At 60.4% G+C, this 57,671-nt stretch carries 49 protein-coding genes and 2 pseudogenes; 23 read left to right on the top strand and 28 right to left on the bottom strand.

From position 1 onward, the window contains the following. Positions 1-112 precede the first annotated feature (112 nt). Both CFII64_RS11830 and glyA read left to right on the top strand, forming a co-directional pair. Positions 113-3,268, top strand: a pseudogene (locus CFII64_RS11830) (EAL domain-containing protein); the annotation flags it as partial. 220 nt (positions 3,269-3,488) lie between these two features. After that, positions 3,489-4,742, top strand: a complete 1,254-nt coding sequence (gene glyA, locus CFII64_RS11825) for a serine hydroxymethyltransferase (RefSeq protein ID WP_020291014.1) — start codon at positions 3,489-3,491, stop codon at positions 4,740-4,742. A gap of 306 nt (positions 4,743-5,048) precedes the next feature. Here the strand turns inward: glyA and yjiA are convergent, their stop codons facing one another. Genes yjiA through CFII64_RS11810 form a run of 3 tightly spaced genes read right to left on the bottom strand, consistent with a single transcriptional unit; the run spans position 5,049 to position 8,375 of the window. Beyond that, positions 5,049-6,026, bottom strand: coding sequence for a GTPase (yjiA, locus tag CFII64_RS11820; protein ID WP_020291013.1), 978 nt, complete (start codon positions 6,024-6,026; stop codon positions 5,049-5,051). A 48-nt stretch (positions 6,027-6,074) separates the two neighbouring features. Further along, positions 6,075-6,272: a YbdD/YjiX family protein gene (locus CFII64_RS11815; protein WP_020291012.1), complete on the bottom strand. Its 198-nt coding sequence runs from the start codon at positions 6,270-6,272 to the stop codon at positions 6,075-6,077. Positions 6,273-6,299: 27 nt separating this feature from the next. Next, a complete protein-coding gene (locus CFII64_RS11810; protein WP_020291011.1) occupies positions 6,300-8,375 on the bottom strand; it encodes a carbon starvation CstA family protein in 2,076 nt (691 codons plus the stop codon). A gap of 288 nt (positions 8,376-8,663) precedes the next feature. Here CFII64_RS11810 and CFII64_RS11805 point away from each other — a divergent pair, with 288 nt between their 5' ends. Further along, positions 8,664-9,032, top strand: coding sequence for a PilZ domain-containing protein (locus CFII64_RS11805; protein ID WP_020291010.1), 369 nt, complete (start codon positions 8,664-8,666; stop codon positions 9,030-9,032). 264 nt (positions 9,033-9,296) lie between these two features. On the opposite strand, the gene radA is transcribed toward CFII64_RS11805, so the two are convergent. Then, positions 9,297-10,664: a DNA repair protein RadA gene (gene radA / locus CFII64_RS11800; RefSeq protein WP_020291009.1), complete on the bottom strand. Its 1,368-nt coding sequence runs from the start codon at positions 10,662-10,664 to the stop codon at positions 9,297-9,299. A 194-nt stretch (positions 10,665-10,858) separates the two neighbouring features. Between radA and mscL the strand changes: the two genes are divergently transcribed. Next, a complete protein-coding gene (gene mscL / locus CFII64_RS11795) occupies positions 10,859-11,305 on the top strand; it encodes a large-conductance mechanosensitive channel protein MscL (RefSeq protein WP_020291008.1) in 447 nt (148 codons plus the stop codon). 131 nt (positions 11,306-11,436) lie between these two features. Here the strand turns inward: mscL and CFII64_RS11790 are convergent, their stop codons facing one another. Continuing rightward, complete coding sequence (locus CFII64_RS11790) at positions 11,437-12,213, bottom strand: ferredoxin--NADP reductase (RefSeq protein WP_020291007.1); 777 nt, start codon at positions 12,211-12,213, stop codon at positions 11,437-11,439. 346 nt (positions 12,214-12,559) lie between these two features. Between CFII64_RS11790 and CFII64_RS11785 the strand changes: the two genes are divergently transcribed. Together CFII64_RS11785 and CFII64_RS11780 are read left to right on the top strand one after the other, a co-directional pair. Next, positions 12,560-12,793, top strand: coding sequence for a helix-turn-helix transcriptional regulator (locus tag CFII64_RS11785; RefSeq protein WP_020291006.1), 234 nt, complete (start codon positions 12,560-12,562; stop codon positions 12,791-12,793). Between the two features lie 120 nt (positions 12,794-12,913). Next, on the top strand, positions 12,914-14,038 hold the full coding sequence (locus CFII64_RS11780; protein ID WP_020291005.1) for a methyltransferase: 1,125 nt from the start codon (positions 12,914-12,916) through the stop codon (positions 14,036-14,038). A gap of 158 nt (positions 14,039-14,196) precedes the next feature. Here CFII64_RS11780 and CFII64_RS11775 read toward each other — a convergent pair whose 3' ends face one another. Genes CFII64_RS11775 through CFII64_RS11765 form a run of 3 tightly spaced genes read right to left on the bottom strand, consistent with a single transcriptional unit; the run spans position 14,197 to position 16,876 of the window. Next, a complete protein-coding gene (locus CFII64_RS11775; RefSeq protein ID WP_020291004.1) occupies positions 14,197-14,370 on the bottom strand; it encodes a DUF2474 domain-containing protein in 174 nt (57 codons plus the stop codon). Positions 14,371-14,422: 52 nt separating this feature from the next. Further along, positions 14,423-15,430, bottom strand: coding sequence for a cytochrome d ubiquinol oxidase subunit II (cydB, locus tag CFII64_RS11770; protein WP_020291003.1), 1,008 nt, complete (start codon positions 15,428-15,430; stop codon positions 14,423-14,425). A gap of 3 nt (positions 15,431-15,433) precedes the next feature. Further along, positions 15,434-16,876 carry a cytochrome ubiquinol oxidase subunit I gene (locus CFII64_RS11765; protein WP_020291002.1) on the bottom strand — a complete coding sequence of 481 codons (1,443 nt, stop codon included), beginning with the start codon at positions 16,874-16,876 and terminating at the stop codon, positions 15,434-15,436. Positions 16,877-17,280: 404 nt separating this feature from the next. Here CFII64_RS11765 and CFII64_RS11760 point away from each other — a divergent pair, with 404 nt between their 5' ends. Further along, entirely contained in the window at positions 17,281-18,534 is a 1,254-nt protein-coding gene (locus CFII64_RS11760) for an MFS transporter (protein WP_020291001.1), read from the top strand. A 104-nt stretch (positions 18,535-18,638) separates the two neighbouring features. Here the strand turns inward: CFII64_RS11760 and CFII64_RS11755 are convergent, their stop codons facing one another. From CFII64_RS11755 to CFII64_RS11730, 6 genes are all read right to left on the bottom strand, one after another. After that, positions 18,639-19,577, bottom strand: a complete 939-nt coding sequence (locus tag CFII64_RS11755) for an alpha/beta hydrolase (RefSeq protein ID WP_020291000.1) — start codon at positions 19,575-19,577, stop codon at positions 18,639-18,641. Positions 19,578-19,684: 107 nt separating this feature from the next. Continuing rightward, a complete protein-coding gene (locus CFII64_RS11750) occupies positions 19,685-20,626 on the bottom strand; it encodes a choline ABC transporter substrate-binding protein (protein ID WP_020290999.1) in 942 nt (313 codons plus the stop codon). A 294-nt stretch (positions 20,627-20,920) separates the two neighbouring features. Beyond that, complete coding sequence (locus CFII64_RS11745) at positions 20,921-23,131, bottom strand: xanthine dehydrogenase family protein molybdopterin-binding subunit (protein ID WP_020290998.1); 2,211 nt, start codon at positions 23,129-23,131, stop codon at positions 20,921-20,923. Beyond that, positions 23,128-24,117, bottom strand: coding sequence for a xanthine dehydrogenase family protein subunit M (locus tag CFII64_RS11740; RefSeq protein ID WP_020290997.1), 990 nt, complete (start codon positions 24,115-24,117; stop codon positions 23,128-23,130). Before CFII64_RS11740 ends, CFII64_RS11745 begins: the two co-directional genes overlap by 4 nt. Continuing rightward, positions 24,114-24,635 carry a (2Fe-2S)-binding protein gene (locus CFII64_RS11735; RefSeq protein ID WP_020290996.1) on the bottom strand — a complete coding sequence of 174 codons (522 nt, stop codon included), beginning with the start codon at positions 24,633-24,635 and terminating at the stop codon, positions 24,114-24,116. Before CFII64_RS11735 ends, CFII64_RS11740 begins: the two co-directional genes overlap by 4 nt. Before the next feature lie 265 nt (positions 24,636-24,900). Then, positions 24,901-25,449 (bottom strand): DJ-1 family glyoxalase III, encoded by a 549-nt coding sequence (locus CFII64_RS11730; RefSeq protein WP_044901311.1) that lies wholly within the window; start codon positions 25,447-25,449, stop codon positions 24,901-24,903. 206 nt (positions 25,450-25,655) lie between these two features. Here CFII64_RS11730 and CFII64_RS11725 point away from each other — a divergent pair, with 206 nt between their 5' ends. From CFII64_RS11725 to CFII64_RS11710, 4 genes are all read left to right on the top strand, one after another. Further along, positions 25,656-26,951, top strand: coding sequence for an NCS2 family permease (locus tag CFII64_RS11725; RefSeq protein ID WP_020290994.1), 1,296 nt, complete (start codon positions 25,656-25,658; stop codon positions 26,949-26,951). 10 nt (positions 26,952-26,961) lie between these two features. After that, complete coding sequence (gene trmA, locus CFII64_RS11720) at positions 26,962-28,047, top strand: tRNA (uridine(54)-C5)-methyltransferase TrmA (RefSeq protein ID WP_020290993.1); 1,086 nt, start codon at positions 26,962-26,964, stop codon at positions 28,045-28,047. A gap of 224 nt (positions 28,048-28,271) precedes the next feature. After that, entirely contained in the window at positions 28,272-29,156 is an 885-nt protein-coding gene (locus CFII64_RS11715; RefSeq protein ID WP_020290992.1) for a neutral zinc metallopeptidase, read from the top strand. Between the two features lie 4 nt (positions 29,157-29,160). After that, the gene (locus tag CFII64_RS11710) at positions 29,161-30,147 is read left to right on the top strand and encodes a hypothetical protein (RefSeq protein WP_020290991.1); all 987 of its coding nucleotides are present in this window, start codon (positions 29,161-29,163) and stop codon (positions 30,145-30,147) included. 192 nt (positions 30,148-30,339) lie between these two features. On the opposite strand, the gene CFII64_RS11705 is transcribed toward CFII64_RS11710, so the two are convergent. The 3 genes from CFII64_RS11705 to CFII64_RS11695 form a co-directional block, all read right to left on the bottom strand. Further along, complete coding sequence (locus tag CFII64_RS11705; protein WP_020290990.1) at positions 30,340-30,930, bottom strand: HAD family hydrolase; 591 nt, start codon at positions 30,928-30,930, stop codon at positions 30,340-30,342. Continuing rightward, positions 30,927-31,796 carry an acyl-CoA thioesterase II gene (gene tesB, locus CFII64_RS11700; protein WP_020290989.1) on the bottom strand — a complete coding sequence of 290 codons (870 nt, stop codon included), beginning with the start codon at positions 31,794-31,796 and terminating at the stop codon, positions 30,927-30,929. Before tesB ends, CFII64_RS11705 begins: the two co-directional genes overlap by 4 nt. An 83-nt stretch (positions 31,797-31,879) precedes the next feature. After that, on the bottom strand, positions 31,880-32,449 hold the full coding sequence (locus tag CFII64_RS11695) for a GNAT family N-acetyltransferase (RefSeq protein ID WP_020290988.1): 570 nt from the start codon (positions 32,447-32,449) through the stop codon (positions 31,880-31,882). 131 nt (positions 32,450-32,580) lie between these two features. Here CFII64_RS11695 and CFII64_RS11690 point away from each other — a divergent pair, with 131 nt between their 5' ends. Together CFII64_RS11690 and CFII64_RS11685 are read left to right on the top strand one after the other, a co-directional pair. Then, a complete protein-coding gene (locus CFII64_RS11690) occupies positions 32,581-33,498 on the top strand; it encodes a histone deacetylase (protein ID WP_020290987.1) in 918 nt (305 codons plus the stop codon). A gap of 302 nt (positions 33,499-33,800) precedes the next feature. Then, positions 33,801-35,036 (top strand): TIGR03862 family flavoprotein, encoded by a 1,236-nt coding sequence (locus tag CFII64_RS11685; RefSeq protein ID WP_020290986.1) that lies wholly within the window; start codon positions 33,801-33,803, stop codon positions 35,034-35,036. A 100-nt stretch (positions 35,037-35,136) separates the two neighbouring features. Here the strand turns inward: CFII64_RS11685 and CFII64_RS11680 are convergent, their stop codons facing one another. The 5 genes from CFII64_RS11680 to CFII64_RS11660 form a co-directional block, all read right to left on the bottom strand. Then, entirely contained in the window at positions 35,137-36,471 is a 1,335-nt protein-coding gene (locus tag CFII64_RS11680; RefSeq protein WP_020290985.1) for a DEAD/DEAH box helicase, read from the bottom strand. 39 nt (positions 36,472-36,510) lie between these two features. Then, positions 36,511-37,425 carry a drug/metabolite exporter YedA gene (gene yedA, locus CFII64_RS11675; RefSeq protein ID WP_020290984.1) on the bottom strand — a complete coding sequence of 305 codons (915 nt, stop codon included), beginning with the start codon at positions 37,423-37,425 and terminating at the stop codon, positions 36,511-36,513. A 153-nt stretch (positions 37,426-37,578) separates the two neighbouring features. Continuing rightward, on the bottom strand, positions 37,579-38,190 hold the full coding sequence (locus CFII64_RS11670; RefSeq protein WP_044901316.1) for a PolC-type DNA polymerase III: 612 nt from the start codon (positions 38,188-38,190) through the stop codon (positions 37,579-37,581). 38 nt (positions 38,191-38,228) lie between these two features. Then, positions 38,229-38,708, bottom strand: a complete 480-nt coding sequence (locus CFII64_RS11665; RefSeq protein ID WP_020290982.1) for an NYN domain-containing protein — start codon at positions 38,706-38,708, stop codon at positions 38,229-38,231. A gap of 165 nt (positions 38,709-38,873) precedes the next feature. After that, on the bottom strand, positions 38,874-39,674 hold the full coding sequence (locus tag CFII64_RS11660; RefSeq protein WP_020290981.1) for a DUF2076 domain-containing protein: 801 nt from the start codon (positions 39,672-39,674) through the stop codon (positions 38,874-38,876). Between the two features lie 198 nt (positions 39,675-39,872). On the opposite strand from CFII64_RS11660, the gene CFII64_RS11655 reads away from it, so the two are divergent. Together CFII64_RS11655 and CFII64_RS11650 are read left to right on the top strand one after the other, a co-directional pair. Next, positions 39,873-40,535 (top strand): YciC family protein, encoded by a 663-nt coding sequence (locus CFII64_RS11655; protein WP_020290980.1) that lies wholly within the window; start codon positions 39,873-39,875, stop codon positions 40,533-40,535. Further along, positions 40,532-41,623 carry an endonuclease/exonuclease/phosphatase family protein gene (locus tag CFII64_RS11650; RefSeq protein ID WP_020290979.1) on the top strand — a complete coding sequence of 364 codons (1,092 nt, stop codon included), beginning with the start codon at positions 40,532-40,534 and terminating at the stop codon, positions 41,621-41,623. The genes CFII64_RS11655 and CFII64_RS11650 overlap by 4 nt, the downstream gene beginning before the upstream one ends. On the opposite strand, the gene hrpB is transcribed toward CFII64_RS11650, so the two are convergent. After that, positions 41,618-44,149 (bottom strand): ATP-dependent helicase HrpB, encoded by a 2,532-nt coding sequence (gene hrpB / locus CFII64_RS11645; protein ID WP_020290978.1) that lies wholly within the window; start codon positions 44,147-44,149, stop codon positions 41,618-41,620. The two genes, CFII64_RS11650 and hrpB, sit on opposite strands and share 6 nt — an antisense overlap. A gap of 229 nt (positions 44,150-44,378) precedes the next feature. Between hrpB and CFII64_RS11640 the strand changes: the two genes are divergently transcribed. After that, positions 44,379-44,798: a hypothetical protein gene (locus CFII64_RS11640; RefSeq protein ID WP_020290976.1), complete on the top strand. Its 420-nt coding sequence runs from the start codon at positions 44,379-44,381 to the stop codon at positions 44,796-44,798. A 21-nt stretch (positions 44,799-44,819) separates the two neighbouring features. Next, positions 44,820-45,713, top strand: coding sequence for a cation diffusion facilitator family transporter (locus CFII64_RS11635; RefSeq protein WP_020290975.1), 894 nt, complete (start codon positions 44,820-44,822; stop codon positions 45,711-45,713). On the opposite strand, the gene CFII64_RS30050 is transcribed toward CFII64_RS11635, so the two are convergent. Beyond that, positions 45,714-46,430, bottom strand: coding sequence for a DUF6515 family protein (locus CFII64_RS30050; protein ID WP_020290974.1), 717 nt, complete (start codon positions 46,428-46,430; stop codon positions 45,714-45,716). Here CFII64_RS30050 and CFII64_RS30045 point away from each other — a divergent pair. From CFII64_RS30045 to CFII64_RS11615, 3 genes are all read left to right on the top strand, one after another. Beyond that, positions 46,374-46,916 (top strand): hypothetical protein, encoded by a 543-nt coding sequence (locus CFII64_RS30045; RefSeq protein ID WP_044901315.1) that lies wholly within the window; start codon positions 46,374-46,376, stop codon positions 46,914-46,916. The two genes, CFII64_RS30050 and CFII64_RS30045, sit on opposite strands and share 57 nt — an antisense overlap. Before the next feature lie 438 nt (positions 46,917-47,354). Continuing rightward, positions 47,355-47,834: an Lrp/AsnC family transcriptional regulator gene (locus CFII64_RS11620; RefSeq protein WP_020290972.1), complete on the top strand. Its 480-nt coding sequence runs from the start codon at positions 47,355-47,357 to the stop codon at positions 47,832-47,834. 84 nt (positions 47,835-47,918) lie between these two features. Then, positions 47,919-48,119, top strand: a complete 201-nt coding sequence (locus tag CFII64_RS11615) for a DUF2788 domain-containing protein (protein ID WP_020290971.1) — start codon at positions 47,919-47,921, stop codon at positions 48,117-48,119. Between the two features lie 274 nt (positions 48,120-48,393). Here the strand turns inward: CFII64_RS11615 and CFII64_RS11610 are convergent, their stop codons facing one another. From CFII64_RS11610 to CFII64_RS11595, 4 genes and pseudogenes are all read right to left on the bottom strand, one after another. Further along, positions 48,394-48,960 carry a pseudouridine synthase gene (locus CFII64_RS11610; protein WP_177325414.1) on the bottom strand — a complete coding sequence of 189 codons (567 nt, stop codon included), beginning with the start codon at positions 48,958-48,960 and terminating at the stop codon, positions 48,394-48,396. A gap of 132 nt (positions 48,961-49,092) precedes the next feature. Then, entirely contained in the window at positions 49,093-50,589 is a 1,497-nt protein-coding gene (gene amn, locus CFII64_RS11605) for an AMP nucleosidase (protein WP_177325413.1), read from the bottom strand. Between the two features lie 98 nt (positions 50,590-50,687). Further along, the gene (locus CFII64_RS11600; protein WP_020290968.1) at positions 50,688-52,337 is read right to left on the bottom strand and encodes an acyl-CoA dehydrogenase family protein; all 1,650 of its coding nucleotides are present in this window, start codon (positions 52,335-52,337) and stop codon (positions 50,688-50,690) included. A gap of 181 nt (positions 52,338-52,518) precedes the next feature. Continuing rightward, positions 52,519-54,462 (bottom strand): annotated as a pseudogene (locus CFII64_RS11595) (sensor histidine kinase); the annotation flags it as partial. A gap of 409 nt (positions 54,463-54,871) precedes the next feature. Here CFII64_RS11595 and CFII64_RS11590 point away from each other — a divergent pair. From CFII64_RS11590 to hemL, 3 genes are read left to right on the top strand one after another with little or no spacing between them, the layout of a single operon-like run. Continuing rightward, complete coding sequence (locus CFII64_RS11590; RefSeq protein WP_020290966.1) at positions 54,872-55,669, top strand: hydroxymethylpyrimidine/phosphomethylpyrimidine kinase; 798 nt, start codon at positions 54,872-54,874, stop codon at positions 55,667-55,669. Positions 55,670-55,692: 23 nt separating this feature from the next. Continuing rightward, positions 55,693-56,319 (top strand): thiamine phosphate synthase, encoded by a 627-nt coding sequence (thiE, locus tag CFII64_RS11585; RefSeq protein ID WP_020290965.1) that lies wholly within the window; start codon positions 55,693-55,695, stop codon positions 56,317-56,319. A 56-nt stretch (positions 56,320-56,375) separates the two neighbouring features. After that, positions 56,376-57,659, top strand: a complete 1,284-nt coding sequence (gene hemL, locus CFII64_RS11580) for a glutamate-1-semialdehyde 2,1-aminomutase (RefSeq protein ID WP_020290964.1) — start codon at positions 56,376-56,378, stop codon at positions 57,657-57,659. Positions 57,660-57,671: the final 12 nt, after the last annotated feature.

The raw sequence follows: 57,671 nt of genomic DNA, 5'->3' as shown, positions 1-57,671 counted from the left end.
GGATTTCCAGCCCATGTGGCGCCTGGAAAACCGCACCACCGAACGCATGCTGTTTCGTGATAGTCCACCAGCTAGCGAGCCCAGCGGCAGCAGTCTGGGGGAAAACGAAACCGTGTTGCTCCAGCCGTTGACCAACAGCGATTGGCAACTGCGCGGCCTGTTTGACGCGCAGAAGGCGCGGGAGCAACTGCTGCCGCCGTTGATCGGCAAGTGCCTGATCGGCCTTTTGTGTTCGATCCTGCCCCTGCTGGCATTAATCAGCCTGCGTCGCCGCCAGCGTCAATTGCACGAAAGTCGTCGCCGTTATCAAGAGATTTTCGAAGGTGCCGGCGTTGCCATCTGCGTCCTGGACATGTCAGGCCTGCCGGACCACCTGGATGCCTTGAAACTCAATACCCGCGACGATCTCGAAGGTTTGCTGCAGGTTCAGCCTGGCCAATTGAAGGCGCTGTTGCGGCAACTGCGCATTACCGAGGTCAATCAGGTCGCGCTGAGCCTGCTCAAGGTTGAATCCAGCCAGCAGGCCTGGGAATACCTGATCGAGGGCTGCCCGCGCACGCGTCAGGGCATTGGCGAACAGGTGCTGCATGCGGTGTTGTCCAGGCAAAACCAGCTCGAACTGGAAATCCGCCTGACTCAGGATGACGGCGAAGACCAGCATTTATGGCTGGTGCTGCGCCTGCCAGAGCATATCGACGACTTCCATTCGGTGATTCTCAGCATCGGTGACATTACCCGGCGCAAACAGGTCGAATTGTCATTGCAGGAACGCGAGAGCTTCTGGTCCGATGTGGTGCGCACTGTGCCGGATCATCTCTATGTTCAGGACGTGCTCAGCCAGCGGATGATCTACAGCAACCACCATCTGGGGCACACGCTGGGTTACAGCAAGACCGAGTTGTTGCGGATGGGCGAGTTTTTCTGGGAAATCCTGCTGCATCCCGATGACGCGCAGAGTTATCAGGACATGCGCCTGCGCCAGCGTCATCGCGGCCACAGCGAGCTTCTGCATTGCCTGCTGCGGTTTCGTGACAGCAACAGCAAGTGGCGGCGCTTTGACATCCGCGAACAGGCGCTGGCCCGCGACAAGGACGATCAGGTCACCCGCATCATCGGTGTCGCCAAGGACGTGACCGAACAGCTGGAAGCCAGCGAATCCTTGCGCGACAGCGAACAGCGCTATCGCATGCTCGCCGAAAGCATCAGCGACGTGATTTTCTCCACCGACAGCCAGCTCAAACCCAACTACGTCAGCCCGTCGGTGAATACCGTGCTGGGCTATAGCGCCGAGTGGATTCTCGAGAACGGCTGGGACAAGACCTTTGCCAACCCGGCACAACTGGCGGACATGTATGCGCTGCTGGCGCGTGTCAGCAAGGCCCTGGATCAGCCCGAGGAATTGCAGAAGCTGCGCCTGGAAGTGCCCACCCAGCTATTTCTGTTCGACTCCCTGCGGGCCGATGGCCGAAAGATCCCCATCGAACTGCGTCTGGTGCTGGTCTGGGACGACCGCGGCGTCTTCGAAGGCATCCTCGGCGTCGGGCGCGATGTCAGCCAACAGCGGCGGGCGGAAAAAGACCTGCGCATGGCCGCCACGGTTTTCGAACATTCCACATCCGCCATCATCATTACCGACCCGGCAGGCTATATCGTCCAGGCCAACGAAGCCTTCAGTCGAGTCAGCGGCTACGAAGTCGCGCAAGTACTGGATCAGCTGCCGACCATGCTTACGGTGGACGAACAACAGGAAGCGCACCTGCGCTACATCGTCAAGCAACTGCATCAGCGACGCAGCTGGGAAGGTGAAGTTTGGCTCAAGCGTCGCAGCGGCGAGCATTATCCGGCATGGGTTGGCATTAATGCAGTGCTCGACGATGAAGGCGATCTGGCCAGTTACGTGTGTTTCTTCAGCGACATCAGCGAGCGCAAGGCCAGCGAGCAACGCATCCATCGCCTGGCTTATTACGACGCCCTGACCCACCTGCCCAACCGCACGCTGTTTCAGGATCGTCTGCATTCGGCCTTGCAACAGGCTGAGCGACAGCAGTCATGGGTCGTGCTGATGTTCCTCGATCTTGACCGCTTCAAACCGATCAACGACTCACTCGGCCATGCTGCCGGCGACCGCATGCTCCAGGAAATGGCCACACGCCTGCTGGCCTGCGTTGCCGATGACGACACCGTGGCGCGCATGGGTGGCGACGAATTCACCTTGCTGTTGCAACCGGGCGCCACTCGCCAACTGGCCTTGAACCGCGCTATCAACGTCGCGGAAAAGATCCTGACCAGCCTGGTCACGCCGTTCGTGCTCGAAGGCCGCGAGTTCTTCGTTACCGCGAGCATCGGCATCGCGCTCAGTCCGCAGGACGGCAATGAGCTGAGCCAGTTGATGAAGAACGCCGACACGGCGATGTATCACGCCAAAGAGCGCGGCAAAAACAACTTCCAGTTCTACCAGGCCGACATGAACGCCTCGGCGCTGGAACGCCTGGAGCTGGAAAGCGACCTGCGCCACGCGCTGGAACAGAAAGAATTCACCCTCTACTACCAACCGCAGTTCAGCGGTGACGGCAAACGCCTGACCGGCGCCGAAGCCCTGCTGCGCTGGCGCCATCCGCGCCGTGGCCTGGTATCGCCCAATGAATTCATTCCCGTGCTCGAAGAGCTCGGGCTGGTGGTGGAGGTCGGGGATTGGGTCTTGGCCGAGGCCTGTCGCCAGCTCAAGGCGTGGCATGTGGCTAAGGTGCGCGTGCCCAAAGTCTCGGTGAACATCTCGGCACGGCAGTTCTCGGACGGCCAGCTCGGCACCCGGATCGCCAACATTCTCAAGGAATCGGGCCTGCCACCGGCTTGCCTGGAGCTGGAACTGACTGAAAGTATCCTGATGCGTGAAGTCAGCGAAGCCATGCAGATTCTCGACGGCCTCAAATGCCTGGGCCTGAGCATCGCGGTCGATGACTTCGGCACGGGTTATTCGTCGCTGAACTACCTCAAGCAATTCCCCATCGACGTGCTGAAAATCGACCGCACCTTCGTCGACGGCCTGCCATCAGGCGAGCAGGACGCCCAGATTGCCCGGGCCATCATTGCCATGGCGCACAGCCTCAATCTGGCGGTCATCGCCGAAGGCGTCGAAACCCACGAGCAGCTGGAATTCCTGCGCGAGCATGGCTGCGATGAAGTCCAGGGCTACCTGTTCGGCCGCCCAATGCCGCCAGGACGCTTCGAAGCGCAGTTCAGCAACGATGCGCTGTTCATGATTGACTGATTTCCAAATCTGTTGGAGCGAGGCTTGCCCGCGAATGGGCCCATTTGGCGACATCGTCGTTGCTGACCGCACGGATTCGCGGGCAAGCCTCGCTCCAACGGGGGTATAACCCGCGCTGCGTGAATACCGCTTGTTCACGACATGACTTCCTTTCATATGCCAGATAAAAGCGGTTGGGGTAGAATGCCCTCCTTTTCTGCCCCGATCCTTGAGGACCGCCATGTTCAGCCGTGATTTGACTCTCGCCAAGTACGACTCCGATCTCTTTGCCGCAATGGAGCAAGAAGCTCAGCGCCAGGAAGAGCACATCGAGCTGATTGCCTCGGAAAACTACACCAGCCCAGCGGTCATGGAAGCTCAGGGCTCGGTCCTGACCAACAAGTACGCCGAAGGCTATCCAGGCAAGCGCTACTACGGCGGCTGCGAATTCGTCGACGTGGTTGAGCAACTGGCCATCGACCGCGCCAAGGAACTGTTCGGCGCCGATTACGCCAACGTTCAGCCCCACGCCGGTTCGCAAGCCAACAGCGCGGTTTACCTGGCACTGCTGCAAGGCGGCGACACCATTCTGGGCATGAGCCTGGCGCACGGCGGTCACCTGACTCACGGCGCCAGCGTCAGCTCGTCGGGCAAACTCTACAACGCTGTGCAGTACGGCATCGACGGCAACGGCATGATCGACTACGACGAAGTCGAGCGTCTGGCCGTTGAGCACAAGCCGAAGATGATCGTGGCCGGTTTCTCTGCCTACTCGCAGATCCTCGACTTCCCACGCTTCCGCGCCATCGCTGACAAGGTCGGCGCGTACCTGTTCGTCGACATGGCCCACGTTGCCGGTCTGGTTGCTGCGGGCGTTTACCCGAACCCGGTGCCTTTCGCTGACGTCGTGACCACCACCACGCACAAAACCCTGCGCGGTCCACGTGGCGGCCTGATCCTGGCTCGCGCCAACGCCGAAATCGAGAAGAAGCTGAACTCGGCAGTTTTCCCGGGCGCACAAGGCGGCCCACTGGAGCACGTTATCGCGGCCAAGGCCGTCTGCTTCAAGGAAGCGTTGCAGCCTGAGTTCAAGGCTTATCAGCAACAAGTGGTGAAAAACGCCAAGGCCATGGCCGGTGTGTTCATCGAACGCGGCTTTGACGTGGTTTCCGGCGGTACTGAAAACCACCTGTTCCTGCTGTCGCTGATCAAACAGGACATTTCCGGCAAAGACGCCGACGCTGCCCTGGGTCGTGCGTTCATCACCGTGAACAAAAACTCCGTACCGAACGATCCACGTTCGCCGTTCGTGACCTCGGGCCTGCGTTTCGGCACCCCGGCCGTGACCACTCGTGGCTTCAAGGAAGCAGAATGCAAGGAACTCGCTGGCTGGATCTGCGACATCCTGGCTGACCTGAACAACGAAGCCGTGATCGATGCAGTACGCGAAAAAGTAAAAGCCATCTGCGCCAAACTGCCGGTATACGGCGCTTAATCAGCGCGTTTTCGGCAAGAACAAAAAGCCCGGCTCTTGAGCCGGGCTTTTTGTTTTCTTGAATCCTGCAACCGCTCTGCTGCGCTGGCTCTGGCCTCATCGGGGACAAGTCCCCTCCTACCGGGCCTGCACAGATTCGGTAGGACCGGACTTGTCCGGGAAAAGCGCCGGGGTTGCGGAGGAGGTCTGCTGCGCCGGCGCTGGCCTCATCGGGGACAAGCCCCTCCTACCGGGCCTGCACAGATTCGGTAGGACCGGACTTGTCCGGGAAGGCGGCTTCGCGAACAAAATCGCACTCACAGATCGTTACTCGGAGATTTTCGCGAACCCCGCTCGAATCTTCTCCTCCGGCAGTTCATCGGCAATGAACACGATCACGCTTTCGCGCTTTTCGTCTTCAGCCCATTCGGTATCCCAGTCGAAGCCGTACAGTTTCAGCACGCCCTGAAACACCATGCGCCGGGGTTCGTCCTTTATGCTCAGAACGCCTTTGTAGCGCAGCAATTGCGGGCCGTGCTCCTCCAGCAGTTCGTTCATGAACTCGCTGAGCTTGTCCAGATCCAGGGGTTGGTCGCTGCGCAGTACCAGGCTGCTGATCCGGTCGACGGAATGGCCGGCAGGCGCCACCGGTCGCAGGCTCATGCCGCCACCCAGATCAGCGTTCAGGTTGAAGCCACGCACGTCCAGCAGCTCAGCCAGGTCAATCTTGCCGTGCTCGACCACCCGAATCGGCGCACGTCGATTGATTCGCGTCAGCCGCGCGCTGAGGGCCTCGAATGCCGCGTCATCCACCAGGTCGCGCTTGCTGACCAGCAGCCGATCGGCAAAGCCGATTTGCGCCTGAGCGATGGTTTGCGCCAGATGCGTATCGGCGTTCGCCGCGTCCACCAGGGTGATGATCCCGTCGAGGATGTAGCGTTCGCGCAATTCTTCATCAATGAAGAAGGTCTGCGCCACCGGAGCCGGATCGGCCAGCCCGGTGCACTCGATCACCAGACGATCAAAGGCGATTTCGCCGCTGTCCAGGCGTTCAAGCAGCAGGAACAACGCTTTGGTCAGATCAGTGTGAATGGTGCAGCACACGCAGCCGTTGGACAGGGTCATGACTTGCACCGGCTCTGCACCCAGCAATTGGGTGTCGATACCGGCATCACTGAATTCGTTCTCGATCACGGCGATTTTCAGGCCGTGCTCGGCCTTGAGCAGATGGCGCAGCAACGTGGTCTTGCCCGCACCGAGAAAACCGCTGAGGACGGTGACGGGGATGGGTTGTGCGAGGGTCATGGCGACAAGCGTGGCGCGTTTCAGACTAACCAGCCATCGATCAACCGATCAACAGCATTTTGGCCCACCCTTGCCACCGTATCGGGCTTCCTGGCGCTCCCGGAAGAACGCCTCGTAATCCATCATCGGCTTGTCGGGGTGTTTGACCTGCATATGCGCGACGTAGGTGTCGTAGTCGGGCATGCCCACCATCAGGCGTGCGGCCTGACCGAGGTATTTCCCGAGTCGACTCAGATCATTGAACATAAGCAGATCCTCTTTTCGGGTGAGTTATCACACTTGGGTCGGCGTGGTCAGGGCCTGGAATGGAGCTTCCTTGTCGGTACGCTCCTTCTTGCCCCAAGCCGCAATACCGACTTTCAACGCGTAGAACAGAATGCTGAACACCACGAACAGGAACAAGCTGGTCAGCGTCGCGTTGGTATAAGCGTTGAAGATCACATGCTGCATCTGGTCCATGGTCTTGGCCGGAGCCAGGATCTGGCCGGCGTCAGCGGCGGTGCTGTATTTCTTGGCCAGGGCCAGGAAGCCGACCGCCGGATTGGCGTCGAACAGCTTGATGAAACCCGCCGTCACGGTGCAGATCAGCAGCCAGACGGCCGGGAGCATGGTCACCCAGATGTAGCGTTGACGCTTCATTTTGATCAGCACGACCGTCGCCAGCATCAGCGCGATACCGGCCAGCATCTGGTTGGAGATACCGAACAGCGGCCACAAGGTGTTGATCCCACCCAGCGGATCGATCACGCCTTGATACAGCAAGTAGCCCCAAAGCGCGACGCAACCACCGGTGCCGATGGCGTTGGCGGTCCAGGACTCAGTGCGTTTGAGGGCTGGCACGAAGCTGCCCAGCAAGTCTTGCAGCATGAAGCGACCGGCACGGGTGCCGGCATCAACCGCCGTCAGGATGAACAGCGCTTCGAACAGGATCGCGAAGTGGTACCAGAAAGCCATGGTGCTGGCACCTGGCAATGCCTGGTGCAGAATCTGCGCGATACCGACTGCCAGAGTCGGCGCACCGCCAGCACGAGCCAGTACGGTGTTCTCGCCGATGTCCTTGGCCACTGCAGTCAGTTGTTCCGGCGTGATGGCAAAGCCCCAGCTGGTCACAGTTTGCGCAACCGTTACCACGTCGCTGCCGACGATGGCCGCCGGGCTGTTCATGGCGAAGTACACGCCTGGCTCGATCACCGAAGCGGCAACCATTGCCATGATGGCCACGAAAGACTCCATCAACATGCCGCCGTAACCGATGTAACGGGCGTTGGTTTCGTTATCCAGCAGTTTCGGCGTGGTGCCCGAGGAGATCAGTGCGTGGAAGCCCGAAACCGCACCACACGCGATGGTGATGAACAGGAACGGGAACAGCGTGCCTTTCCAGACTGGACCGGTACCGTCGGTGAACTGGGTCAGCGCAGGCATTTTCAGCTCTGGCGCGAGGATCAGAATGCCGATTGCCAGGGCAACAATGGTGCCGATTTTCAGGAAAGTAGAGAGGTAATCACGCGGCGCCAGCAGCAGCCAGACCGGCAGCATGGCGGCTACGAAACCGTAGCCCACCAGCATCCAGGTGATCTGCACACCGGTGAAGGTGAACATCGGTGCCCACTCGGGACTGGCGGCGATCTGACCGCCGACCCAGATCGACAGCAGCAGCAAGACCACGCCGATGACCGAGATTTCTCCGATGCGACCCGGGCGGATGTAGCGCATGTAAATGCCCATGAACATCGCCGTCGGGATGGTCGCCAGCACCGTGAACATGCCCCATGGACTTTCGGCCAGGGCTTTGACGACGATCAGCGCCAGCACCGCAAGGATGATGATCATGATCAGGAAGCAGCCAAACAAGGCGATGGTGCCGGGAATGCGGCCCATTTCCTCGCGAACCATGTCGCCCAGCGAGCGACCGTTACGGCGTGTGGAGAGGAACAGGATCATGAAATCCTGCACCGCACCGGCCAGCACCACGCCGGCAATCAGCCACAGCGTGCCGGGCAAATAGCCCATCTGCGCTGCCAGAACCGGGCCGACCAGCGGACCTGCGCCAGCGATGGCAGCAAAGTGGTGACCGAAAAGAATGTGTTTGTTGGTCGGCACATAGTCCAGACCGTCATTGTTGACCACTGCCGGAGTTGCCCGCAGTGGATCGAGTTGCATCACGTGCGTAGCGATGAACAGACTGTAATAGCGATAAGCGACCAGATAGATGGCAACCGCTGCCACCACGATCCATAACGCGTTGATTGCTTCTCCGCGGCGCAAGGCCACGACCCCAAGGGCACAGGCCCCGATAATTGCAACGATCAGCCAAGGCACATGGCGCATGAGGCTATTATTATTTTTCATTTTTTTATTCCAGCAGAATGACTAGAAGACCAACGATGCGAGTTTAGCTGTGTCGCTGTGAAAGGCCACCCCCCACGAAGGTATACAGCGCAAAAGAATTCGTCGACACGGTCTGTCAGAAAAAGCTGATTGAAACTAAAGACAATTCACGCAACAACTTCGGTTGATGAATCTTCAGTTGAGAACTGTTCGGCAACTCTGAACAGGTCTATCGTCCAGAGATGCGGCGCTGCTGACGCGCGTCGATCCGCTGACGTATAGTCACTCGATTACAAGAGAACTGACCAGATGACCGACTCCCAGACAGACCGCCGACGTTTCAAGCGCATTGCCTTCGACGCAAAGACCGAACTGCGCCAGGGTGACAAACACTGGCAAGTGCAGTTGGTCGACCTGTCGCTCAAAGGTCTGCTTATCCAGCGTCCCGCTGCCTGGCTGGCCGATACCGGGAAGCCATTTGCGGTGGACATCCGCCTGAGTGACGAGGCTCAGGTGCAGATGGATGTTCAGCTGACCCATGACGATCATCAGCAACTGGGCTTTGTCTGCCTGCACATCGGTCTGGATTCGATCAGCCATCTACGCCGCCTGATCGAGCTGAACCTGGCGGATCACGATGAGCTCGACCGCGAACTGGCGGCGTTGATCGCGGTTTGAAGCCCTCCTACCGGTTTACACAGATTCGGTAGGACCGGGAAAGCGGCGGGTCTGGCGAGGAAGATCTTCAGCGCTGGCACTGGCGTCTTCGGGGACGAGTCCCCTCCTACCGGTTTGCATAGATTCGGTAGGCCCGGACTTGTCCGGGAAGGCGGCGGGTCTGGAAAGGAAAATCTTCAGCGCTGGCACTGGCGTCTTCGGGGACGAGTCCCCTCCTACCGGTTTGCATAGACTTCGGGGACAAGTCCCCTCCTACCGGTTTGCTCACTCAAACAACGCATCCAACGCCTGTTCCAGGCGGGTCACGCCAATGATCTGCAAGCCTGGCGGTGATTCCTTCGGCGCGTTGGCCTTGGGCACGATGGCGCGCTTGAAGCCGTGTTTGGCCGCTTCTTTCAAGCGCTCCTGGCCGCTGGGCACCGGTCGCACCTCGCCAGACAGCCCGACCTCGCCGAACACCAGCAAGTCGTGAGGCAGCGGACGATTGCGCAGGCTGGACATCACCGCTGCCATCAAGGCCAGGTCGGACGCAGTTTCCAGCACCTTTACACCGCCCACCACGTTGAGGAAAACGTCCTGATCGTGGGTAGGAATCCCGCCGTGGCGATGCAGGACCGCCAGCAGCATAGCCAAGCGATTCTGATCCAGCCCGAGGGTTACCCGACGCGGGTTGGCCAAATGGCTGTCGTCCACCAGCGCCTGCACTTCAACCAGCATCGGCCGCGTACCTTCCCATGTCGCCATGACCACGCTGCCCGGGACTTCTTCCTGGGCGCGGGTGAGAAAGATCGCTGAAGGGTTGGAGACTTCTTTCAGGCCTTTGTCCGTCATGCCGAACACGCCCAGCTCGTTGACTGCGCCGAAACGATTTTTCACCGCGCGCAGCAGCCGCAGACGGCCATCGGATTCGCCTTCGAAGTACAACACGGTATCAACCATGTGTTCGAGGACCCGTGGACCGGCCAGCGCGCCTTCCTTGGTGACGTGGCCCACGAGGAAAATCGCTGTGCCGCTTTGCTTGGCATAACGCACCAGCAACGCCGCACTTTCCCGCACCTGGGAAACGCCGCCCGGCGCGGATTGCAGTTGCTCGGTGAAAATCGTCTGAATCGAGTCGATGACCATGACTTTCGGCTTTTCGACCTTCGCCGTGGCAATAATGCTTTCGATGCAGGTTTCAGTCATGACCTTGAGCTTGTCCTGAGGCAAGCCCAGACGGCGGGCGCGCATGGCGACCTGCTGCTGCGATTCTTCGCCCGTGACGTACAGCGCAGGCATCTGTTCGGCGATGGCGCACAGGGTTTGCAGCAGAATTGTGGACTTGCCGATACCCGGATCGCCGCCAATCAGAACGACGGAGCCGTCGACCAGGCCACCACCGAGCACGCGGTCCAGCTCGGTGGAGTTAGTGGTAAAGCGCGGAATTTCCTCGACGCTGACTTCTGCCAGCGTGCGGATCTGCGCCTGTTGGCCGGTCCAGCTGGAACGGCCACTGGGCGGCGCTGCCGAACCGCTTTCCAGCACGGTCTCAACCAATGTGTTCCAGGCACCGCACTCGCTGCACTGACCAGCCCACTTGGGAAAGGTCGCACCGCATTCGGTGCAACCGTACATGCGTTTGGCCTTGGCCATGACCACCCCATTCGTAAAAGTCGGCAATCATAACGCAGGTTGCCGCGACTGCGTTCCAGAGCCTTTATGGTCTGTGTTTTTGAGTGTTTCGATAAAACTTCCGCGTCAGAGCCCGGTCGATTGCAGGTGAAGCGCGTTGCGCAGAGCTGAATTACACTGCATTGACCCAACTCATCTGTAACAAGGAATGACCCATGAGCGTACTAAGCGAGTTCAAAGCCTTTGCCGTCAAAGGTAACGTGGTCGATATGGCCGTCGGTATCATCATTGGTGCGGCATTCGGCAAGATCGTTTCGTCGTTCGTCGGCGATGTAATCATGCCGCCCCTCGGGCTGCTGATTGGCGGCGTAGATTTCAGCGACCTTGCAGTCGTTCTGCGACCTGGCGAAGGCAATACGCCTGCAGTGATGCTGGCCTACGGCAAATTCATCCAGACCGTGATCGACTTCATCATTGTGGCGTTTGCCATTTTCATGGGCGTAAAGGCCATCAACCGCCTGAAACGCGAAGAAGCCAAGGCCCCGACCTTGCCGCCTACACCCACCAAGGAAGAAATCCTGCTGGGTGAGATCCGTGATCTGTTGAAAGAGCAGAACAAACCTGCAGCGCCGATCACTGTGGATCCACTGCGTCCGGTTTGATTTGACGCAATACCGGTAGGACCGGATTCATCCGGGAGGGCGGTACATTCGATGCGCCAGATTTGCATCGAATGTACCGCCCTTTTCGCATCAGCCCGTTGGAGCGAGGCTCGCTCCAGCAGAGCCGGATTTCACCAATACGTTTCCACCGCAACCTGTCCCGGACGGCGGCTCAAGCTGAGATTCATGTCTCGCGCCTTGAGCAAGGCCCGTGTGTCTTCGACCATCTGCGGGTTGCCGCACAGCATCACCCGCGAATGCTCGGGGGTCATGTCCAGTGCTGCGGCTTTCTCCAGATCGCCGCTTTCCAGCAGGTGCGTGATCCGTCCGTGCAACATCCCAGGCGGATTCTCGCGAGTCACGAGGGGCAGGAACAGGAATTTTTCGGCATATTCGGCCAGGTAGTCGCGTTCGGTCAGGCCGGCTATCAGCTCCTGATACGCCAGCTCTTTGGCTTCGCGCACGCTGTAGACCAGAACAATCCGTTCGAATTTTTCCCAGACTTCGAAATCCTGCAGGATCGACAGAAAGGGCGCGATGCCGGTGCCGGTGGATAAAAGCCACAAATCCCGGCCATCGACGAAACGATCAAGGGTCAGATAGCCGAATGCCTGTTTTTCGATCAGCAGCGAATCGCCTTCGCGCAGCCGGCTGAGTTCGCTGGTGAATTCGCCGTCCGGCACCACGATGGAGAAAAACTCGAGGAATTCGTCATGAGGCGAAGAAACCATCGAGTAGGCACGCCACACAACGCTGCCGTCAGCCTTGGTGACACCCAGGCGGGCGAATTGCCCTGCCTGGAATCGGAAACCCGCATCACGCGTGGTGCGCAGGGTAAACAGGCTGGGGGTGAGTGGTGTCACATTCAGCAGGGTCTGCCGAGTGAATTTGTCTGCACTGGCGGTCATGGTCAACCTGCAAGCAAAAAAAGAGGTGCTCAGTGTCCCGCAAAGCCTTGCAGATAAACACCACCGGTTTGTAGTGGTATCCCTGCGGCGCGCCAGATCAGCTGCAGATTTAGACTCTTTCACTCTTGCGGATATAGCGAGACGGTCCGCATTTGCACTTGAATTTGGCGTAACCGCAGTGATACGCAGCTCTCGGCGGGGTGACTATTTACGCCGTTCCTGGCGAGGCATAAACGCCAGCATCCATCCGTCAGCAAGCTGTTCAACGCACATTTCCCTCGCAGAGTTTTTCCTACACTGGAATCTCTACAACTGGAATGAGTGAACAGTTTGCACGGAGGCGAACATGGATAAAAGTGCGATTAATCCATTACAAGGACTCTTTGACAATCACCTGACCCCTCGTGAAATAGAAATTCTGCGATGGTCCGCCGAAGGCAAGACAGCGGCGGATATTGCCATCATCCTCAGCATGAAAGAACGAACCGTACACTTCCACGTGGCAAACGCTGTGCAAAAAATGGGCGCTTGCAACAAAATCTCGGCGGTGGTGCAGGCGGCGTTGAGCGGCATGTTCTGAGCGAAGGGCAAACGACAGAGTGCCAAGCGGCAAAAAGCACGTAAAATCACCGTCTTCTGCGAGCCCGCGCGTCATGGGCTTATGTGCCAACACGTCGATTGCCCCTGAGTTTGCCTGCCCATGCCCCTGCTTATCACGCCATTTGCCCAGCTCGATCTCGTACGCCAACCCGAGCAACAAGACGAGCCGTTGCAGGCTTTCGATGCTGCTGACGAATATTTGCTCAACCACGTGGCCGAGCAGGGCGTGACATTGCAGAGCCGGGTGCTGGTGCTTAATGACAGCTTTGGCGCACTGGCCGCGAGCCTCGCGCAACATGCGACGGTGATCAGCAGCACGGATTCGTTCCTGGCCGCTCAAGGCCTGGAAAAAAACCTGATCCGCAACGAAATGGCTTACGACTCGGTGCCGCTGATTCCGGCGAGCGAACCTCTGCCGGGACCGTTTGACTGGGTGCTGATCCGCGTGCCGAAAACCCTCGCGCTGCTGGAAGAACAGTTGATCCGCCTGCAAGGCCAGCTGGCACCGGGCGCGCGCGTCGTGGCTGCGGCCATGGTCAAGCATCTGCCACGGGCGGCCGGAGAGCTTCTTGAGCAATATGTCGGCCCGGTGACCGCCTCATTGGCCGTCAAGAAAGCGCGACTGCTGTTCGCGACGCCGCAACCCGGCGAATTCCAGCCCTCGCCCTACCCAACCACCTACAAGCTTGATGATCCCGCCATCGAGCTGGCCAACCACGCCAATGTGTTCTGCCGCGAAGGCCTGGATATCGGCACCCGTGCATTTTTGCCGTATCTGCCGAAAGACCTCGGCTCGGCGCGCGTTGCCGACCTGGGTTGTGGCAATGGCGTGTTGGCGATTGCCAGCGCGCTGGCCAATCCGCAAGCCCACTACACGCTGGTGGACGAGTCGTTCATGGCCGTGCAGTCAGCGGCGCAGAACTGGAGAACGGCAATGGGCGAGCGCGAAGCAGTCATCCGCGCCGATGACGGGCTCGCCAGCCAGGAACCCGATTCCCTCGACGTAATCCTCTGCAACCCGCCCTTCCATCAGCAACAGGTGGTCGGCGACTTTCTCGCCTGGCGCATGTTTCAGCAGGCCCGTTCGGCGCTGGTCGTCGGTGGCGCGCTGTATGTGGTCGGCAATCGCCATCTGGGTTATCACAGCAAGCTGGCGCGGCTGTTTCGCGGTGTCGAGCAAGTGGCTGCCACGCCGAAGTTCGTGATTCTCAAAGCGCGGAAATAATCCTTTTGGCGATGGGTAACTCATGTGGGACCGGATTTATCCGGGAAGGCGGTTTTGCATTGGAATGAGTACATATTCGTTTGCCCTTGCGGGATATGTACTCGTTCACAGCCGCAAAGCCGCAAGCCGCGCCCAGTGAGCGCGGAATGGGATTCGTATCAATGCGTGCGCATACCTGCGGCGGTCATGAACATCCGCAGCAGGCTGGCGACGATATACAGGGCGAACACACTGCCCGCCCAGATACCGATCAACCAGGCCACGCGCTGCCAGAGCGGTTTTTTCAGGGCCGGGTCCTGGTCGTCGTCATGAAAGGATTCTTTGCCGGACATCGCCAATCTCCTCTATCAATGGCTCCGGCGCTGAGCGCCGGAGGCCTGTTTGCTAGTGATAGCCATCTTCCTGGGTAACCTTGCCACGGAACACGTAGTAGCTCCAGAAGGTGTAACCGAGGATGAACGGGATGATGAACAGCGTCCCGACCAGCATGAAACCCTGGCTCTGCGGTGGCGAAGCAGCGTCCCAGATGGAAATCGACGGCGGCACGATGTTTGGCCACAAGCTGATACCCAGGCCGCTGTAGCCGAGGAAAATCAACACCAGCGTCAGCAGGAACGGCGTGTAATTCGCATTGCGGGCCACGGCCTTGAACAAACCGTACATGGTCACCAGCACCAGAATCGGCACCGGCAGGAACCAGAACAGATTCGGCAACGTGAACCAGCGATCGGCAATGTCCGGGTGAGCCAGCGGCGTCCAGAGACTGACGATGCCGATCACGGCCAGCACCGCAAACGCCAGCGGACGTGCCAGATCATGCATCGCCTTTTGCAACGCACCTTCGGTCTTCATGATCAGCCAGGTACAGCCCAGCAGTGCATACGCGACAATCAACGCCACGCCGCAGAACATCGTGAACGGTGTGAGCCAGTCCAGCGAACCGCCGGCGAATTGCCGGTTGACCACCGGGAAGCCATCGATGAACGCGCCCAGCGCGACCCCCTGGAAGAACGTGGCCGTCAGCGAGCCGCCAATAAAGGCCTTGTCCCACAAATGACGCTTGGCGGCGGTGGCCTTGAAACGGAACTCGAAGGCAACGCCGCGAAAAATCAGCCCGATCAGCATCAGAATCAATGGCAGATAGAGCGCCGACAACACCACTGAATAGGCCAGCGGAAAAGCGCCGAACAACCCCGCGCCCCCGAGGACCAACCAGGTTTCGTTACCGTCCCAGACCGGTGCGACGGTGTTCATCATCACATCGCGGTCGTGCTCTTGCTTCATGAACGGGAAGAGGATGCCGATGCCGAGGTCAAAGCCGTCCATCACGACATACATCATGATGCCGAAGATGATGATGACGGCCCAGATCAGCGGAAGATCAATACCCATGGCTTAATGCTCCTTGGTCAGGCTGTCGTGATTGACGTGGTCTTCGGCGCCTTCTTCGGCGGCGGAGAGCGGACGAGCCGGCGTGCGTTTCTGACCAGGGCCGCCGTGTTTGGGCGTATCGCCTTCATTGACCACCGGACCTTTGCGCACCAGACGCATCATGTAGCCAAGACCGGTACCGAACAGCAGGAAGTACACCACCACAAACAGCACCAGGGTGATGGTCATCTGTTCGATGCTATGCCCGGAAGACGCGTCCTTGGTGCGCATCAAGCCGTAAACGACCCATGGCTGACGACCGACTTCCGTGGTGATCCAGCCCGCCAGAATCGCAATCAGGCCCGAAGGTCCCATCCACAACGCCAGGTAGAGGAATGGCCGTGATTTGTAGATTGCGTCGCGCCTGCGCAGCCAGAGACTCCACAGTCCGGTGAAGATCATCAGAAACCCGAGACCGACCATGACCCGGAACGACCAGAACACAATCGTCGAATTTGGCCGGTCTTCGGGTTTGAATTCCTTGAGCGCCGGGACTTGCTTGTCCAGGCTGTGAGTCAGGATCAGGCTGCCCAGATACGGGATTTCCACGGCAAAGTCAGTGGTTTCCGTTTTCATGTTCGGCAGGCCGAACAGGATCAACGGCGTGGGCTCGTCACCGACGTTTTCCCAGTGACCCTCAATCGCGGCGATTTTCGCCGGCTGATGTTCAAGGGTATTCAGGCCATGGAAGTCGCCGATCACGGCCTGTACCGGCGCGACCAACAGCGCCATCCACATCGCCATCGAGAGCATCTTGCGGATCGGCGGCGTGTCGCGACCGCGCAACAGATGCCAGGCCGCCGAAGAACCCACGAAGAATGCCGTTGCCACGAACGCCGCCACGGACATGTGCGCCAGGCGGTACGGGAACGATGGGTTGAATACCACGGCGAACCAGTCGGTGGGGATCACCCGGCCGTCGACGATTTCAAAGCCTTGCGGGGTCTGCATCCAGCTGTTGGACGACAGGATCCAGAAGGTTGAAATCAAGGTGCCGATAGCCACCATGACGGTAGAGAAGAAGTGCAGGTTGCGACCGACGCGATTCCAGCCGAACAACATGACGCCGAGGAAGCCTGCTTCGAGGAAGAACGCCGTCAGCACCTCGTAGGTCAGCAGCGGACCGGTGACGGCCCCCGCGAAATCGGAAAACCGGCTCCAGTTGGTGCCGAACTGATAGGCCATGACCAATCCGGAAACCACACCCATACCGAAGTTGACGGCAAAGATCTTCGACCAGAAATGGTACAGGTCACGGTAGACGTCTTCACGGGTCTTCAGCCACAACCCTTCGAGCACAGCCAGGTAACTTGCCAGACCAATGGTGATGGCAGGAAACAGAATGTGGAACGAAATGGTAAACGCGAACTGAATTCGGGCGAGATCAATTGCCTCCAAACCGAACATAGGTCTTCCTCTTCAGGTTAAACAGCTGGCGACTCGAAGCCATCAGCGACTGCCCCCACAAATATGGAGCACGGCAGGGTGGAATTGTTCTGTGTTTCCGGCATGGGGGATCTGTTGGTCGCGCCGACACACGATTGCTTAACGCGCATTGACGCAGGTCAACCAACGTTCAAAGAGTAGACCTATTTGAACGCGTGCTCTGTGTGGTCTTTTGTCGCGTGACGTCTTGCCTCACCCCGCAAAGGCCCGCCCGGCGGGGGCTTCGGAGTTTTCTGACATCGAAGTGGAATTTGTAACCGGGGTGTCCGCTGCAAAAAAACCTGGCGGGATCGACCTCGGTTTCACGCAATGCGTTGTTACAAAGTGATAATCTCGGCTATCCCCCTGCCAGGCCGCTGTAACTCATGCCGACTCAAGCCCCCGTTCTGTTGCGCAATCATCGCCCGTTCGTCGCTTTCTGGTTCGCCCGTATCTTCACCGCCAGTGGTTTTCAGATGCTGACAGTCGCCATTGGCTGGAATCTTTATCAGCTGACCGGCAATGTTCTGGACCTGGGTTTGATCGGGCTCGTGGAGTTCGCGCCTCGCGTGCTGTTCATGCTGCACACCGGTCACGTGGCGGATCGCTACGACCGCCGCAAGATCGCCGCGCTGTGCCAGACCGCACAGGCATTGATCGCTCTGGCGCTGTTCATCGGCAGCACCACGGACAGTGTGACGCGGGAAATGATCTTCATTCTGGCCTTTGCCCTGGGCGCGTCCCGTTCTTTTGAAATGCCTGCGACCCAAGCGCTGTTGCCCAGCATCGTGCCCAGTGCGCTGTTCCCCCGGGCGGTCGCGTCGGCGCAGTCGGCACAGCAAACCGCGACCATCGTCGCGCCGGCGCTGGGCGGTTTTCTGTATGCATTTGGCAGCAGCTGGGTCTACGGCCCGACCGTGCTGCTGTATGTGATTGCCTGCGGGTTGATGCTCAGCCTGCCCGCTCGCCAGATGGCGTTGAACAAGGGTAAGGCAACGCTTGATTCGCTGCTGGCCGGGATTCGTTTCATCCGCAGCCGCCCGGATGTGCTCGGCGCAATTTCCCTTGATCTGTTCGCAGTGCTGCTCGGCGGCGCGACGGCGCTGTTGCCGGTATTCGCCAGCGATATCCTGCTGACCGGTCCCTGGGGCCTGGGGCTGTTACGGTCGGCGCCGGCGGTCGGCGCGTTGGGCATGTCGTTGTGGCTCGCGCATTTCAACGTCGAGCGCAAGGTGGGACGTGTGATGTTCACCGCCGTCGGCGTGTTTGGGGTGGCGACCATTGCGTTCGGCTTGTCGACGTCGTTCTGGTTTTCCCTGGCTGTGCTGGTCGTGCTGGGCGCTGCGGACATGATCAGCATGGTGATCCGCGCCTCGTTCGTGCAGCTGGAAACCCCGGATGAAATGCGCGGCCGCGTCAGCGCGGTCAACGGCCTGTTCATCGGCGCATCCAATCAACTTGGGGAGTTCGAATCCGGCTTGACCGCGCATTGGCTGGGCACTGTTCCCGCTGTAGTACTGGGCGGCGTCGGCACCCTGGCGGTAACCGGCATCTGGATCAAACTGTTCCCGACCCTGGCCAATCGCGACCGGATGCGGGATGTGGTGGAAGAAGCGGAAGTTCAGAAAGCGCCGGTTTAACTTAACAGCCCGTTGGAGCGAGGCTTGCCCGCGAACCGGTTTTTCAGTCGGTACTTTCATCGACCGAATCGACGCATTCGCGGGCAAGCTTCGCTCCAACGGGGTCAGGTATTTTTGGCAATAATCCGCAACGCCTCCACGATCCGCCGATACAACTCATCAGCCTCCTGCGCCTGCCCCTTGGCCCGCAGGCAGCCGTGAACCAACCCGCTGCCCCAATAAAACCGGGTGGCTACGCCCGCCTCGCGCAGTTTCTGCTCATAAACCACGCCGTCATCGCGTAACGGATCGAACTGTGCAACGGCGATGAACGCCGGAGCGAGTTGGCTGAAGTCCTGCGCCAGCAAGGGCCAGGCATAAGGCGAGCGCATGTGCTGCGCAGTGGTCGCGTAAAGCGCCAGATAACAATCGACATCCACGCTGCTCAATAGCGGCGCATCGGCACATTCACTGCGCGACGGTAAATCCGCTGCGCCGCCCAACGCCGGATAAATCAAGACCTGACCGCACGGCTGGCGCTGCCCCGCATCGCGCAACGCCAGGCACAACGCAGCCGCCAGGGTCGCCCCTGCACTGTCTCCGGCAACCGCGACCTTTAACGGATCGATGCCCAGCCAGTCCGCTTGCGCCTGAATACCGTGCCAAACCGCCACACAATCTTCGAATGCCGCCGGGAACGGATGCTCCGGCGCCAGGCGATAGTCCACGGCGATTACCACGCAGCCCAGATCCAGAGCCAGATCGGTGCAGATGAAGTCGTGAGAGTCCAGATCGCCCACCACCCAGCCGCCGCCATGCAGGTACAGCACGCAATCGGCAGCGGTGTCCGGGGCAAGACTGTCAGGGCGATAACTGCGAACGGGCACATCAGCCAGTTCGAAATCCGTAACGGCAAGGCCCGCCGGACGTGACGGGTTAAATGCCCGGCACATCCTGGAATAGGCCGCGCGCTGCTCGCTCATGTCCGAAGCGGAGGAACTGAAGGTGAGGGTCCGGGCGACGAACCCGGCCATTTCGGCAGATAGGGGGTAATGGGTGGTCATAAGTACTCCAGCACTGACCCGATGCGACTGGGTGGTTTCGTTGGAGCGAGGCTTGCCCGCGAATGTACTGGCCTCTTCGCGGGCAAGCCTCGCTCCAGCGGCTATCTTTATTTGCCGATAGCGGCCACAACCGCCGGGGCTGCGTCCTTGCCATCGAAAGTCGTCACGCCAGCCAGCCAGCGCTGCAGATCTTCCGGGTGATCCTTCAGCCACTGTTTGGCGACGTCATCCGGCGCCTTGCGGTCCATGATCGGCACCATCATCTGGCTTTCCTGAGCGGCGGTGAAGGTCAGATTGCTCAACATTTTGCTGACGTTCGGGCAACGCTGGGCGTAATCCGGTGCGGTGACCACGGAGACGGTAGCGGCGCCCTCCTGCGGACCAAAGACGTCTTCACTGCCGGTCAGGTAATCGATTTTCATGTTGATGTTCATCGGGTGCGGGGTCCAGCCGACAAACACCACCCATTCGTTGCGTTTGACCGCACGTTGTACCGCCGCCAGCATCCCCGCCTCGCCCGACTCAACCAGCTGGAATCCACCCAGGCCGAACTGGTTCTTGGCGATCATGTCCTTGATGTTGGTGTTGGCGCCGGTGCCGGGTTCGATGCCGTAGATCTTGCCGCCGAGCTTGTCCTTGAATTTGGCGATATCGCCAAAGGTCTTGAGCCCGCCAGCGGCCACGTAATCCGGCACCGCCAACGTCGCCTGAGCATCACTCATGCTGGGTTTGTCGAGCACCTTGACCTGATTGGCCGCCAGGAACGGGGCGATGTTCTTGTCCATCGCCGGCTTCCAGTAGCCGAGGAAGATATCCAGACGCCCGTCGCGCAAACCGCCGAAAACAATCTGCTGCGCCGCGCTGGTCTGCTTGACGTCATAACCCATGTTTTGCAGCAAGACCTGGGCAACCGCGCTGGTGGCGATCACATCGGTCCAGTTGACCACGCCCATGCGCACGTTCTGGCACGCTGCGGGTTCGGCAGCCAGCAACGCCGTACTGCTCAGCATCAATACACCGCAACTGATATGACGAATTAGTTTCTTCATGCGTGCTCCCTCGGGTCGGCTCGATATTTTTGGTTTTTTCAAGCATCAGCGGCAATACGAGTGCTGCCGGAGTGACCAAACTACGCAGCAGTGCGCGGCACGAAGCGCACCAGCGCGACCTGTGCTTGCACTCTGGCGACATTGAGGGATTACAGCCCCGCCCCTGTTGGAGCGAGGCTTGCCCGCGAATCGGCAGTAGGAGCGACTTTAGTCGCGAGAGCATCAATTGCCCTCCCGGCTAAAGCGGTCCTGCACCAAGCCTCGCTCCAACGAATCCCAATCCAATTCAGATGTTCAAAGCACCTTATCCAAGGTAATCGGGAAATCCCGCACTCGCTTGCCGGTTGCATGGTAGATCGCGTTGGCGACTGCCGCTGCGACGCCGACGATGCCGATTTCGCCGACGCCCTTGGAACCCAGCGCGTTGACGATCTGGTCGTCTTCCTCGACGAAAATCACGTCAATGTCGCCGATATCGGCATTAACCGGTATGTGATACTCGGCGAGACTGTGGTTCATGTGGCGCCCCAGGTTATGGTCGGTCTGGGTTTCCTCATGAAGCGCCATGCCGACGCCCCAGACCACGCCACCAAGAATCTGGCTGCGGGCCATTTTCGGATTGACTACCCGCCCCGCAGCGATGGCGCTGACCACCCGGGTGACACGAATGCTGCCCAGGTCTTCGTCCACTTGCACTTCAACGAAAACCGCCGAATGCGTCGCCGTTGCATAAGCATCGCGTTTCTTGTCCGGCTCGGCATCTACCTGGACTTCAAGCCCGTCGGGAAAGCCACTCAACACTTCGGCCAGTGCCAACTGTTGCTCGCCCACCTGCAAGTAGCCTTGGGCAAGGGTCATCTGATCAGCATGGGCTGAAGTCCATTGCGCGTCGACCTGGCAGGCCGCCTCGAACAGTTTTTCGCGCAAGGCCTTGCTGGCCTGCTGCACAGCCGTGCCCACCGAAGAAACCGTGAACGACCCGCCCTGCAACGGCGCGGTGGGCAGCGAGGAATCACCGAGCAAAAAAGTGACATCTTCAGTGGCAACACCCGCCGCCGCGGCTGCGATCTGGGTCATGACGGTGTAGGTGCCGGTGCCGATATCGGTGGTCGCGCTGCTGACGATCAACTTGCCGTCCACGCCGATCCGGGCCTTGGCGCTGGCCTTCATTTGCATGGCTTCCCACACGCCACCCGCCATGCCCCAACCGATCAACTGTCGCCCCTGGCGCATGCTGCGCGGTTCGGGGTTGCGGTTGCTCCAGCCGAAACGTTCCGCGCCCTGCGTATAACAGGCGCGCAACTCCTTGCTCGAATAAGGCTTGTCTTCGTTGCCATTGCGTTCGGCGAAATTGATCAGCCGCAGTTGCACCGGATCAATCGCGACAGCGCAGGCCAGTTCGTCCATGGCGCATTCCAGACCGATCAAGCCCAGTGCCGCACCCGGCGCACGCATATCCAGCGGGGTAAAAACATCCAGCGGTGCGAGTTTGTAACTGAGCCGCACGTTGTCGCATTGATAGAGCATGCCGCTCCATTCCACGACGTGCTCGGTGAAGTCTTCGAAACGTGAGGTCTGGCCGATGGCTTCGTGGCCGACCGCCAGCAATCTTCCGTTCGCCGCTGCACCCAGTTGCAAGTGCTGCAACGTGCGCGGCCGATAACCAAAGGTGAACATCTGCTGTCGAGTCAGGGTCACGCGTACCGAACGCTTCAACTCCAGCGCCGCCATGACCGCCAGCGGCAGTTGATACTGTGGACGCAGCCCGGAGCCGAACGCGCCACCGACAAAGGCGGCGAACACGCGGATCTTTTCCTTATCCATGCCGAATACTTTGTGCAGGTAATCCTGGCAGTTTTGCGGGCCTTGGGTCTTGTCATGAACATGCAGGCTGCCGTCGGCCTGATACAGCACGGTGGACGCATGGGGCTCCATCGGATTGTGGTGCTCGATGGGCGTGCTGTAGTGAACATCGACGCTCAGCGCTGACCCGGCAAACTCAGCCTGAAAGTTGCCGCGCGGCTTGGGCAGTTCGGCGGGCGCGGCGTGGGAATCTTCAAGCACCGCCAGCAAGTTGGTCTCGTGATGCTCCAGCAGATACTCAATGCGTACCAGCGAAGCTGCATAACGCGCCAGCTCCAGAGTTTGCGCCACCACCAGCGCCAGCGGCTGGCCGCTGTACAACACCCGGTCGTTATACAGCGGGCGAAATGGCGAGCCCTCGGCTGAGTCAGCGTCCTGATAGTCTTCGTCGTAACTGGCGAGGCGGGGTCGGTTCTTGTGATCCAGCACCATGACCACGCCGGGCACCTGCAACGCCTCGCTGATATCGATATGCGTCACGCGGCCGCGAGCGATGCTGCTGGACACCACGCTGCCATGCAGCAGGCCGGTTTCCGGGTACTCCCCGGCATAACGCGCCTGGCCGGTGACCTTGAGCCTGCCATCGACGCGGTCCAGCGGTTGGCCCAAGGGTGAAGCCGTTTGGTTTGTCAGGCTGTTCATTGGGCATTTACTCCCACAGCGGCATCGTTCAAGGCACGAATGATCGCCCGACGCGCCAGCTTGATTTTGAAGGCGTTATGCTCAAGTGGCATGGCTTGCCTGAGCAGCGCATAAGCCGCTGCCGCGAAGTTCTCGCGAGAGGCCGGCTTGCCGATCAGCGATTGCTCGACGGCCTTGTCGCGCCACGGTTTGTGCGCGACGCCGCCGAGGGCCAGGCGCACGTCGCGAATGATTCCGCCGTCCAGCTCCAGCGCAGCGGCGACGGACACGAGGGCGAATGCATAAGACGCACGATCCCGAATCTTCAGGTAATTGTGGTGGGTGCTGAAACCGGCTGGCGGCAGCTCAACCGCAGTAATCAGTTCGTCGTCGGCCAGCTGATTGTCTCGTTCCGGGGCGTTGCCCGGCAGCCTGTGGAAGTCAGCAAACTCAATCGTGCGACGGCCTGCACGGCCTTCGACGTGAACGATGGCATCCAGCGCGGCCAGGGCAACGCACATGTCCGAAGGATGAGTCGCAACGCACTCGTCGCTGGCGCCGAGAATCGCGTGGATTCTGTTCAAACCATTACGCGCCGGACAGCCGCTACCGGGTTCGCGTTTGTTGCACGGCACATTGGCGTCGTAGAAGTAATAGCAGCGGGTGCGCTGCAACAGATTGCCACCGGTACTCGCCATGTTGCGCAGTTGCGGCGAGGCACCGGCCAACACCGCCTGAGACAACAAAGGATATTGCTTTTCGATCATCGGGTTCCAGGCCAGATCGGCATTGCTGAACAGCGCCCCGATCAGCAGGCCGCCGCCGGACGTCATCGTTATGTTCTTTAGCGGCAGACCGGTGATATCGATCAAGTGCTCAGGTCGTGCGACGTTTTCCTTCATCAGATCGAGCAAGTTGGTGCCGCCCGCGATGAACCGCGTCGCCGCGCCGCTCAGGTGTACGGCATCGCTGACGGTTGCGGGCTTGCTGTAGGTAAAGGGATTCATTGGCCAGTCCTCGGAGATTGCGCCTGGCGCATCTCGGGCAGCACTTCTTCAACAGCGGCGAGAATGTTGCTGTATGCCCCGCAACGGCAAAGGTTGCCGCTCATCATTTCCTGGATTTCGGCGCGACTGCTGGCGCGTCCTTCATTGGCCAGGCCCACGGCCGAGCAAATCTGTCCCGGCGTGCAATAGCCGCATTGGAAAGCGTCGTGCTTGATGAACGCTTGCTGCAACGGATGCAGCTGCTCGCCATCGGCCAACCCTTCAATCGTGGTCAGTTCGGCTCCATCGCACATGATCGCCAAGGTCAGGCAGGCGTTGATGCGCTTGCCATCGCGCAATACCGTGCACGCGCCACACTGGCCATGGTCGCAGCCTTTCTTGCTACCGGTCAGGTCAAGCCGGTCGCGCAGCAGATCCAGCAATGTCATCCAGGGCTGAACATCGAGCGTTCGAGGCTGGCCGTTGAGGGTCAGGTTTATCGCATGGCCGGCGAAATCCTTGGGGGTAGTTGCAGTCATGGGAACCTCACGGTAGGTACGTAGTAGCGCAGTTTTTCCTGCGTCTTAAGGGCTACGACTTCGCGAGTGTGGCAACGTTCAGGGTTTGTTGACGGGCGTCGATAAGGGGGCGCAAGAGCGTATACAAACCGGTAGGAGGGGACTTGTCCCCGAAAGCAATTGGACGGGCAACGAGACAAGTCTGGAAAATTTCTACGCCTCGGAATTCGCCTTCGGGGACAAGTCCCCTCCTACCTGATTCAGGTCAAGTCCCCTCCTGGCAGCGTCAGGCGATGGCGTTTGAAACCGCCGCCCGCCGTGCCTTGCCGCACAGTTGCTCGACCAGCATCAAGGCAAACTCAAGTGCCGCGACTGAACCTTTGGCGGTGATGCAATTGCCGTCCACCACGACCGGCTGATCAACAAATGAACAGCCTGACAGCCGGTCACTGACCGCCTCACTGCAAGTCATGCGGCGTTGTTTGAGCACCCCGTAAGCTTGCAGCGCCAGCGCCGGGGCTTCGGCAATGGCGGCGTAGAACAGGCCCGCTGCGACCTGTTCGCGAACGCGTTGCGCCAGCGGCTGATGTTCAGCCAGGTGCTGCGCGCCGGGCAGGCCACCGGGCAGCACGATCAAATCGAAAGTCTGCGCCAACACATCCACCAGCATGGTATCGGCAGTCAAACGAGTGCCTCGCACGCAAGTCAGCATGCGCCGCGCCTCGATGCTGGCCACCACCACGTCGACATCGGCGCGCCGCAGCACGTCGATCAAGGTCACGCTTTGCAGATCGTCGATGCCATCCGCCACCACAATCAAGGCTCTTTTACTCACAGGCGACTCCTCGAAAAGGTTTCAGGCAAGCTTAGCCAGATTTTGTGAACAACCGCCGATGATCGGTGAGCAGTCATATGAACACGCTACTGGTATGATGCGCGGCTTTTTCGACCCACAGAAAATGTCCCGGCTGCCTGCGCAGTCTGTGCTTTGCTGTTTTAGTCGATTCATTTACGACGCAGGCGCGTCACGGGGAGCCAGACATGCTGGAACGGCTGTTTCAACTCAAGGCACACAACACCAACGTGCGCACCGAGATTCTCGCGGGCGTCACGACCTTTCTGGCCATGGCCTACATCCTGTTCGTCAACCCGAGCATCCTCGGCGCAACCGGCATGGACAAGGGCGCGCTGTTCGTCGCGACCTGTCTGGCCGCCGCCATCGGTTCGGCGACCATGGGCCTGATTGCCAACTACCCGATTGCCCTGGCGCCGGGCATGGGGCTCAACGCCTTCTTCACTTATACCGTCGTGCTGCACTTGGGCCATACCTGGCAAGTGGCGCTGGGCGCGGTGTTCATTTCGGCAGTGATGTTCTTCATCCTGTCGATCTTTCGCATTCGTGAATGGATCATCAACAGCATCCCGCTGCCGTTGCGCTCGGCAATTGCCGCCGGTATCGGCCTGTTTCTGGCGCTGATTGCGTTACAAAATGCCGGCATCGTGGCCAAGCACGAGGTGACCATGCTCAGTTTGGGCGACCTGGCAAAACCAGCGCCTGTCCTCGCCACCCTGGGTTTCTTCCTGATCATCGCACTGGAAATACTCAAGGTACGCGGCGCGGTGCTGATCGGCATCCTCGCCGTGACCATCGTCTCGATTCTGCTCGGCTTCACGCCATTTGGCGGGGTGATGTCGATGCCGCCTTCGCTGGCGCCGACCTTCCTGCAGCTGGACATCAGGGGTGCGCTGGATGTTGGCCTGATCAGCGTGATCTTCGCGTTCCTGTTCGTCGATCTGTTCGACAACTCGGGCACGCTGATCGGCGTCGCCAAACGCGCCGGTTTGATGGACAAGAACGGCCACATGCCGAAAATGGGCCGCGCCCTGATTGCTGACAGCACCGCCGCCATGGCCGGTTCGCTGCTGGGCACCTCGACCACCACCAGTTATATCGAATCCGCAGCTGGGGTCAGCGCTGGCGGCCGCACCGGGCTGACTGCGATTGTCGTGGCGATTCTGTTCCTGCTGGCGTTGTTCTTTGCCCCTCTGGCGGGCAGTGTTCCGGCCTACGCAACTGCTCCGGCGTTGCTGTTCGTAGCGGTTTTGATGGCGTCCGGGCTGGCGGAAATCGATTGGGACGATCTGTCCGTCGCCGCGCCCGTAGTGATCACTACATTGGCCATGCCTTTCACCTATTCCATTGCCAACGGCATCGCCTTTGGTTTCATTTCCTGGACAGCGATCAAACTGTTGTCGGGTCGCTGGCGCGAGCTGAATTCGGCGCTGGTGATCCTGTCGATTCTGTTCGTGATCAAGTTGGGTTGGTTCCCTGCATGAGTCTTTTTCAATGAGCGTTCCATTCGATCCCGCCAGCTACGACCGTCAGCTGGCCGAGAAAGCCGTGCGCCTGCGTGAGTTGCTGGCGCCGTTCGACGCACCCGAGCCGCAGGTGTTTGACTCGCCGCGCGAACATTACCGGCTGCGCGCCGAGTTTCGTCTATGGCGCGAAGACCAGAAGCGCCACTACGCGATGTTCGCCCCCGGCGACAACCGCACGCCGATCCTGCTGCAAGGCTTGCCCATCGCCAGCGAACGCATCAATGCGCTGATGCCGGTGTTGCGCGACCGCTGGGAAGCCAGCGGCGTACTGAGCCACAAACTGTTTCAGGTGGATTTCCTGACCACGCTGGCCGGCGATGCGCTGATCACGTTGTGTTATCACCGCCCGCTGGACGAAGAGTGGACCGCCGCCGCCGAAAAACTCGCCACCGAGCTGGACGTCAGCCTGATCGGTCGTTCCAAGGGCCAGCGTCTGGTGATCGGCCGCGATTACGTGACCGAAGAACTGGACGTCGCCGGACGCACCTTCAGCTATCGCCAGCCGGAAGGCGCGTTCACTCAGCCCAATGGCACGGTGAACCAGAAGATGCTCAACTGGGCTTACGATGCCTTGGGCACGCGGGATGACGATCTGCTGGAGTTGTATTGCGGCAACGGCAACTTCACCCTGCCGCTGGCGACGCGAGTGCGCAAAGTGCTGGCCACGGAAATCAGCAAGACTTCGGTGAATGCAGCCTTGGCCAACCTCGCGGACAACGCGGTGGATAACGTCACGTTGGTGCGTCTTTCAGCTGAAGAGTTGACCCAGGCCTTGAATGAGGTGCGACCGTTCCGTCGTCTGCACGGCGTGGATTTGAAGAGCTACGCGTTTGGCAGCGTCTTCGTCGATCCGCCCCGCGCCGGCATGGACCCGGACACCTGCGAGCTGACCCGGCGCTTCGAGCGCATCCTGTATATCTCCTGCAACCCGGAAACCCTGGCCGCCAACATCGCCCAACTGCACGACACCCATCGTGTCGAACGCTGCGCGCTGTTTGACCAGTTTCCGTATACCCATCACATGGAGTCGGGGGTTTTGCTGGTCAGGCGCTGATGGCTGAACAGTCAGCGGTGCTTGGTTAGCGGTGGTTGGATGGGCTAGGCAAGCCAGGTTGTACAACGCGGAATAATGGCGAACTAATACCTGCCAAAACACCTCTACTTATCCGTCGAAGATTCGTCGCTTAACGTCATCCATTTCGCCAGCCTGGATAATCAGACTGGCGCATACCCGACCTAGCAGCGAAACTCCATAAAGGATCAGTAGAGGATTGCCCCATGCTATGGAAAAAAGGTCGCCGCAGCGACAACGTGGTAGATGCGCGAGACAGCGGTAGCGGCGGCGGTGGGATGCGCCTGGGCGGCAAGGGATTGGGGATCGGTGGCATTGTGATCATCGTCGCCATTGGCCTGCTGACCGGTCAGGACCCGATGCAGATTCTCGGGCAGATCACCGGTCAGATGAGCGAGCAACCGGCAGCGGTCTCCCCGCAGACAAAGCAGGCGCCGCCCGCCAATGATCCGCAGGCCGAATTCGTCCGTTCGATTCTGGGCGATACCGAAGACACCTGGCGCGCCGTCTTCCAGCTTAACGGCCGCCAATACAAAGACCCGACCCTTGTACTGTTTCGCGGCCAGGTTCAATCCGCGTGCGGTTTTGCCACGTCGGCCAGCGGGCCGTTCTATTGCCCCGCGGATCAGCAGGTCTATCTGGACATGGATTTCTTCCGGGAAATGTCCCAGCGCTTCAAAGCCGCAGGAGATTTCGCACAGGCCTATGTGATTGCTCACGAAGTAGGCCATCATGTGCAGACGTTACTGGGTGTTTCAGATAAGGTTCAGGCAGCCCGTCAACGGGGCCAGAAAATGGAAGGCACCAATGGCTTGCTGGTACGCCAGGAACTTCAGGCCGACTGTCTGGCCGGGGTTTGGGCATTCAATGCGCAGAAGCGTTTGAACTGGCTCGAACCCGGCGATATTGAAGAAGCGCTGAATGCGGCCAACGCCATTGGTGACGACCGCTTACAGCAGCAAAGCCAGGGCCGCGTAGTACCCGATTCGTTCACGCACGGGACCTCCGCTCAACGGGTTCGCTGGTTCAAGACCGGCTTCGCCCAAGGCCAAATCAATCAGTGCGACACGTTCGCAGCAAAGAGCCTCTGATCACATGATGAAACCGCTTCTGGTCCTGTCGTTAAGCGCCCTTCTGAGTTTTGCAGCTCATGCCGAGGATCAGGCGGTCAAATCAATCAGTCCGGATCGACTGACCATCAATGGCGTACAGGCCACGCTCGGCTTGAGCCAGGAATGGATTCATCCCAAGCCGCAGATCGAGCGTGCAGTGATTGTGCTGCACGGCCGCTTGCGCAACGCGCAGACTTACCTGCGCAGCATCGAGCGTGCGGCCAATCAGTCAAAGCAACGCAGCAAGACGCTGTTGATCGCGCCACAATTCCTCAATGAGAAAGATGTCGTCGCGCACCACCTCGCGGACAATATCCTGCGCTGGCACGGCAACGACTGGATGGCGGGCGACACCGCCGTCGGGCCCAAGCCGGTCAGTTCGTTCATCGTCATCGACCATATTCTGCGCCGCCTCAGCGACAGCAAGCTGTACCCGAACCTGAAGGAAATCGTGATTGCCGGTCACTCCGGCGGCGCGCAGGTGGTGCAACGCTACGTGATGCTGGGCGGCAAGGAAGACGTGCTGCTGCGCAAAGAAGGCATCAAGCTGCGTTATGTGATTGCCAACCCGTCCAGCTATGCCTGGTTCGATGCTGAACGGCCAGTGCCGGTGACTGCGGCGCAGTGTCCGGGCTTTGATGACTGGAAGTACGGCTTGAAACACATGCCGACCTATGCCGGCAAAGTGAACCCGGCTGAAATCGAGCAGGGTTACGTCAAACGCGACGTCACCTACTTGCTGGGCGAACTCGACACCAACCCCAACCATCCCGCGCTGGACAAGACCTGCGGCGCCGAAGCCCAGGGCGCATTCCGCCTGGCGCGCGGCGAGAACTACTTCAACTATCTGAAGAAACGCCATCCGGAAGGCCTGAACCAACGTTTGATCATCGTGCCCAATGTCGGCCACAACGGCGACGGCATGTTCACCTCGCCGGAAGGCCAGGCGGTGTTGTTCAAGCCGCTTTGACTTCATCCGCCAAGGGGGCGGGCCTGCCGACGAAGATCCCCAGCGTTTGCACGGGCGTCTTCGGGGACAAGTCCCCTCCTACCGGTTTGCGTGGACTCGGTAGGACCGGACTTGTCCGGGAAGGCGGCAATCCTGCTGACGTAAATCTTCAGCGTTTGCCCCGGCCTCTTCGGGGACAAGTCCCCTCCTACTTCAGGCCAACAACCCACGCAACTCCACGCAATCCTGTGCGTGCCAATCGGCCAGTTCCGGCCATGGGTTTTCCGGCAGGTTGACCAGAATGGTCCGGGTTCCGGCCGCGCGGCCGCAATCCAGGTCGAAGCGATAATCACCGACCATGACCATTTGCGACGGCTCGACCTGCCAGGCGCGCGCCAGATGCAGCAGGCCGGCCGGATCGGGTTTGTGAGCCGCTTCGTCGCGACCAAGAACGTCTTCCAGCGCAAAACAATCCGCCAGCCCGATGGCTTCAAGGGTCACATGCGCCAGCTCCCGCGCGTTGCGGGTCAGAATGCCCAGGCGATAACCACGCCCGGCCAGATCACGCACCAGTTCCACCGCGCCCGGCGCCGCTTGCGAACCCAGGGCCAGTTCGCGCTCGTGCTCCAGCAACCAGGCATGCTTGGCCGCAGCCACCTCGGCGGGCAATGCCGCCAGATGGCCGAGAATGTCGTGATCCTGCGGGATATCCAGCGCACGCTTGATCGCCGGAAAATCATGCACGGCGATGGTCAGGGTGCCGTCCATGTCGAACACCCAGTGGTGAATACCGTTCAGATTCATGCCCAATCCTTGCGATGACGAATCAAGCCTTCCTGACTGACCGAAGCCACCAGCTGGCCGGCGCGGTTGTAGACGCTGCCTCGGGAAAAACCACGGAAATTGCCCGCCCACGGGCTGTCCATCGCATACAGCAGCCAGTCATCGGCGCGCAGGTCGCCGTGGAACCACAACGAATGGTCGAGACTGGCCACTTGCATATCCTTCTGCCAGACCGTTTTGCCGTGGGGCAGCAGCGACGTGGTCAGCAGATTGAAATCCGACGCGTAGGCCATCAGGTATTTATGCAGCGCCGGGATCTCGGGCAGCGTGCCGTCGGCGCGGAACCAGATGTACTTCACCGGTTCCGCAGGCTGCGGATTGTAAGGGTCGGACGCCGTCACCGGACGGAATTCGATGGGCTTGGGGCAGAGCATCTTGTCGCGCATCTGCTCGGGAATCAGGTGCGCGCGTTGCTGCAGCAACTCCAGCTCCGAAGGCAGGTTTTCCGGGCCGACCACATCGGGCATCGACGTCTGATGTTCAAAGCCCTTCTCGTCGTACTGGAAGGAAGCACTGCAGGTGAAGATCGGCTGGCCTTTCTGAATGGCCGTGACCCGACGCGTACTGAAACTGCCACCATCGCGCACCCGATCCACCTGATAGACCACCGGCAAACCAGCATCGCCGGGGCGCAGGAAATAGCCGTGCAGCGAATGCACGTGGCGCGCGTCCTCTACGGTCTGGCTGGCGGCCGACAGCGACTGGCCCAACACTTGCCCACCGAACAACTGACGAAAGCCAAGATCCTGGCTGCGGCCGCGAAACAGGTTTTCCTCAATCGGCTCCAGCGTCAGCAGCTCGACCAGATCATCCAATACTTGGCTCATGCATCATTCCTCACCCGAAACCTGGTCGCCCTTTGCGGCGCGACAAAGTTGAAATGATACAGAAATAAACCAGGCATTCCCGGTCAAGCTTGCAGGGTTTTCAGCCATTGTTGGCGATTGATTCGATACAGCACATGGGGCCTGAGGGGATGCCCTGTCGGAAGTTTCGGGTGCTCGAAGTTTTCCGTCGGATCGCTGAGCATGCCGATGGCCTGCATGACTTTCTGCGACGGCAGGTTGCTGACGGCGGTAAACGACACGATCTGCTCCAGCCCCAGGCGCTCGAACCCGCAGCCCAGAGCGGTCCAGGCCGCTTCACTGGCGTAACCGAAACCCCAATGCTCGCGAGCCAGGCGCCAGCCGATCTCCACCGCCGGGGTGAAATGCGCATCGAACCCCACCACGCAGAGGCCGGTAAAACCAATGAACTCACCGCTGTCCTTGCGCTCCAGCGCCCACATTCCGAAACCAAGCTCGGCAAAATGCCCACGCACGCGCCCGATCAACGCCGCGCTTTCCAGGCGAGTCAGCGGCGCAGGAAAGTAGCGCATCACCTGCGGATCGGCGCACAGGGCGGCAAATGCTGGCAAATCGTCATCTCGCCACTGGCGCATCAACAAGCGCGCGCTCTCGAGCTTGAGTATCGGCTCCATCGTTTACTCCTGGACAGGCTGTCTGAACGGTCGGTGGATAGTCGGCCTGTGTTGCGCTCGATCAACCGCAACGCTGGGCGGACACGAGCAATGCTGGCACTATCCGGCTTCGACCTCTCAACGGACGCAAAATGTCCCTGCCGCTCATCTATCACGAGGATTACAGCCCGGACTTCCCGGCTGACCATCGCTTCCCCATGGACAAGTTCCGTCTGCTGCGCGATCACTTGATCGACAGCGGCCTGACGACCGATGCGCAACTGTTGCGCCCGGAATTGTGCCCGAACGAGATTCTGGCCCTGGCCCATGATCCGTCCTACATTCGCCGCTATATGGAAGGTGATCTGTCCCGGGAAGACCAGCGCCGCCTCGGCCTGCCGTGGAGCGAAGCCCTCGCCCGGCGTACTGTGCGCGCGGTCGGCGGCTCGCTGCTGACTGCCGAAAAGGCCCTCGAACATGGCCTCGCCTGTCATCTGGCAGGCGGCACCCATCACGCACACTACGATTATCCCGCCGGATTTTGCATCTTTAATGACCTGGCGGTGATCAGCCAATACCTGCTGCAAAGCGGCCGCGTGAGCAAGGTGCTGATTTTCGATTGCGACGTGCATCAGGGCGACGGCACCGCGCGGATTCTCGCCGACACCGAAGACGCCATCACCGTCTCGCTGCATTGCGAAAAGAACTTCCCGGCCCGCAAGGCCCACAGCGACTGGGACATCCCGCTGGCCATGGGCACGGGTGATGAGGAATACCTGAACGTCGTCGATGATGCGCTCAACTACCTGCTGCCCTTCTATAAGCCGGATCTGGTGTTGTATGACGCGGGTGTCGATGTCCATCAGGACGACGCCCTCGGCTACCTGAAACTGACCGACGCCGGAGTGGCTGCACGAGACGAAGCGGTGTTGCGCCACTGCCTGCACCGGGATATTCCAGTCATGGGCGTGATCGGCGGCGGCTACAGCAAGGATCGCCAGGCACTGGCGCGACGACACGGGATTTTGCATCACAGCGCGCAGAAGGTCTGGGTTTCGGAGGGGTTGTAAGCAACATGACACAGGACTTTCGACACTGCATTCGGGGACAAGTCCCCTCCTACCGGATTGTGTATGGCTCGGCAGGACCGGACTTGTCCGGGAAAACGACGGGCCTACCGAGGAAGATCTCCAGCGCTTGCACTGGCGTCTTCGGGGACGAGTCCCCTCCTACCGGTTGTGCAGGGTCGGCAGGACCGGACTTGTCCGGGAAAGAGGCTGACGCAGATATGAGGCTGGACCAGGCTGTATGATGCCGGTCAATCCGACGCCATCGGGGACAAGTCCCCTCCTACCGAGATGCCAAATCCGCCATGACCAGCCCCGCCAGCAAATCCCAACCCTCAGTCGCCATTATCGGTGGCGGCCCTGCGGGGTTGATGGCCGCCGAGGTGTTGAGTCAGGCGGGAATCAAGGTCGATCTGTACGACGCCATGCCTTCGGTGGGCCGCAAGTTTCTGCTGGCCGGTGTCGGCGGCATGAACATCACTCATTCGGAACCTTACCCGGCGTTTTTGTCGCGCTACGCCGAACGTGCGCCGCAGATCGCGCCGATGCTGCGCAGCTTCGGTGCAGAGCAATTGTGCGAGTGGATTCACGGATTGGGCATCGAGACGTTTGTGGGCAGCACCGGCCGGGTTTTCCCCACCGACATGAAAGCCGCGCCCTTGCTGCGCGCCTGGCTCAAGCGTTTGCGCGAGGCCGGCGTGGCAGTTCACACCCGACATCGCTGGCTGGGCTGGGACGCGCAAGGTCATTTGCGTATCGCCAATGCTGACGGCGAAACCTCGATCAATCCGGATGCCGTGCTGCTGGCGCTGGGCGGCGCGAGTTGGGCGCGCCTGGGTTCCGACGGCGCGTGGCTGCCGTGGCTGGAACAACGCGGGGTAGACGTCGCGCCGCTGCAAGCCGCCAACTGCGGCTTCGAAACAGCCGACTGGAGCGAATTGCTGCGCAGCAAATTTGCTGGCGCGCCGCTGAAGAACATCGCCATGGGCCTGCCCGGTCAGGCCGCGCGCCTGGGCGAATGCGTGCTCACCGAAACCGGCGTCGAAGGCAGCCTGGTCTACGCGTTGTCGGCGCAGATTCGCGAGCTGATCAATCAGCGCGGGGCAGCAACGGTTTATCTCGACTTGCTGCCTGGCAAAACCGCATCGACCATTGAAAAGCTGCTCGCCAAGCCGCGTGGTTCGCGTTCGATGTCCAAGCACCTGCACAGTCAGTTGGGGATTGACGGGGTCAAGGCGGCGCTGCTTCGGGAGCTGGCCGCGAAAGAGGCATTCGATAATCCCGCCCAGTTGAGCAAGGCACTTATAGCCCTGCCGCTGAAGCTGCTCAAGCCGCGACCGTTGGACGAAGCGATCAGCACCGCAGGCGGCGTGACTTTCGAAGCCATGGACGAACGCCTGATGCTCAAGCCATTGCCCGGCGTGTTCTGCGCAGGCGAGATGCTCGACTGGGAAGCACCCACCGGCGGCTATCTGCTGACCGCCTGTTTCGCCAGCGGCCGTGCAGCGGGGTTGGGGATGGTGGAGTGGTTGCGCAGATAAATGACGTAAAACCCGTACAAACTGTGCGTAGGACCGGCTTTAGCCGGGAGCACGCCCTCCCGGCTAAAGCCGGTCCTACGGGATTACGCCGAGGCCTCGATCAAGGCTTCTTCTTGCGCGGTCCGGTATTGAATACGGGCACTTTACGCACCGGCTTGACCGCCACTGGATCAGGCGCTGTGTCGCCGCTGTCGACCCATTTGCCCAGGTTGCGTTTACCGCCGCCGGAGATCTTCGGTTTTTTCGCTTTCTTGGGTTTCTTCAGAATCTGCCCGGTGGAATCGGTTGTCGGCACCCGATGCTCAGGCGTGAAGTCCGGCTCTTCCTCGCGACGCAAGGTCTGCCGCGTCAGGGTTTCGATAGCCGACAACAGTTCGACTTCGTCCGCGCACACCAGGGAAATCGCTTCGCCGGTCAGGCCCGCACGGCCGGTGCGACCGATGCGGTGGATGTAATCCTCGGCCACGATCGGCAGGTCAAAGTTGACCACCGTTGGCAGATCATCGATATCCAGACCGCGCGCGGCAACGTCAGTCGCCACCAGAATCTGCACTTCGCTGGCCTTGAAGCGATCCAGCGCCCGCTGCCGGGTAGCTTGTGGCTTGTCGCCATGAATGCCGTCGGCGTTGAAGCCCAGACCTTGCAGACGCTCGACCAGTTGGTCGACGCCAACCCGAGTCTTGGCGAACACCAGCACTTGCGACCAATGCAGTTTTTTCAGCAGATGGATGAACAGTTCCGGCTTGCGCTTCTTGTCGACCGTCACCACCCATTGCTTGACCGAACTGGCGGCCACGTTGCGCGGGCTGACTTCAATGGTCAGTGGATCGTCGAGCATTTGCGCCGCCAACTGACGAATCGCGTCGGAAAACGTCGCCGAGAACAGCAAGGTCTGGCGGCGTTTAGGCAGCGCGGCATAAATACTGCGCAGCTCTTCCGAGAAGCCCAGGTCCAGCATGCGGTCGGCTTCATCGAGGATCAGGGTTTGCAGTTGCGAGAACTTCAATGCGTTCTGGCGATGCAGATCCAGCAGACGACCCGGCGTTGCGACGAGGACATCCACGCCTTTGCGCAGCTTCATCATCTGCGGGTTGATGCTCACGCCGCCATAGACCGCGTAAGTGCTTAGCGGCAGGTGTTCAGCGTATTGACGAATGCTCTCGTGGACCTGTTCGGCCAGCTCGCGGGTCGGCACCAGGACCAGGGCACGGATCGAGTTGGCGGCCACTTTCGGGCCTTCCAGGGTCAATCGTTGCAGCAGCGGCAAGGCAAAACCGGCGGTCTTGCCGGTGCCGGTCTGGGCAGCGGCCATCAAGTCACGCCCGGCCAGAACCGGCGGGATCGCCTGGGTCTGCACAGGCGTCGGCGTCTGGTAACCGAGCGTTTCAAGGGCGCGCAGCAGGGGTTCGATCAGGCCAAGAGTGGCAAATGTCATCGGTAATACCATAGGGAAATTCAACGCAAGACGCGGAGTTTACCCTGTCCTCACCGATCCGGCCTGTTCCGGCTGCGGCTTTCGCCATTGCGGCAGGCCGATCAGCACCACGGCGCTGATAATCACCGCCATCGCCAGGCATTCTTCCGGACCGATGGTTTCGCCCGCGAACAGGATACCCAGCAACACCGCCACCGCCGGATTGACGTAGGCATAACTGGTGGCGGCGGCGGGCCGGACATTTTTCAGCAGGTACATGTAGGCACTGAACGCCACGATGGAGCCGAACACAATCAGGTACGCCAGGGCGCCCCAACCCGCTGCGCTGGGCATATGGTCCAGATGCTCGCCACTGATGGCACTGGCGATCAGCAGCATGACGCCAGCGGTAATCATTTCCGCGCCACTGGCCATCGGGCCTTCGGGCAATGGCAGATGTTTGCTCCACACCGAGCCGAAGGCCCAGGCCGCTGCGGCGAAAATCACCAGTGCAGCGCCATAAGGACTGGCTTGCAGGTTCGAACCCAGGTTCAGCAGGCCGATGCCGATCAGCCCCAGAATGATCCCCGCCCACTCCAGGCGCGTGGTGCGATTGCCCCAGAACAGGCCGAACAACAGGGTAAACAGTGGCATGGTGGCAATCGCCAGCGCGGCAATACCCGAGGCGATGCCCGCATGCTCCGCCAACGTCACCCCGCCGTTGCCACACGCCAACAACAGGAAGCCGATTGCAGCCGACGCCTTCCATTGCGCAAAAGTTGGAGCCGGCGCGCCGCGATAGCGCAGGAAGGCATACATCAGGCAGCCGGCGATCAGGAAGCGAATCCCGGCCATCATCAGCGGTGGCCAGGATTCGACGCCAATGCGGATCACCAGATAGGTTGACCCCCACACCAGATACAAAGCCGCAAAGGCACCAATCAGTAGCAACGGAAAACGACGAGAACTCGGCATGTCAGACTCGAAAGTTAATTGTTATTAGCCAGCTCTTTAGAAAGGCTGATCTTGGAAGCAGGCGTTAAACCTGTTTTAAACAAGCTGTCCACTGTGCAAAACCCGTTTCTTGCTGGCCAATTTCAACCTGAATTCGGCAATTCACTCAGCGACTCAGAATCCGCGCTGACGTTTGAGCGCTTCGCTGATCTTGGCGGCGGGGACTTTCTGCAAGGTGCAGAGCAACTGATGAGAAATCCCGGCGATGCCATGGGTGTGGCGCAGCTCGTTGGTCAGGTGCGCGGTGAGGTTGGCGGCCATTTCCGCATCGGCCATGGCCCGGTGAGCCTTGCCGGTGTTGGGCAACCGCGCGTAGCTGGTCAGTGTGCCAAGCTTGTGGTTCGGCGCGCCGGGCATCAGGCGGCGGGCCAGCAGCATCGAGCAGGCGAAGCTTTGTTCGCGGTTACGCTGGATGCGCGACAGCTCGTAATCCCAGAACTTCTGGTCGAATGAAGCGTTATGCGCCACCAATGGCGTCATGCCGACAAAATCCGCCACATCGTTCATGACTCTTTCGGCGCTGGGCGCTGTACGAATCATGCTGTTGCTGATGCCGGTCAGCGACTCGATGAACGAAGGAATGCGCACACCCGCGTTCATCAGGCTCTGATAACGCTCGACGATACGCCCCTGTTCCATGATCACCACGGCGATTTCCGTCGCCCGACAGCCGTGGCCGGGGGAAATGCCAGTGGTTTCAAAGTCGATGACTGCGATGCGTTCCAACACTTGCCTGAATCCTTTGAAAAGTGAATCTGTTTGCGTCAGTTGCGCAGCAGCAGCGAACCTTCGATCGGCACATAGCGCGTGGCGGCGCGGATCAACGAGTTGGCGGTCAAACCGGGTACGCCGTAAGCGACCGCCTCGACGCCATGCTTGTTGATGATGTGTTCGAGCAGCAAATCGAAATCGCCATCACCCGACGCCAGCACCACTTCGTCCACTTGCGAGGCGATGTCCATGATATCGATGGTGATGCCCACATCCCAGTCGCCCTTGGCCGAGCCGTCGCTGCGCTGGATGTACGGCTTGAGTTTTACGATGAAACCCAGGTTGCGCAGGATCTGCTGAAATTGCTGCTGTTTGCTGTCGCCACGGTCGATGGCATAGGCGTAAGCCTGCACGATTTCGCCGCGCTGGCTGATATCAGCCCACAACGCCGCGTAACTGAAATGGCAGCCATGTGCCTGACGAACGGTGTAATAGAGGTTCTGTACATCGGCGAACACTGCGATCTTCTTCACCGGAAATCCTCATGACGCCGATCCAGAAGTGGATCGGCGCCCAGTATGCCAGTTTCGCGTCAGCCGTAGGACCGGCTTTAGCCGGGAGGGCGTCGATGTTGCCGAGCACTATCTTCAGCGCCTGCACTGGCGCCTTCGGGGACAAGTCCCCTCACAGCTCTTCAATCAGACAAACGAATCATCATCGCCAAACATGTCATCGCCACCGCCATCGTCGTAGCCGCTGTCGGCGTAGCTGTCCTGGTTGCCGTTGACGTCGTTGTCGCTGGTGCGCTGTTGATCGTTGCCCCAACTGTTGCCGTTGTCGCTGTTGCCATGATCGGCGACTTGTTCCGGCTCTTCCTTGATCACTTCGACCACTTCCTGCGGCTGCTCGTGATGACCGAACATGCTGCTGATGCCTTGGGCCAGCATCACGCCGCCCGCCACGCCGGCTGCTGTTTTCAAGGCGCCGCCCAGAAAGCCGCTGCCCATCGGTGCTGCCGGAGCCTGCTGTTGCGGCGCGGCATAGTTACCTTGCTGGAAATTGCCTTGTTGCGGATTACCTTGCTGGAAGTTGCCAGGCGGCGGGCTGGCCGGACCATCGCGCCAGCCGCCCGAAGACGACGGGTTGCTCGGCCGCGCCTGCTGCTGCGGCTGCTGGGAGTTGCCACCACCAAAGATGCTCGACAAAAAGCCACCTCCGCTGGGGGCCGGTGCCGCTGAAGATTGCGCCTTGGCCTGCTGCAACTCGGCCTGAAGCTGCTGAATCTGCTCGTCGCGCTGCTTGACCTGCAGGTTCAACTGATTGACTGCCGCTTCCTGCACCAGAATGGCCTGCGCCATGTAATAAGGGGCCGCGGGCTGCTGGGTGAGATGCTCCTTGATCCTGGCTTCGGCCTGCGCATCGCGTGGGGCTGAAGCGGTTTCGGCACTTTTCAGTTTCGAGAAAAGACCATCGATCAGGGTTTGCTCTTCGCTGTTCATGGCGACCTCGTTAGATTGCCGTTAAATATCGTCGCCTGACCCAATGATCAGACGTACGCAAGGTAATGGGGCTGATCCATAGCGTTTCAATGGCTGTACGCAAATGTTAAGAATGCCGCGAGCGCTCTGGCCCGCCCTTGGTTCGCTGGGGTGCATGGGCTAAAGTGACCACCTGCTTTTACTCTGCGACCCGATTCCATGAACCCGCTGATCGTTCTGCAAGACTCGTTGTATTTTTTCCGGCGCAACCTGACGAGCATTCTGCTGCTCTGTCTGCCGCTGGTGGTACTCGAAGCCTTGGCCAAACAGGCGCTGGGCAACGCGCTGGCGGCAGAGGCGTCCCCCGCTTATGAACTGCTGGTCGGCCTGTTGTTTTATCCGCTGTATACCGGCGCGCTGATTCTGTTTCTGGACGCCCGCAGCCGGGGCGAAGAACCCCACAAACGCGACCTGTTCGCCATGGCCCTGCGCCTGTGGCCGACCTTTGCCGTGCTGTCGGCGTTGAGCACGCTGCTGATCATGTTCGGCCTGTCGATGTTCATCATTCCCGGCGTGTACATCATGGTCAAACTGGCATTTTCCGAGTATCTGCTGGTGCTGCGCGGCCTGACACCGCTGGCCGCGATGCGCGAAAGCCTGCTGCTGACCAAGGGCCAGTTCGTGCGCATCCTGGCCTGTGTGCTGTGTGTTTATCTGCCGTTGTCGGTGCTCGAAGGCATCGGCCTGTTCCTGCTGCCGGAACCTCAAAGCGCGCCGGTCACGCTGGCGATCGACAGCATCAGCAGCTTCCTGCAACTGTTTACCAGCGTGGTGATGTTTCGCCTGTTCATGTTGGTCAGCGAACCAGGACAACCGGCGTGAAAGCCCGCCTTCTCGTCATTGTCGTGCTGTTGACCGGCCTGTTTATCGGCTTTGTCTACAGCGTGACCTGGCGCCCCGCCGCCCACGAGCACTTGCCCGTGACCTGCAACCCGAAGCTTCAAGCGCCTTCGCTGGTGCCGGGACAAGCCTTGAAGGTCATGACCTGGAACATCCAGTACCTGGCGGGCAAACGCTATGTGTTCTGGTATGACCTGGACGATGGCAGCGGCGCGGATGAACGGCCTACGCCCGAGGATCTGGCCTATAACCTCGATGAAGTCGCGCGGGTCATTCGTGACGAACAGCCGGACATCGTCCTGCTTCAGGAAGTCAGCGACGGCGCCAAGAACACCGACTACGCCGATCAGCTCGCGCTGCTTCAGGAACGGGTCACCGATTTGTACCCATGCAGCAGCCAGGCGTTTGACTGGAAAGCTGACTTTGTCCCGCTGCCGCACATCTTCGGCAGCGTCGGCACCAAGCTGGCGACCCTGAGCCGCTATCACATCGAACGCGCCGAGCGCATCCAGTTACCGATTCAGGACAGCAACCTGCTGGCGCGCCAGTTTCAACCCAAACGCGCCTTGTTGGTCAGCTATTTGTCGTTGCGTGACGGTGGTCAGATGGCGGTGATCAACACTCATCTGGATCGCTTGGCCCAGGGCACCGACACGCAACAGCGTCAGGTGCAGGCCACCAGTCAGTTGCTGGACAAATTCGAAAGCAGCGGCACGCCGTGGCTCATCGGTGGGGATTTCAACCTGTTGCCCCTCGGCCAATACCGCCGGCTGCCGCCGGAACAGCGCAGCCGCTACCAGGCGGACAGTGCGCTGCATGTGCTGTGGGACAAATACCCGATGATCCCTGACAACACCGAAGTCGGCGGCATCGATCGCAGCAAATGGCTGACCCATTTCCCCAACGACCCAAGCATCAGCGGCCCGGATCGGACCGTGGATTATCTGTTCTACAGCCCGCACCTCAAACGCGTGGATGCCCGGGTCCGTCGGGAAGACACGCTGTTGATCTCCGATCACTTGCCGGTGATCGGGCGGTTTTTGTTGCCCGCAGCGCCGAACCGCCTATGACTTCCTCGGTTTGATCCGCGCCGTGGGTTCGGCAATCAATGGATCATCGGGCCAGTAATGTTTCGGGTAGCGGCCTTTGAGGTCTTTCTTCACTTCGGCATAGGTGCTGCGCCAGAAGTTGGCCAGGTCCTGGGTGACCTGCACCGGGCGGCGCGCGGGTGACAGCAGGTGCAGCTTGACGATCTGCCGACCATTGGCGATGCGTGGGGTGTCGGCCAGACCGAACAGCTCTTGCAGGCGCACCGCGAGAATCGGCGGATGTTCGCTGTAATCCAGGCGCACCGACGACCCGGACGGCACACTCAGATGATGCGGCGCCAGCTCATCAAGACGCTGGGGTAGCGGCCAGGGCAGCAGGTTATGCAGGATCGACGACAAGTCCAGATTGCTGAAATGACTGAGCCGCTGCACTTTGCCCAAGTACGGCAGCAACCAGTTTTCGAGCTGTTCCAGCAAGCCTGCGTTGCTCACATCCGGCCATTCGCTGGAGTCCTTACCCTGCAAATCCAGTTGCCGCAGCAGCCCGACCCGCGCCTGCCATTGGCGCAGTTCCGGCGTCCATGGCAGCAGTTCCAGCCCTCTGCGCCGCACCAGCACCAGCAATGCCTGACCTTTGGCGGACTCATCCAGACCGGTCAGTGGCTCGCGACTGAGGATCAGCTCGCCGACCTTGCGCTGACGCTCGGCGCGGAACACGCCTTCGCGTTCGTCCCAATCCAGTTGATCGAGCACCACAACCTGCTCGGCCAAGACCGAATCAAACAATGCCGGATCGAACTCGGCGGCAAGGTAGATGCGCTCTTCACGCTGGCCCTGGCGACTGCCCAGATCGGCGACCACCAGCCAAGGCTGTTTCATCAAGGCGTCGGCTTCGGCGAACAACGCGGCCCGGCCATTGGCCAGTCGATATTCGGCACCGCCAGCCCGACGCTGCTGCGCCACCCGATCCGGATAAGCCAAAGCCAGCAATGCGCCCAGCCAGCGCGAATGTTCGGGATCACTGACCGGTTCAGTCGCGGCGCCGCGCAAATAGCCGCGATATTGCCGGGCCAGTTGTTTGGCGCGCTGCGCGCCGCCTTGCGATCCACGCGGGCGCTCGCTGCCGGAAAGCAGATGCAGGCGGCTGTGCAGATCCGCGCCCGCGCCGCGCAGAATGTCGCGCTCGCCCAATAACGCCGCCACGTCGCAGGCCAGCGCGCCCAGGCCCAACGCCTGACCGCGCAGCAATAGATGGCCGATTCGCGGATGGGCAGGCAGTTCCGCCATGGCTTGCCCGTGAGGCGTGAGTTTGCGCTCCTCGCCGGGCTTGACGGTCAGCGCCCCGAGGCGACCGAGCAAATCCTGCGCCTGGCCAAAGGCCGCCGCTGGAGGAACATCGAGCCAGACCAGTTGCGGCGGCGTTACACCCCAGCGGGCCAGTTGCAGCGCCAGTCCGGCAAGATCCGCCTGGAGGATTTCCGCCGTGCCGTAGGCCGCAAGTTGCTCATGCTGAGCTTCGGACCACAGCCGATAACACACGCCCGGCTCCAGACGCCCCGCACGACCGGCGCGCTGCGTGGCGCTGGCGCGGGAGATCCGCTGAGTGTCCAGACGCGTCATGCCGCTACCGGGATCGAAACGCGGCACCCGCGCCAATCCGGCATCGATCACCACCCGCACGCCATCAATAGTCAAGCTGGTTTCGGCGATGTTGGTCGCCAGCACTACCTTGCGAATGCCTTTGGGCGCGGGTTCGATGGCGGCGCGTTGGGCGCTCAGATCCAGCTCGCCATGCAGGGGGCAGAGCAGAATATCGGGCCGCGTGCCCAATGCTTCGGCCAGTTGCTGATTGACCCGACGAATCTCCGCCTGCCCCGGCAGGAACACCAGCAGACTGCCGGTTTCATCGTTGAGGGCATCCAGTACGGTCTGCACCACTCGGGGCTCGACGAATTCCCCCGGCTGAAATGGCCGACTCCAGCGCATCTGCACCGGGAACATGCGCCCGTCGCTGCGCACCACCGGGGCATCGTCGAGCAGACTGGACAGGCGCTCGCCCTCCAGCGTTGCCGACATCAGCAGGATCTTCAGCGGCTGATCGTCGCGAAACAATTCACGGCCGTTAAGGCTGAGGGCCAGGGCCAGATCGGCGTCGAGGCTGCGTTCGTGGAACTCATCGAAGATCAACAGGCCAACGCCTTCCAGGGCCGGATCGTCCTGCAAGCGCCGGGTCAGAATGCCTTCGGTGACCACTTCGATACGCGTATTGGGGCCGACCCGGCTTTCCAGGCGGATGCGATAGCCAACGGTTTCGCCGACCTTTTCGCCCAGTTCACTGGCCAGCCGTTCAGCCGCCGCCCGCGCCGCCAGCCGCCTGGGTTCGAGCATGAGAATGGTTTGCCCGGCGAGCCAGGTTTCTTCCAGCAGCGCCAAAGGCACCCGCGTGGTTTTACCGGCACCCGGCGGCGCTTCAAGCACCGCTTCATGGCGGGCGGCCAACGCCTGGCGCAAATCAGGTAAAACGGCATCGATGGGTAAGGAAATCATGGCTGCTCCAGAACAGGCGGCTGATTATACGTTCATTCGCAACAGCAAATTCCCGTTGGAGCCGGGCTTGCCCGCGAATCAGGTACCTCGATAGTCGAGATACACCGCGTTATCGTTCTTCGCGGGCAAGCCTCGCTCCAACAGATTTCAGAATCCCAAGATGAAGCAATAGTCATAGCCCTGTGGTCTTTGCCTTGTATAGTTGCCACTTCACTTCATGGAGATTGTCATGCGCATTCCTTCTCGTTTCATCGGCGGCGTTATGGTCGCGACGCTGCTTACTCAACTCACTGCGTGTGGCAGCATTTTCTATCCTGATCGGCGCGGTCAGATCGATGGCAAGATCGATCCGGCAATTGCCGTACTTGATGCTGTCGGCCTGCTGTTCTACGTGATTCCCGGCTTGATCGCCTTCGCCGTCGACTTCGCCAGCGGCGCGATCTACTACGCCCCAGGCGAGCACGCGCAGATCGACCCGCAGAAGCTGCAACCGGCGATCAACGCTGACGGCAGCGTCGACAACCTCAAGCTGCAAGCCATCATCGAAACCGAGCTGGGCCGCACCTTGCCGCTCAATGACCCGCGCCTGATCCAGCATCGCGGCAGCGTGCAGCAGTTGGCAACGCTGGGCCTGGTGCCTTCGGCCTGAATGTGAGTTGAAGGAAGCACCATGAGTACCAGCGTTGAACACGCCCGCCTGATGCGGCTGGCAACCCGTGCCTCGCTGGCCGTTGCCAGCATCCTGATTATTGCCAAGGCCGTTGCCTGGTGGCTCAGTGGTTCGGTCAGCCTGCTGGCCGGGCTGACCGACTCGCTGCTCGATGGCGCGGCTTCGTTCCTGAATCTGCTCGCGGTGCATTACGCCCTGCGCCCGGCCGATGACGATCACCGTTACGGTCACGGCAAAGCCGAGGCGCTGTCGGGCATGGCCCAGGCGTTGTTCATTGCGGTCAGTGCCTGCCTGATTGCGTATCAGGCCGTCGACCGCATTCAACACCCGCAGGAACTCGGCGCGCCGGGACTGGGCATCGTGGTGATGCTGCTGTCGTTTGCCCTGACCGTGGCGCTGCTGATCCTGCAACACAAAGTCGTCAAGGAAACCGGTTCAGCGGCGATTCGCGCTGACTCGCTGCATTACCGTTCCGACTTGCTGTTGAACTTCAGCATCCTCGTTGCGCTGCTGCTGGCGTGGTATGGCTGGCCGCAGCTGGATGCGTATTTCGGGCTGGGGATTGCGGTGTACATTCTCTGGAGCGCCTTTCAGATCGCGCGGGAAACCGTGGCGGTGTTGATGGACGAGGAGTTGCCGGTGGATGTCAGCGCGCACATGCTGGAACTGGCCTGTGCCGTACCGGGCGTACTGGGCGCTCATGACCTGCGCACGCGGATTTCCGGCAATCACTGGTTTGTGCAGCTGCATCTGGAATTGCCGGGCAGTTTGAGCCTGTCAGCGGCGCATACGATTTCCGATCAGGCCGCCGACGCTATCCATCAGGCATACCCGAAGGCCGAAGTGCTGGTGCACGCCGACCCGCAGGAAGTCGTGCAGCCAGCACCGGTCTGATCAGTTGATGGCGTAGCCGCGATCCATGAGGCACGCCACCATCGAGCGGCGGTACACCTGAATCATCGCCGGGGCGGGCTGATAGCCCGGATTGGCCGGATCGAAGCTGCTTTGCTCCACGGACCAGCGATAGCAATCGTAACGGTCCTGTTCGATCTGCTCGGGGCTCTGGCCATTGGCCGGGTACGCAACCGGATCGTAAGGGCTGCCCTGACCGATCGGCTGGGCATAACCGCCCGACTGAACCGGCTGCGGCGGCGTGGTCACGATGTATTCCTGCGTATCGTTCTGATACATGTAGTAAGTGCCGGCCGCCAGGAAAAACAGCGAACTGCCAATCACCACTTCCTGGGAATAGGACGGCAGGCTGCGCACGCGAGCGCCATAAGGCGGCGTCACCACCACGTAACGCGGGCCGTCCGGACGATACCAGTAGCCGCCCGAATAGAAGTAATCCTGACCGCGATACGGCACCCGCGAGTAATCCGAAGGCACGCGATCAATCACGTGGCCCGGGCGATATTGCGGGCCTGGGCCCCAGCCGTTGCCGTGACCATCCGGTCGGCCGTCCCAATGATCATTGGGACGATAATTACCGCCCGCCTGTCGATTGCGGTTGTTGCCGTTGTCGTTGTAATAGCCCTGGCGCGGTTGCTGGGTCTGGCGCGATTCGCCGGGACCGCTCTGGATCGGCAGATTGTTCTGACGCTGCTGCAACTGCTGACGCTCGACCTGGCGCTGCTGATTCTGCTGTTCCTGAATCTGCCGCTGCTGGTTTTGCTGTTGCTGGTTTTGCAGGCGCTGGTTCTGTTGGTCCTGCTGACGCTGCTGGACCTGCTGTTGTTGAATCTGCTGTTGCTGCTGGCGCTCGACCTGACGCTGCTGGCCTTGCTGCTGTTGAATCTGCTGCTGTTGCTCGCGCTCGACCTGACGTTGCTGGCCTTGCTGCTGTTGAATCTGCTGTTGCTGCTGGCGCTCGACCTGACGCTGTTGGCCTTGCTGCTGTTGCATCTGCTGCTGTTGTTGCTGGCGCTGCTGCTGGTATTGCTGTCCGGCGTTATTCTGCTCGCGTCCCTGCCCGCCGCCATTGTCGGAGTTGCCGCGGTTTTGTTCACGCGGACCCTGGCCCTGATCCTCAGCCAATGCCTGAGCGCTGATGCTCAGACACAACAGGCTTACACCTGCCAAATGCCAGATGCCTGATTTCATGATTTCCTCACTGGGACGCGGATGTGCGCGGATGCACATAAATAAGACTGCGTTGTAGACGCGTCGTTCGGCGCACTCTATCAGTACGCCATCACTGTCGGACATAATCCGGGCACAAAGAAAAAGGGGACCTCGCGGCCCCCCCTTGAAAATTTCGTCCTGGCTCAACGCTTGTGGCGTCGGCTCACCTCATGCCGTCTTCTGGACAGTATGTAGCCCGGGGGCCTTGCCAACCCTTTGGGGCTGGAGGCCGCAGCTGGCCTGATTTGGCGAGCCGCGCTGGACGCTATGTCCGGGCAGTGATTCTGTTTAAAAGAATAGGCCTGAGGCACCGGCAGGGGATTGCTAAAATTGCTCAATAAAACATCACTTGCGCAATTTTTAACTTCAGATAGATAATTCCGCGCAATTTAACCTAGAAAGGTGATCTTAGTGAGCAAACTCGACAGGTACGACTTGAGCATTTTGGCTGAATTGCAGCGCGACGCGCGCATCTCCAATCAAGAACTGGCTGAACGCATCGGCCTGTCGCCTTCGCCTTGCTCGCGCCGGGTCAAGCAGCTTGAAGATGACGGCTATATCGTCCGCCAGGTCGCCTTGCTGGACCGCAAGAAACTGGGCTTGAACCTGACCGCTTACGTCTTGATCGGCATGGATCGACACACGCCCGAGCGATTCGAAAACTTCGAGATGCACATTCGCAACCTGCCGCAGGTGCTTGAGTGCAGCCTGGTAACGGGGATGGACGCCGATTATCAGCTCAAAGTAGTGGTCTCCGACATGGATCACTACCAGAAACTGTTGCTGGGCCACCTGACGCGCATTGAAGGCGTGACCAGCGTCAGGTCGAGCTTCGTGCTCAATCAGGTGCTGGCCAGTACCGAATTGCCGCTGATCCATCTGCGCGGCTGATCATGCGCGCCATCGGGCCGCATGGGAGCGATGGCGCGGTTGCCGTATAATCGCCGCCCACTGCCTTTGTGCTGGAGATGAAAAATGGATCCTGCGGTTTTCGAAGAATGGATGATGACGATCCTGGTCACCATCCTGATCGGGTTCATGGGCTTCATCGTCTGGGACCTGGCGAAGAAATCCAAGGCCGGCAGATTCGGCACCTTCATCCTGTTCTTCGTGCTCGGACTCGGGATCATGGCGTTCGTGATCAAGACCGTGGTGATTGCTTATATAGAAAGCTGAACGCCCTAAATCCAACGACCGGCAGGAGGGGACTTGTCCCCGATGGCGTTGGATGGGCCGACATCGCGTCTCCCGACACCTATCCGGTGTCTGCGCCAACGTCTTCCCGGACAAGTCCGGTCCTACCGGATTTGTGCAGTTCGCTCCTGAATATCTAACGACCGGTAGGAGGGGACTTGTCCCCGAATGCGATGGCCCTGACAACGAAAATCCGGAAGATTAACCGCCTGAACTACCGCCTTCGGGGACAAGTCCCCTCCTACGCGGATAGAGCTCACAGTTTCGCCGGCACTTCCCGCCACTGCCCTTGATCCAGCCCTTCCAGCGTCCAGTCACCAATCCTGACCCGCACCAGACGCAGCGTCGGCAGGCCCACGGCGGCGGTCATGCGCCGCACCTGGCGGTTGCGGCCTTCCTTGATCACCAGTTCCAGCCAGCTGGTCGGCACACTTTTGCGAAAGCGCACCGGTGGGTTGCGTGGCCAGAGTTGCGGTTCGTCCAGCTGACGTGCCTGCGCGGGCAGCGTCGGCCCGTCATTGAGTTGCACGCCGTCGCGCAATTGCTGCAACTGCTCGGCGCTTGGCTCGCCTTCCACTTGTACCCAATAGGTTTTCGCCAGCTTGTGTTTCGGGTCGGCGATACGCGCCTGTAGCTGGCCGTCATTGGTGAGCAGCAACAGCCCTTCGCTGTCCCGATCCAACCGTCCGGCCGGGTAAATGCCGGGAATGTCGATAAAATCCTTGAGCGTCGCCCGCCCTTCCCCGTCGCTGAACTGGGTCAGCACATCGAAGGGTTTGTTGAACAGAATCAGCTTCGGTTCGGCGGGCGGAGCTTTGGCGATACGACGGCCAGCGCCAGGGTTGGCGGGCGCGGGACGGCGAGAAACGGGGCGTTGAATGCGGGACATGACAGTTCAGGATTCGGCAAACAGAAAGGGCCACTTTAATGGCCCTTTCGTTAATTGCCTAACCGATCAACGGAACGGCGGCTCATCGAAGCTGCGCAATTTGCGCGAGTGCAGCGAATTCAGCTCGGTACGCAGCAGATCCAGCGCAGCGATGCCGATCTTCAGATGCTGGCTGACCGCACGCTCGTAGAACGCATTGGCCGAGCCCGGCAGCTTGATTTCGCTGTGCAACGGCTTGTCCGATACGCACAGCAACGTGCCATAAGGCACCCGCAAACGATAACCCTGGGCAGCGATGGTGCCGCTTTCCATGTCCACGGCAACCGCCCGCGACAGGTTGATCAACGGACGTTCCTGAGCCCAGCGCAATTCCCAGTTGCGGTCGTCGTAGGTCAGGACTGTGCCGGTGCGCAGGCGTTTCTTCAGATCATCGCCACGTTCGCCGGTGATTTGCGCCGCCGACTCCTGCAAGGCGAGCTGCACTTCGGCCAGGGCCGGGATGGGAATATGCGGCGGCAGCACGCGGTCGAGAATCCCGTCGCGACGCATGTAGGCGTGCGCCAGCACGTAGTCGCCGATGGTCTGGGATTGGCGCAGCCCGCCACAGTGGCCGATCATCAGCCAGCAATGCGGACGCAGCACGGCCAGGTGATCGGTGATGTTCTTGGCGTTGGACGGGCCGACGCCGATATTGACCAGCGTCACGCCATGTCCGTCTGCGGCAATCAGGTGATAGGCCGGCATCTGGTAGCGGTGCCAGACCACGCTGGCGACGATGGCCTGCGCCTCGCCGTGATCCATGCTCTTTTCGACCACGACGTTGCCCGGCAGGACCATGCGCACGAAACGCGGGTCTTCGCGGAGTTTTTCCAGGCCGTGGACGATGAACTGGTCAACGTAACGGTGGTAGTTGGTGAGCAGAATCCAGGGTTGGACGTGGCGCCAGTCGCTGCCGGTGTAATGCACCAGGCGCCGCAACGAGAAGTCCACGCGCGCGGCATCGAACAACGCCAGCGGCAACGGATCAGTGTTGGCCCAGTCGTACAGGCCATCGGCGATGCCGTCGGTGGCAGCGGACAAGTCAGTGCTGGGGAAAACCCGCGCCAGCGCCGCTGCGGTCACGCCGGAACCGGCCAGCTCGTCGCCCTGCTCGACCACATACGGATAAGGAATATTCTGCTGGCTGACGCCGACTTCCACCGTGATGGTGAAGTCATTCATCAATGGCACCAGCTGTTCCAGCAGGTATTTGCGGAACGCTGCGGGGTGGGTCACGGTAACGCTGTAAGTGCCCGGCAGCTGGACTTTGGCGTAAGCCCGGGTGGTAAGTGGCACTTCGCCCTGACACAGATAAGTCAGCCGAATCTCCGGATAACGGAACAGCGCACGCTGCTCGGCATCAGGCTCGACACGGTCTTTGAGATAACGCTTGAGGGCCTGGCTCAGCGCTTCGGTTGCGGTCTTGTGCAGTTCAGCGAGCCGATCCACGGCTTGCTCGGCAGTTTCAACGACAATAAACGCTTGGGTCACGATTCGTATCCTTCTGATCTTGCAGGCCTCCATCTTGCCTGCATCGTCGAGGGAAGGCACTAGTGGCGCGTCATTGAGCAAAACACCGAACCGTAGAGCACGCCCTCCCGGCTAAAGCCGGTCCTACGGGATTAACTCATCTGCGGCGCAGACCTCGCCACCAGCGCTTCGACATCCACGCCCCTGGGCAACGCGCCGTAAACGCCGCTACGCGACGCCAGGCGGCTGGCGATGAAGCCATCGCTGACCACGGAATTACCCGCTTCAAGCAATAACTTGGCCTGCAAGGCCAAGGCAATGTCTTCGGTGAGCTGGCGGGCGCGATACTGGATATCGCTGGTATCGCGCAACGCTGCCTTGAGCCGGTCGATGTGCATCGCCAGATCCTGATCGCCATGCCCGTCGCCCAACTCGGTGAACAAAGCGTCCAGCACGCCGGGTTCCTTGGACAGCGCCCGCAGCACATCAAGGCATTGCACGTTGCCCGAGCCTTCCCACGTCGAGTTGACCGGTGCTTCGCGATACAGGCGCGGCAGGATGCTTTCTTCGACATAACCCGCGCCGCCCATGCATTCGGCAGCTTCGTTGATCATCGCCGGGGCGCGTTTGCAGATCCAGTATTTGCCTACCGCCGTGACCAGCCGGGCGAAGCGCGCCTCGTGGGGATCCTGCAAATTATCCAGGGCGCGGCCCATGCGCAGGGTCAGCGCCAATGCCGCTTCGCTTTCCAGCGCCAGGTCGGCCAGAACGTTCTGCATCAATGGCTGTTCAGTGAGCACGCGACCGCCCACGGTTCGGTGCGCGCAGTGATGGCTGGCCTGGGTCAACGCCTGGCGCATCAAGGCACTGGAACCGACCATGCAATCGAAGCGGGTCATGGCGACCATTTCGATGATGGTCGGCACGCCGCGGCCTTCTTCGCCCAGCATCCAGGCGAACGCGCCGCGAAACTCGACTTCGCTGGAGGCGTTGGACCAATTGCCCAGTTTGTTCTTCAGGCGCTGTATGTAGAACTCGTTGCGGCTGTCATCCGGACGATGACGCGGCAGCAGGAAACACGTCAGGCCTTTGTCAGTCTGCGCCAGGGTCAGGAAGGCATCGCACATCGGCGCCGAGCAAAACCATTTGTGTCCGACCAGTTCATACGCCTGACCGGGCCCACCGGCGCCGACCGGATAAGCCCGCGTGGTATTGGCCCGAACGTCGGTGCCGCCCTGCTTCTCAGTCATTGCCATGCCGATGGTCACGCCCGCCTTGTGCGCCATGCCGACGTTACGGGGGTCGTACTCGGTGGCGAGAATCTTCGGCAGCCAGCTTTGCGCGAGATCCGCCTGCATGCGCAGCGCCGGGACGCTGGCGAACGTCATGGTCAACGGGCAACCGCTGCCAGCCTCAGCCTGACTGTGCAGATAACTCATGGCGGCCCGCGCCACGTGCGCGCCGGGTTGCGGATGAGTCCAGGGCAGGGACGGAATGCCGTGTTCCACGGCCGTGCGCATCAGTTGATGGTAGGCCGGGTGAAACTCCACCAGATCGATACGATGGCCGTAGCGGTCATGGCTGACGAACACCGGTTTGTTCTGGTTGGCGAGAAAACCCGCCTCCATCAACGGCCCGCCCGCCAGCGCGCCGTAGGCATCGAGCCGCGCCTCGGCCCAACCCGCGCCAAACCGTTCGGACCAGTCTTGCAAAGGCAAGTCGATGCGATAGAGGTTACTGCCGTCCAGCGACGGCGGCTGGTTGGTCACTTCATGGGTTTCGGCGAATTGATGCAGGTTCATGACGGGGCTCCTGTTGACGGAACACGGCTGCGGACATGGGCGGCAGGTCCATAAATCGCAGTGAACCACGCAGTCGGGTGTTTAAAAAGTGCCGTACGTGACTAAATACCGGCGCTTTTGCCCTGCAACTAGGTCGTTAGAGGATTTCCCGACGTTCCTGCGAATGCAGCTGCGCCTGACGGTCAAGCACCCGCAACGGCACGCTCAGCGCGAAACAACTGCCGCGTCCCGGCTCGGACTGGTGACTGAGCACGCCGCCCTGCAACTCGATCAGTTGGGCGCAGATGGCCAGGCCGATTCCCAGTCCGCCGTACTCGCGCGTCATGGAGCCATCGACCTGGAAAAACCGCTGATAAGGGACGGCTTCGTTCAATCGAGCGAAACCAATGCCGCTGTCGAACACCTCGATCTTGACCTGAAAAGCCCCGGTGCCCGCCGGCACGCCCCCAACGCGTATCTGGATGAAACCGGTCTTGGTGAACTTGAGCGCGTTATCCAGAAGGCATTCCAGGCATTGGCGCAACTTGCCGGGGTCGCCTTGCACGCTGTCCGGCAAAGGTTCGTCCAGTTCCAGTAAGAATTCCAGGCCCTTCGCCTGGGCCAATGGGCTGAAATCAGCCGCCATCGACTGCAACAGCCCACGCAGGTTGAACGACTCGGCGGCAACGCCCACCCGCCCGGCGCGCAACTCGGTCAGGGTCAGGATGCCGTTGACCAGGCGCATCATGTTTTGCGCCGAACAGGCTGCAGTTTGCTGATAGGACTCGAGCTCGGAGTCCATTTTCACGGTTTGCATGAGCTCAAGCGAGCCGATCACACCGTTCATTGGCGTACGAAGTTCGTGGGTCAGCGTGGCGAGAAACTCATCTTTGAGGCGATTACTGGTGGCCAGCTGCTCATTCAGTCGCTCCAGCTTTTCACCGGTTTGCTGCAGCACCCGCGCCTGTTCGTCACGGCCATGATTGATGCGCGCGGCCAGCGCCATCGACAGCAGCGCGACTTCCAGTGCGGAGCCGATCTGATTGGCATACATGGTAAGGAAGGTGTTGGGCAGATAGCCCATCAGCATGCAGGTGTGGATGGCGCTGCCGATCAAAAAAGCCGACCAGGCGATGACAAAATAACGCGCGACGTACACACCTTTGAAGATTGCCGCGAATCCCGCCGCAAAGATCACCAGCGTGCAGGCCAGCACCAAGATATTGGCCAGGCGCAGGGCGAGGCTGTAATCCGGGTTGAGCGCCAATACCGCCACCAGCCCGGCGAACCCCATCAGCAGCGCCAGCCCACGATCGACCCAGCGCCCGACGGCTGCGGTATGCAGAAATGAGCGGGCGAACTGGCAGGCAAACAGCATCGACGCGCCGATCAAGAACGGCGGGGCCGCGTTGGCCCACCAGGTGTTATTCGGCCAGAGAAATTCGACCCCGGTGCCATGGACCGCCAATTGATACAGCCCGAACGGCGCGATGTAGAGGATGTAATACAGATAGCTGGCGTCGCGCATGCCGATATAGATGCACAGGTTGTAAACCAGCATGACCAGCAACACGCCATACAGCAGGCCGAGAAAATACAGCCGGGCCGGCTGGTCTTCCAGATACGCGCGAGCGGACCAAAGGCTCAACGGCACCTGGATCGAACCCAGGCTGGCCACTCGCAGATAGACGGTCTTGCTCTGCTCGGGCAAGACGCTGAACTCGAACAGGTAATTGTTCTGTTTAAGCTGGCGACTGGAAAACGGCAGCATGTCGCCGGTACTGTTGACCAGCCGTGCGGTGCCGGTTTCGTCGGTAAGGAACAGGTCGACATGATCCAGCGCCGGGAAGGCCACTTCCAACAGCCAGTCCCGGTGCGCGCCGGAATCGTGGGGCCGGTAGTGCAGATCGACCTTGAGCCAGAAAGCCGAGCGCGAATAGCCCGCATTCAAAGTCGCGCGCTTGAGCGGTTTGAAATATGCCGCCATGGCTGGCGAGCTGACGCTCTCGATCGTCGCCTGGCCGCCAACGTCTTCAAATACTTGCGCCCTGGAACCCAATGCGAGGGTGCGGGTGTTTTCGTCGAATTCGACGGCGGCGGCCCATAGAGGCAATAAGGCAACCAGCATTAACAGCAAATAGCGCATACGGCCCCGGCGAACAGTTCAGATCGTGCGAATACCCCTTCCACTGGAGCTTCGATACCTGCGAATTCGTTTTATTGGAATAGGTCCGGATCGTCCGTGAGGCCTTTGTCTCGGTGTGGCTATCGTTTGTTGTGACCCTGTTTATTGGCTGGCTGCTTACCGACAACGACAAAGGGTCATGCAAAATCTGCCCAGAGATCAGCGTGCTGACAGCATAGCTGGCAATGGTGACTGGGCACCAACAGTTTACAATCCTGACGAAGGCTCTATTCCGGCACTCTTAGCTCAACAGCAGAAAATCTCTTTAAGGATTTTCACTACGCAGGCGTAGAAATTGCGATTTGCGCTGCAGGAAAATTCCGGGCTCGGCGAGGGCCGCGCAAAACGTTTAGTGGTAAGCTCGCGCACCATGAATATCTATAGTTCCCGCCCCGTTGTCCTCTGTCTCTCCGGCCACGACCCTAGTGGCGGTGCCGGTTTGCAGGCAGATATCGAAGCCCTGCTCGCCCAGGGTTGCCATGCCGCTCCGGCGGTCACCGCCCTGACCGTCCAGGACACCGTGAATGTCAGCGATTTCCGCGTCCTGGATCGCGAGTGGGTGCTGGCGCAAGCCAATGCCGTGCTCAACGATTCCACGGTCGCGGCGGTCAAGCTCGGCATGCTCGGCTCTCTGGAAATGGTTGAAACCATCGTCGAACTGCTGCAGGCGCATCCGCATCTGCCGCTGGTCTGCGACCCGGTCCTGCGCGCCGGTGGCGGTGGTCGGCTCGGCAAGGATGAGGTCGGTTACGCCATGCGTGAACGGCTGCTGCCGCTGGCCACCATCGCCACGCCGAACCTGCCTGAAGCCAGGATTCTCGCCGAGTTGCCCGAAGGCACTGCGGATGAATGCGCCGCCCGGCTCCTGCCCTATTGCGAGCACTTGCTGATTACCGGCGGTCACGGCGACGAGCAGGAAGTCCACAACCGGCTTTATATACGCAATGGCGAAACCCGGACCTTTACCTGCCAGCGCCTGCCGGGCAGTTATCACGGTTCCGGTTGCACGCTGGCCAGTGCCCTGGCTGGCCGTCTGGCGCATGGCGAGGAGTTGGTCAGCGCGGTGAAATCTGCACTCGACTACACTTGGCGCACGTTGCGCGACGCCGAACAGCTGGGCAAGGGACAGTTCGTTCCGCGCCGCCTGCCGCTGGATTTTTGTTCGTAACGCCACGTCATGAGGCTCCATCAATGAAACTACGTGGCCTGTATGCCATTACCGACAGCCAGCTGTTGGCGGGCAAGTTTTTGTCTTACGTCGAAGCCGCCCTTGAAGGCGGCGTCACCCTGTTGCAGTACCGCGATAAGGGCAACGACGAGTCACGCCGACTGCGCGAGGCCACTGCCCTGCTCAAGCTGTGCGAGCAGTACAAGACCCGGCTGATCATCAACGACGACGCCGAACTGGCCTCGCGCCTTGGCGTCGGCGTGCATCTGGGCCAGACCGATGGCTCGTTGACGCTCGCCCGCACCATCCTTGGCCGCGAGGCGATTGTCGGCGCCACCTGCCATGGCAGCCTGGAGCTGGCCGAACAAGCCAAGGCTGATGGCGCCAGTTATGTGGCATTCGGGCGCTTCTTCACGTCCACAACCAAACCCGACGCCCCGGCTATCGCGCTGGATATCCTGGAGCAGGCCCGCGCACGTTTTCACTTGCCGATTGCAGTGATTGGCGGCGTCACCCTTGAAAATGCTCCGCAATTGGTCGCCCACGGCGCCGATCTGCTGGCGGTGGTCCACGGTTTGTTCGGTGCCGAGACCACTCAGGAAGTCACCCGCCGCGCCCGCGCCTTCAATACTTTACTGAAACGGGCCTGACTCTGTTTCCTGAATCAGGCCCCGCCCCTATTTCGTTTAAACGTAGAGACCTGCACATGTCCCGTTCTGAAACATTGTTCGCCAACGCTCAAGTCCATATCCCCGGTGGCGTGAACTCGCCGGTTCGCGCTTTCAAGAGCGTGGGCGGCACGCCGCTGTTCTTCAAGCATGCGGCCGGCGCCTATGTGACGGATGAAGACGACAAGCGTTATGTGGATTACGTCGGCTCCTGGGGCCCGATGATTCTGGGTCATGGTCACCCGGAAGTCCTCGACGCGGTACGCAATCAGCTGCAACACGGCCTGTCTTACGGCGCGCCGACCGCCATGGAAACCGAGATGGCGGATCTGGTCTGCTCGATCGTGCCGTCCATGGAAATGGTGCGCATGGTCAGCTCCGGCACCGAAGCGACCATGAGCGCCATCCGCCTGGCGCGGGGTTACACGGGTCGCGACAGCATCATCAAGTTCGAAGGCTGCTACCACGGCCATTCCGACAGCCTGCTGGTCAAGGCCGGTTCCGGCGCTTTGACCCTTGGCGTGCCAAGTTCGCCGGGCGTGCCGGCAGCATTCGCCAAACACACCCTGACCGTGCCGTTCAACGACCTTGCAGCGGTCAAAGAACTTTTGGCCGAAGTGGGCCCGGAAGTGGCGTGCATCATCGTCGAGCCGGTCGCCGGCAACATGAACTGCGTGCCGCCAGCGCCGGGTTATCTGCAAGGCCTGCGCGATCTGTGCGACGAGCATGGCGTGGTGTTGATCTTCGACGAAGTGATGACCGGTTTCCGCGTCGCTCTCGGCGGCGCCCAGGCTTACTACAACGTGACGCCTGACCTGAGCACCTTCGGCAAGATCATCGGCGGCGGCATGCCGGTCGGCTGCTTCGGCGGCAAACGCGAAATCATGTCGCACATCGCCCCGCTCGGCCCGGTTTATCAGGCGGGCACACTGTCCGGCAATCCGCTGGCCATGGCTGCGGGCCTGACCACGCTGCGTTTGATCAGCCGTCCGGGTTTCCACGACGAACTGAGCGATTTCACCCGTCGCCTGCTCGAAGGCCTGCAGCAACGCGCCGATGCCGCCGGTATCCCGTTCGTGACCACCCAGGCGGGCGGGATGTTCGGCCTCTATTTCAGCGATGTGAAAGAGGTCGTCACCTTTAAGGACGTAATGACCAGCGACGCTGATCGCTTCAAGCGCTTCTTCCACTTGATGCTCGAAGGCGGCGTGTACCTGGCGCCAAGTGCATTCGAAGCCGGCTTCACCTCCATCGCCCATGGCGACGAAGAGCTGAAACTCACGCTGGATGCGGCCGAGAAGGCATTTGCGGCGTTGAAATAAGCCTGCAAAAAC

This window comes from Pseudomonas sp. CFII64, from assembly GCF_000416235.1.
Lineage (GTDB): Bacteria > Pseudomonadota > Gammaproteobacteria > Pseudomonadales > Pseudomonadaceae > Aquipseudomonas.
This window is presented reverse-complemented; position numbering and strand designations above follow the sequence as displayed.

Excerpts from the sequence above, each read along its gene's own strand:
- glyA (WP_020291014.1), top strand. The coding sequence starts at position 3,489 with ATGTTCAGCCGTGATTTGACTCTCGCCAAGTACGACTCCGATCTCTTT.
- yjiA (WP_020291013.1), bottom strand. The coding sequence starts at position 6,026 with ATGACCCTCGCACAACCCATCCCCGTCACCGTCCTCAGCGGTTTTCTC.
- CFII64_RS11815 (WP_020291012.1), bottom strand. The coding sequence starts at position 6,272 with ATGTTCAATGATCTGAGTCGACTCGGGAAATACCTCGGTCAGGCCGCA.
- CFII64_RS11810 (WP_020291011.1), bottom strand. The coding sequence starts at position 8,375 with ATGAAAAATAATAATAGCCTCATGCGCCATGTGCCTTGGCTGATCGTT.
- CFII64_RS11805 (WP_020291010.1), top strand. The coding sequence starts at position 8,664 with ATGACCGACTCCCAGACAGACCGCCGACGTTTCAAGCGCATTGCCTTC.
- radA (WP_020291009.1), bottom strand. The coding sequence starts at position 10,664 with ATGGCCAAGGCCAAACGCATGTACGGTTGCACCGAATGCGGTGCGACC.
- mscL (WP_020291008.1), top strand. The coding sequence starts at position 10,859 with ATGAGCGTACTAAGCGAGTTCAAAGCCTTTGCCGTCAAAGGTAACGTG.
- CFII64_RS11790 (WP_020291007.1), bottom strand. The coding sequence starts at position 12,213 with ATGACCGCCAGTGCAGACAAATTCACTCGGCAGACCCTGCTGAATGTG.
- CFII64_RS11785 (WP_020291006.1), top strand. The coding sequence starts at position 12,560 with ATGGATAAAAGTGCGATTAATCCATTACAAGGACTCTTTGACAATCAC.
- CFII64_RS11780 (WP_020291005.1), top strand. The coding sequence starts at position 12,914 with ATGCCCCTGCTTATCACGCCATTTGCCCAGCTCGATCTCGTACGCCAA.
- CFII64_RS11775 (WP_020291004.1), bottom strand. The coding sequence starts at position 14,370 with ATGTCCGGCAAAGAATCCTTTCATGACGACGACCAGGACCCGGCCCTG.
- cydB (WP_020291003.1), bottom strand. The coding sequence starts at position 15,430 with ATGGGTATTGATCTTCCGCTGATCTGGGCCGTCATCATCATCTTCGGC.
- CFII64_RS11765 (WP_020291002.1), bottom strand. The coding sequence starts at position 16,876 with ATGTTCGGTTTGGAGGCAATTGATCTCGCCCGAATTCAGTTCGCGTTT.
- CFII64_RS11760 (WP_020291001.1), top strand. The coding sequence starts at position 17,281 with ATGCCGACTCAAGCCCCCGTTCTGTTGCGCAATCATCGCCCGTTCGTC.
- CFII64_RS11755 (WP_020291000.1), bottom strand. The coding sequence starts at position 19,577 with ATGACCACCCATTACCCCCTATCTGCCGAAATGGCCGGGTTCGTCGCC.
- CFII64_RS11750 (WP_020290999.1), bottom strand. The coding sequence starts at position 20,626 with ATGAAGAAACTAATTCGTCATATCAGTTGCGGTGTATTGATGCTGAGC.
- CFII64_RS11745 (WP_020290998.1), bottom strand. The coding sequence starts at position 23,131 with ATGAACAGCCTGACAAACCAAACGGCTTCACCCTTGGGCCAACCGCTG.
- CFII64_RS11740 (WP_020290997.1), bottom strand. The coding sequence starts at position 24,117 with ATGAATCCCTTTACCTACAGCAAGCCCGCAACCGTCAGCGATGCCGTA.
- CFII64_RS11735 (WP_020290996.1), bottom strand. The coding sequence starts at position 24,635 with ATGACTGCAACTACCCCCAAGGATTTCGCCGGCCATGCGATAAACCTG.
- CFII64_RS11725 (WP_020290994.1), top strand. The coding sequence starts at position 25,656 with ATGCTGGAACGGCTGTTTCAACTCAAGGCACACAACACCAACGTGCGC.
- trmA (WP_020290993.1), top strand. The coding sequence starts at position 26,962 with ATGAGCGTTCCATTCGATCCCGCCAGCTACGACCGTCAGCTGGCCGAG.
- CFII64_RS11715 (WP_020290992.1), top strand. The coding sequence starts at position 28,272 with ATGCTATGGAAAAAAGGTCGCCGCAGCGACAACGTGGTAGATGCGCGA.
- CFII64_RS11710 (WP_020290991.1), top strand. The coding sequence starts at position 29,161 with ATGATGAAACCGCTTCTGGTCCTGTCGTTAAGCGCCCTTCTGAGTTTT.
- CFII64_RS11705 (WP_020290990.1), bottom strand. The coding sequence starts at position 30,930 with ATGAATCTGAACGGTATTCACCACTGGGTGTTCGACATGGACGGCACC.
- tesB (WP_020290989.1), bottom strand. The coding sequence starts at position 31,796 with ATGAGCCAAGTATTGGATGATCTGGTCGAGCTGCTGACGCTGGAGCCG.
- CFII64_RS11695 (WP_020290988.1), bottom strand. The coding sequence starts at position 32,449 with ATGGAGCCGATACTCAAGCTCGAGAGCGCGCGCTTGTTGATGCGCCAG.
- CFII64_RS11690 (WP_020290987.1), top strand. The coding sequence starts at position 32,581 with ATGTCCCTGCCGCTCATCTATCACGAGGATTACAGCCCGGACTTCCCG.
- CFII64_RS11685 (WP_020290986.1), top strand. The coding sequence starts at position 33,801 with ATGACCAGCCCCGCCAGCAAATCCCAACCCTCAGTCGCCATTATCGGT.
- CFII64_RS11680 (WP_020290985.1), bottom strand. The coding sequence starts at position 36,471 with ATGACATTTGCCACTCTTGGCCTGATCGAACCCCTGCTGCGCGCCCTT.
- yedA (WP_020290984.1), bottom strand. The coding sequence starts at position 37,425 with ATGCCGAGTTCTCGTCGTTTTCCGTTGCTACTGATTGGTGCCTTTGCG.
- CFII64_RS11660 (WP_020290981.1), bottom strand. The coding sequence starts at position 39,674 with ATGAACAGCGAAGAGCAAACCCTGATCGATGGTCTTTTCTCGAAACTG.
- CFII64_RS11655 (WP_020290980.1), top strand. The coding sequence starts at position 39,873 with ATGAACCCGCTGATCGTTCTGCAAGACTCGTTGTATTTTTTCCGGCGC.
- hrpB (WP_020290978.1), bottom strand. The coding sequence starts at position 44,149 with ATGATTTCCTTACCCATCGATGCCGTTTTACCTGATTTGCGCCAGGCG.
- CFII64_RS11640 (WP_020290976.1), top strand. The coding sequence starts at position 44,379 with ATGCGCATTCCTTCTCGTTTCATCGGCGGCGTTATGGTCGCGACGCTG.
- CFII64_RS11635 (WP_020290975.1), top strand. The coding sequence starts at position 44,820 with ATGAGTACCAGCGTTGAACACGCCCGCCTGATGCGGCTGGCAACCCGT.
- CFII64_RS11615 (WP_020290971.1), top strand. The coding sequence starts at position 47,919 with ATGGATCCTGCGGTTTTCGAAGAATGGATGATGACGATCCTGGTCACC.
- amn (WP_177325413.1), bottom strand. The coding sequence starts at position 50,589 with ATGGAGGCCTGCAAGATCAGAAGGATACGAATCGTGACCCAAGCGTTT.
- CFII64_RS11600 (WP_020290968.1), bottom strand. The coding sequence starts at position 52,337 with ATGAACCTGCATCAATTCGCCGAAACCCATGAAGTGACCAACCAGCCG.
- CFII64_RS11590 (WP_020290966.1), top strand. The coding sequence starts at position 54,872 with ATGAATATCTATAGTTCCCGCCCCGTTGTCCTCTGTCTCTCCGGCCAC.
- thiE (WP_020290965.1), top strand. The coding sequence starts at position 55,693 with ATGAAACTACGTGGCCTGTATGCCATTACCGACAGCCAGCTGTTGGCG.
- hemL (WP_020290964.1), top strand. The coding sequence starts at position 56,376 with ATGTCCCGTTCTGAAACATTGTTCGCCAACGCTCAAGTCCATATCCCC.